This is a genomic window from Pseudomonas sp. E141, from assembly GCF_052659885.1.
Genome location: NZ_CP084024.1, coordinates 6,008,750 through 6,066,420, shown reverse-complemented (window position 1 = coordinate 6,066,420; position 57,671 = coordinate 6,008,750). Strand labels below are relative to the sequence as shown.

Annotated in this window: 36 protein-coding genes (2 of these 36 running past the window's edge); 13 read left to right on the top strand and 23 right to left on the bottom strand. The window is 61.2% G+C overall.

What is annotated here, in order from left to right:
• On the top strand, nucleotides 1-1,385 hold the 3' portion of the coding sequence (gene ptsP / locus GKKCFE_RS27085; protein ID WP_047226814.1) for a phosphoenolpyruvate--protein phosphotransferase. 895 nt of this gene lie to the left of the window's left edge; 1,385 of the gene's 2,280 nt are visible here — the last part of the coding sequence; its start codon lies off the left edge, out of view; it ends in the stop codon at nucleotides 1,383-1,385.
• A gap of 132 nt (nucleotides 1,386-1,517) precedes the next feature.
• Here the strand turns inward: ptsP and GKKCFE_RS27080 are convergent, their stop codons facing one another.
• Nucleotides 1,518-2,264 (bottom strand): NRDE family protein, encoded by a 747-nt coding sequence (locus tag GKKCFE_RS27080; RefSeq protein ID WP_445577323.1) that lies wholly within the window; start codon nucleotides 2,262-2,264, stop codon nucleotides 1,518-1,520.
• A 152-nt stretch (nucleotides 2,265-2,416) separates the two neighbouring features.
• Between GKKCFE_RS27080 and GKKCFE_RS27075 the strand changes: the two genes are divergently transcribed.
• The 3 genes from GKKCFE_RS27075 (at nucleotide 2,417) to GKKCFE_RS27065 (ending at nucleotide 5,097) form a co-directional block, all read left to right on the top strand.
• The gene (locus GKKCFE_RS27075; RefSeq protein ID WP_076383260.1) at nucleotides 2,417-3,199 is read left to right on the top strand and encodes a sulfite exporter TauE/SafE family protein; all 783 of its coding nucleotides are present in this window, start codon (nucleotides 2,417-2,419) and stop codon (nucleotides 3,197-3,199) included.
• 68 nt (nucleotides 3,200-3,267) lie between these two features.
• Nucleotides 3,268-4,077 carry a prolipoprotein diacylglyceryl transferase gene (gene lgt, locus GKKCFE_RS27070; protein WP_076383259.1) on the top strand — a complete coding sequence of 270 codons (810 nt, stop codon included), beginning with the start codon at nucleotides 3,268-3,270 and terminating at the stop codon, nucleotides 4,075-4,077.
• A 48-nt stretch (nucleotides 4,078-4,125) separates the two neighbouring features.
• Nucleotides 4,126-5,097: a thymidylate synthase gene (locus tag GKKCFE_RS27065; protein ID WP_047226810.1), complete on the top strand. Its 972-nt coding sequence runs from the start codon at nucleotides 4,126-4,128 to the stop codon at nucleotides 5,095-5,097.
• 144 nt (nucleotides 5,098-5,241) lie between these two features.
• On the opposite strand, the gene cadR is transcribed toward GKKCFE_RS27065, so the two are convergent.
• On the bottom strand, nucleotides 5,242-5,688 hold the full coding sequence (gene cadR, locus GKKCFE_RS27060; protein WP_076383258.1) for a Cd(II)/Pb(II)-responsive transcriptional regulator: 447 nt from the start codon (nucleotides 5,686-5,688) through the stop codon (nucleotides 5,242-5,244).
• Between the two features lie 86 nt (nucleotides 5,689-5,774).
• Between cadR and GKKCFE_RS27055 the strand changes: the two genes are divergently transcribed.
• Nucleotides 5,775-7,994: a heavy metal translocating P-type ATPase gene (locus GKKCFE_RS27055; RefSeq protein ID WP_445577322.1), complete on the top strand. Its 2,220-nt coding sequence runs from the start codon at nucleotides 5,775-5,777 to the stop codon at nucleotides 7,992-7,994.
• Between the two features lie 144 nt (nucleotides 7,995-8,138).
• Here GKKCFE_RS27055 and GKKCFE_RS27050 read toward each other — a convergent pair whose 3' ends face one another.
• Genes GKKCFE_RS27050 through GKKCFE_RS27040 form a run of 3 tightly spaced genes read right to left on the bottom strand, consistent with a single transcriptional unit; the run spans nucleotide 8,139 to nucleotide 13,347 of the window.
• Nucleotides 8,139-11,186: an efflux RND transporter permease subunit gene (locus tag GKKCFE_RS27050; protein WP_160894070.1), complete on the bottom strand. Its 3,048-nt coding sequence runs from the start codon at nucleotides 11,184-11,186 to the stop codon at nucleotides 8,139-8,141.
• Nucleotides 11,183-12,247: an efflux RND transporter periplasmic adaptor subunit gene (locus GKKCFE_RS27045; protein WP_107323104.1), complete on the bottom strand. Its 1,065-nt coding sequence runs from the start codon at nucleotides 12,245-12,247 to the stop codon at nucleotides 11,183-11,185. Before GKKCFE_RS27045 ends, GKKCFE_RS27050 begins: the two co-directional genes overlap by 4 nt.
• Nucleotides 12,244-13,347 (bottom strand): efflux RND transporter periplasmic adaptor subunit, encoded by a 1,104-nt coding sequence (locus GKKCFE_RS27040; RefSeq protein ID WP_107323105.1) that lies wholly within the window; start codon nucleotides 13,345-13,347, stop codon nucleotides 12,244-12,246. Before GKKCFE_RS27040 ends, GKKCFE_RS27045 begins: the two co-directional genes overlap by 4 nt.
• Nucleotides 13,348-13,489: 142 nt before the next feature.
• On the opposite strand from GKKCFE_RS27040, the gene GKKCFE_RS27035 reads away from it, so the two are divergent.
• A complete protein-coding gene (locus tag GKKCFE_RS27035) occupies nucleotides 13,490-14,650 on the top strand; it encodes an AAA family ATPase (RefSeq protein WP_445577321.1) in 1,161 nt (386 codons plus the stop codon).
• A gap of 328 nt (nucleotides 14,651-14,978) precedes the next feature.
• Here GKKCFE_RS27035 and GKKCFE_RS27030 read toward each other — a convergent pair whose 3' ends face one another.
• The 6 genes from GKKCFE_RS27030 to GKKCFE_RS27005 form a co-directional block, all read right to left on the bottom strand.
• Nucleotides 14,979-15,761 (bottom strand): MetQ/NlpA family ABC transporter substrate-binding protein, encoded by a 783-nt coding sequence (locus tag GKKCFE_RS27030; protein ID WP_047226803.1) that lies wholly within the window; start codon nucleotides 15,759-15,761, stop codon nucleotides 14,979-14,981.
• A 177-nt stretch (nucleotides 15,762-15,938) separates the two neighbouring features.
• Nucleotides 15,939-20,669, bottom strand: a complete 4,731-nt coding sequence (locus GKKCFE_RS27025; RefSeq protein WP_445577320.1) for an RHS repeat-associated core domain-containing protein — start codon at nucleotides 20,667-20,669, stop codon at nucleotides 15,939-15,941.
• Between the two features lie 28 nt (nucleotides 20,670-20,697).
• The gene (locus GKKCFE_RS27020; RefSeq protein ID WP_139048790.1) at nucleotides 20,698-21,642 is read right to left on the bottom strand and encodes a hypothetical protein; all 945 of its coding nucleotides are present in this window, start codon (nucleotides 21,640-21,642) and stop codon (nucleotides 20,698-20,700) included.
• Between the two features lie 259 nt (nucleotides 21,643-21,901).
• Nucleotides 21,902-22,825, bottom strand: a complete 924-nt coding sequence (locus GKKCFE_RS27015) for a sigma 54-interacting transcriptional regulator (RefSeq protein WP_445577319.1) — start codon at nucleotides 22,823-22,825, stop codon at nucleotides 21,902-21,904.
• Nucleotides 22,826-22,871: 46 nt separating this feature from the next.
• The gene (locus GKKCFE_RS27010) at nucleotides 22,872-23,453 is read right to left on the bottom strand and encodes an alpha/beta hydrolase (protein WP_047226799.1); all 582 of its coding nucleotides are present in this window, start codon (nucleotides 23,451-23,453) and stop codon (nucleotides 22,872-22,874) included.
• Nucleotides 23,454-23,666: 213 nt separating this feature from the next.
• A complete protein-coding gene (locus GKKCFE_RS27005) occupies nucleotides 23,667-23,912 on the bottom strand; it encodes a DUF2789 domain-containing protein (protein ID WP_047226798.1) in 246 nt (81 codons plus the stop codon).
• A gap of 144 nt (nucleotides 23,913-24,056) precedes the next feature.
• Between GKKCFE_RS27005 and GKKCFE_RS27000 the strand changes: the two genes are divergently transcribed.
• From GKKCFE_RS27000 to GKKCFE_RS26990, 3 genes are all read left to right on the top strand, one after another.
• Nucleotides 24,057-24,581: an NfeD family protein gene (locus GKKCFE_RS27000; protein WP_047226797.1), complete on the top strand. Its 525-nt coding sequence runs from the start codon at nucleotides 24,057-24,059 to the stop codon at nucleotides 24,579-24,581.
• Nucleotide 24,582: 1 nt separating this feature from the next.
• Nucleotides 24,583-25,344 carry a slipin family protein gene (locus tag GKKCFE_RS26995; RefSeq protein WP_047226796.1) on the top strand — a complete coding sequence of 254 codons (762 nt, stop codon included), beginning with the start codon at nucleotides 24,583-24,585 and terminating at the stop codon, nucleotides 25,342-25,344.
• 426 nt (nucleotides 25,345-25,770) lie between these two features.
• The gene (locus GKKCFE_RS26990) at nucleotides 25,771-26,154 is read left to right on the top strand and encodes a DUF6124 family protein (RefSeq protein ID WP_107323109.1); all 384 of its coding nucleotides are present in this window, start codon (nucleotides 25,771-25,773) and stop codon (nucleotides 26,152-26,154) included.
• A gap of 427 nt (nucleotides 26,155-26,581) precedes the next feature.
• Here GKKCFE_RS26990 and GKKCFE_RS26985 read toward each other — a convergent pair whose 3' ends face one another.
• Genes GKKCFE_RS26985 through GKKCFE_RS26965 form a run of 5 tightly spaced genes read right to left on the bottom strand, consistent with a single transcriptional unit; the run spans nucleotide 26,582 to nucleotide 38,013 of the window.
• Entirely contained in the window at nucleotides 26,582-27,538 is a 957-nt protein-coding gene (locus GKKCFE_RS26985; RefSeq protein ID WP_445577318.1) for a sulfotransferase family protein, read from the bottom strand.
• The gene (locus tag GKKCFE_RS26980) at nucleotides 27,526-28,311 is read right to left on the bottom strand and encodes an aspartyl/asparaginyl beta-hydroxylase domain-containing protein (protein WP_339492284.1); all 786 of its coding nucleotides are present in this window, start codon (nucleotides 28,309-28,311) and stop codon (nucleotides 27,526-27,528) included. Before GKKCFE_RS26980 ends, GKKCFE_RS26985 begins: the two co-directional genes overlap by 13 nt.
• A 12-nt stretch (nucleotides 28,312-28,323) precedes the next feature.
• Complete coding sequence (locus GKKCFE_RS26975) at nucleotides 28,324-29,835, bottom strand: TolC family protein (RefSeq protein ID WP_076383244.1); 1,512 nt, start codon at nucleotides 29,833-29,835, stop codon at nucleotides 28,324-28,326.
• Nucleotides 29,836-29,875: 40 nt separating this feature from the next.
• Entirely contained in the window at nucleotides 29,876-37,114 is a 7,239-nt protein-coding gene (locus tag GKKCFE_RS26970) for an Ig-like domain-containing protein (protein ID WP_445577317.1), read from the bottom strand.
• Nucleotides 37,115-37,167: 53 nt separating this feature from the next.
• Entirely contained in the window at nucleotides 37,168-38,013 is an 846-nt protein-coding gene (locus GKKCFE_RS26965; RefSeq protein ID WP_107321355.1) for a sulfotransferase family protein, read from the bottom strand.
• Nucleotides 38,014-38,262: 249 nt separating this feature from the next.
• Here GKKCFE_RS26965 and GKKCFE_RS26960 point away from each other — a divergent pair, with 249 nt between their 5' ends.
• Nucleotides 38,263-38,850 (top strand): phage tail protein, encoded by a 588-nt coding sequence (locus GKKCFE_RS26960; protein ID WP_047230435.1) that lies wholly within the window; start codon nucleotides 38,263-38,265, stop codon nucleotides 38,848-38,850.
• A gap of 46 nt (nucleotides 38,851-38,896) precedes the next feature.
• The gene (locus GKKCFE_RS26955; protein WP_047230436.1) at nucleotides 38,897-39,208 is read left to right on the top strand and encodes a DUF6916 family protein; all 312 of its coding nucleotides are present in this window, start codon (nucleotides 38,897-38,899) and stop codon (nucleotides 39,206-39,208) included.
• A 120-nt stretch (nucleotides 39,209-39,328) separates the two neighbouring features.
• Here the strand turns inward: GKKCFE_RS26955 and GKKCFE_RS26950 are convergent, their stop codons facing one another.
• The 4 genes from GKKCFE_RS26950 to GKKCFE_RS26935 are packed head-to-tail and all read right to left on the bottom strand — an operon-like array spanning nucleotide 39,329 to nucleotide 44,023.
• Nucleotides 39,329-39,820 carry a GNAT family N-acetyltransferase gene (locus tag GKKCFE_RS26950; RefSeq protein WP_047230437.1) on the bottom strand — a complete coding sequence of 164 codons (492 nt, stop codon included), beginning with the start codon at nucleotides 39,818-39,820 and terminating at the stop codon, nucleotides 39,329-39,331.
• A 9-nt stretch (nucleotides 39,821-39,829) separates the two neighbouring features.
• A complete protein-coding gene (locus GKKCFE_RS26945) occupies nucleotides 39,830-41,926 on the bottom strand; it encodes a biotin/lipoyl-binding protein (protein WP_047230438.1) in 2,097 nt (698 codons plus the stop codon).
• Between the two features lies 1 nt (nucleotide 41,927).
• The gene (locus tag GKKCFE_RS26940; protein WP_076383242.1) at nucleotides 41,928-43,247 is read right to left on the bottom strand and encodes an efflux RND transporter periplasmic adaptor subunit; all 1,320 of its coding nucleotides are present in this window, start codon (nucleotides 43,245-43,247) and stop codon (nucleotides 41,928-41,930) included.
• Nucleotides 43,244-44,023, bottom strand: a complete 780-nt coding sequence (locus GKKCFE_RS26935) for an efflux RND transporter periplasmic adaptor subunit (protein WP_047230440.1) — start codon at nucleotides 44,021-44,023, stop codon at nucleotides 43,244-43,246. Before GKKCFE_RS26935 ends, GKKCFE_RS26940 begins: the two co-directional genes overlap by 4 nt.
• A gap of 465 nt (nucleotides 44,024-44,488) precedes the next feature.
• Here GKKCFE_RS26935 and GKKCFE_RS26930 point away from each other — a divergent pair, with 465 nt between their 5' ends.
• Nucleotides 44,489-45,178 carry an NYN domain-containing protein gene (locus tag GKKCFE_RS26930; RefSeq protein ID WP_188251737.1) on the top strand — a complete coding sequence of 230 codons (690 nt, stop codon included), beginning with the start codon at nucleotides 44,489-44,491 and terminating at the stop codon, nucleotides 45,176-45,178.
• A 162-nt stretch (nucleotides 45,179-45,340) separates the two neighbouring features.
• On the opposite strand, the gene GKKCFE_RS26925 is transcribed toward GKKCFE_RS26930, so the two are convergent.
• From GKKCFE_RS26925 to GKKCFE_RS26915, 3 genes are read right to left on the bottom strand one after another with little or no spacing between them, the layout of a single operon-like run.
• A complete protein-coding gene (locus tag GKKCFE_RS26925) occupies nucleotides 45,341-46,708 on the bottom strand; it encodes an HlyD family type I secretion periplasmic adaptor subunit (protein ID WP_047230443.1) in 1,368 nt (455 codons plus the stop codon).
• The gene (locus GKKCFE_RS26920; RefSeq protein ID WP_047230444.1) at nucleotides 46,698-48,854 is read right to left on the bottom strand and encodes a type I secretion system permease/ATPase; all 2,157 of its coding nucleotides are present in this window, start codon (nucleotides 48,852-48,854) and stop codon (nucleotides 46,698-46,700) included. The genes GKKCFE_RS26925 and GKKCFE_RS26920 overlap by 11 nt, the downstream gene beginning before the upstream one ends.
• 38 nt (nucleotides 48,855-48,892) lie before the next feature.
• Complete coding sequence (locus GKKCFE_RS26915) at nucleotides 48,893-50,242, bottom strand: TolC family outer membrane protein (RefSeq protein ID WP_139048780.1); 1,350 nt, start codon at nucleotides 50,240-50,242, stop codon at nucleotides 48,893-48,895.
• A gap of 358 nt (nucleotides 50,243-50,600) precedes the next feature.
• Between GKKCFE_RS26915 and GKKCFE_RS26910 the strand changes: the two genes are divergently transcribed.
• On the top strand, nucleotides 50,601-57,671 hold the start of the coding sequence (locus GKKCFE_RS26910) for an immunoglobulin-like domain-containing protein (protein WP_445577316.1). It continues 10,668 nt past the right edge of the window; only the first 7,071 of its 17,739 coding nucleotides appear in the window; it begins with the start codon at nucleotides 50,601-50,603; the stop codon falls past the right edge of the window.

Below are 57,671 nucleotides of genomic sequence, written 5' to 3'. Positions count from 1 at the left end.
GCGAGCGCGCCTCCGACGTCAAGGACCTCGGCCGCCGGCTGCTGGCCTACTTGCAACAGGAACGCCAGCAGACCCTGGTCTATCCCGATAACACCATCCTGATCAGCGAAGAACTGACCCCGGCCATGCTCGGCGAGGTGCCTGAAGGCAAGCTCGCGGGGCTGGTCTCGGTATTGGGTTCGGGCAACTCCCACGTCGCGATCCTGGCCCGCGCCATGGGCATTCCGACGGTCATGGGCGTGGTGGACCTGCCGTATTCAAAGGTCGACGGCATCCAGATGATCGTCGATGGCTACCACGGCGAGGTCTACACCAACCCCACCGAATTGCTGCGCAAGCAGTTTGCCGATGTGGTGGAGGAAGAAAAGCAACTGTCCCTGGGCCTGGATGCGCTGCGGGACCTGCCTTGCGTGACGCTCGACGGCCACCGCATGCCGCTGTGGGTCAACACCGGCCTGCTGGCCGACGTGGCCCGGGCGCAGAAGCGCGGCGCCGAGGGTGTGGGCCTGTATCGCACCGAAGTGCCCTTCATGATCAACCAGCGCTTCCCCAGCGAAAAGGAACAGCTGGCGATCTATCGCGAACAGTTGGCCGCTTTCCATCCGCAACCGGTGACCATGCGCAGCCTGGACATCGGCGGGGACAAATCCCTGTCCTACTTCCCCATCAAGGAAGACAACCCCTTCCTTGGCTGGCGCGGGATACGCGTGACGCTCGACCATCCGGAAATCTTCCTGGTCCAGGCCCGCGCCATGCTCAAGGCCAGCGAGGGTCTGAACAACCTGCGCATCCTGTTGCCGATGATTTCCGGCACCCATGAGCTGGAAGAAGCCTTGCACCTGATCCACCGGGCGTGGGGCGAAGTGCGCGATGAAGGCACCGACGTGCCGATGCCGCCGGTGGGGGTGATGATCGAGATTCCGGCGGCGGTTTACCAGACCAAGGAACTGGCGCGCCAGGTTGACTTCCTGTCGGTCGGCTCCAACGACCTGACCCAGTATTTGCTGGCCGTGGACCGCAACAACCCGCGGGTCGCCGACCTGTACGACTATCTGCACCCAGCGGTGCTGCAAGCCCTGCAGAATGTAGTCCGCGACGCCCATGCCGAAGGCAAGCCAGTGAGCATCTGCGGTGAAATGGCCGGGGACCCGGCGGCGGCGGTGCTGCTGATGGCGATGGGCTTTGACAGCCTGTCGATGAACGCCACCAACCTGCCGAAAGTGAAATGGATGCTGCGTCAGATCAACCTCAGCAAGGCCCAGGAACTGCTGGCCGAAGTGATGACGATCGATAATCCGCAGGTGATCCACAGCTCCTTGCAACTGGCGCTGAAGAACCTTGGGTTGGCGCGGATGATCAATCCGGCTTCGAACAAGACGCTCTGAATCTTTAGCGACCTCATCGCGAGCAGGCTCGCTCCCACAGGGGATCTCGGTTGTTCACAACGTTTGTGTTCACTGAAGATCTACTGTGGGAGCGAGCCTGCTCGCGATGGGGCCAGAAATGACAGCGCAAAATTACACCTTGAACTCCACCTCCCCCAAATGCCCCCCAAGCGGCCCATAACTGCGCTCGACCAAATGCCGCGTCCCATCGGCATGGACAATCAACGCCGTACTCGCTCGCGTCCCGTAAGCAGGGCTGGCGATGAACACACTCGACAACAGTGTCTCGGTCGCCAGCCCTACGCCGGTGTCCGGCAGTTCGGCTACCGGGGCCGGCTGCGGGTCGTTCAGCAGCGCCAACAGGGCCTGGGGCTGCGGATCGTCCAGTACCTCGACCAACGCCGCCCGGGCCTTGAGCAGCTTGGGCCATGGCGTGTTCAGTCCGGCGTTCGACAAACCGTAGACACCCTCGGCCAGTCGCTGTGGCCGGGCATCGCGGGCATTGTGGTGCCACAGTTCGGTGCCATCGCCCAACAGCAAGTTGAACCCGCCGTACTCACCGGCACGGGGTACCACTTCGCTCAAATAATCGGCAATTGAAAGATTTCCGCTCAAAAATCGCGCCACCAGTTCACCACGGGACTTGAAGCCGGGCGACTGGCCCGGGTCGCGAATGTTGGTCAGGGCAGCGAAGCGGCCATCGGCGCCGACGCCAAGCCAGGTCCCCCCGGCTTCCAGATCGCGACCGGCATGGACATCAGGGGCGTCAGGCCATTGCCCCAGGGGCAAGGTCGGGCGCGCGTAGAACTCATCGCGGTTGGCCGCCACGATCAGCGGCCGGGCGTGGCCGGGGCGCCAGGCAAATACGATCAGGCACATCAGATAGTCCCCTTAAAAATAAAGCCGAGCACAGCTGTTGTGGGTTTCACTCTACCCAGACATCGCCCCGGCATCCATCGCCTTGAGTGGAGCCCAAGGCCATGGATCCGTTACCATGCCGCTCTTGTTTCTAGGATGGGCGAGGGACGCTGGTGGAATTTGTGCTCTATCTGCTGCTCGGCGCCTGTGCCGGCGTGCTGGCCGGACTGTTCGGCGTGGGTGGCGGGATCATCATCGTCCCGGTGCTGGTATTCAGTTTTACCTTGCAGGGCTTCGACCCACTGGTGTTGACGCACCTGGCGGTCGGCACGTCCCTGGCATCGATCATCTTCACTTCGGTCAATGCCGTGCGCGAGCATCAGCGCAAAGGCGCGGTGCGCTGGCCGATTTTTGCCTGGATGACCGTTGGAATCCTGATCGGTGCCGGTTTCGGAGCCGTCACTGCCGAAGCGATTTCCGGTCCGAACCTGCAAAAAATCATCGGCGTGTTCGCCCTGATTGTCGCCGTACAACTGGGCCTGGACTTGCGGCCCAAGGCCAGCCGCACAGTTCCGGGCAAGGTCGGGTTGACCGTGGCGGGGACGGTGATCGGCTGGGCCTCGGCGATTTTCGGCATCGGCGGCGGCTCGCTGACCGTGCCGTTCCTGACCTGGCGCAGCGTGCCGATGCAACAGGCGGTGGCGACGTCATCGGCCTGCGGTTTGCCGATTGCCCTGGTCAGTGCATTAAGTTTCATGATTCTGGGCTGGCAAGATCCGCGGCTGCCGGCTCATAGTCTCGGTTTTGTTTATTTGCCGGCGCTACTGGGCATTGCCCTGACGAGCATGGTCTTCGCCCGCTTCGGCGCGCGACTGGCCCATCGCCTGTCACCGCGCTTGCTCAAACGGCTGTTCGCCGCTTTGCTGTTCAGCGTGGGCTTGAGTTTTCTGCTCTGACGCAATCCTGGCTTAATCCCGAGGTGGCAGCGTCGCCCGGATATTTTTGACGTTTACGAGGAATATCAATGCTGCCTTACCCGCAGATCGATCCGGTGGCCCTGGCCATCGGCCCGCTGAAAATCCACTGGTACGGCCTGATGTACCTGATCGGCATCGGCGGCGCCTGGTTGCTGGCGTCGCGCCGGCTCAACCGCTTCGATCCGACCTGGAACAAGGAAAAGCTCTCGGACCTGGTGTTCTGGCTATCCATGGGCGTGATCGTTGGCGGACGCCTGGGTTACGTCTTGTTCTACGACCTGAGCGCGTACCTAGCCAATCCGACGCTGATCTTCGAAGTCTGGAAGGGCGGCATGTCGTTCCATGGTGGGTTCATCGGCGTGATGCTGGCAGCGCTGTGGTTCGGTAAACGCAACAACAAGTCGTTTTTCGAGTTGATGGACTTCGTCGCGCCAATGGTGCCGATTGGCCTGGGGGCCGGGCGCATCGGCAACTTCATCAACGCCGAATTGTGGGGCAAGGCCACCGACGTGCCATGGGCGATGGTCTTCCCGCCGTTCAGCGACCCGGCGCAGCTGCCCCGTCATCCTTCGCAGCTGTACCAGTTCGCGCTCGAAGGCGTGGCACTGTTTGCCATCCTGTGGCTGTTCTCGCGCAAGCCACGGCCGACCATGGCCGTGTCGGGCATGTTCGCGCTGTTCTACGGGATCTTCCGTTTCATCGTTGAATTCGTCCGCGTACCAGACGCCCAACTCGGCTATCTGGCGTGGAACTGGCTGACCATGGGCCAGTTGCTGTGCCTGCCAATGATCATTGGTGGCCTGGCGCTGATCTGGCTGGCCTATCATCGTGCGCCGGCTGCGGCGGCCAAGATTTAAATTCGAACCCCGGGGCACTGGCCCCGGGTTCAAGGACACAGGTAACCCATGAAGCAATATCTCGATCTGGTGGCCCACGTCATCAAGAACGGCACCAAGCAAGCCAACCGCACGGGTGTAAACACCATCAGCTTTCCCGGCGCCATGTTGCGCTATGACTTGAAGGACGGATTCCCGGCCATCACCACGCGCAAAATGGCCTTCAAGTCAGCCATCGGCGAGATGTGCGGTTTCCTCCGTGGGGTCAACAACGCCGCCGAATTCCGTGCCCTGGGCTGCAAGGTCTGGGATCAGAACGCCAACGAAAACGCCCAATGGCTGGCCAACCCGTTTCGCCAGGGCGAGGACGACCTGGGTGAGATCTATGGTGTGCAATGGCGCAAGTGGCCAGCCTACAAGCAGATCCCGTTGAGCAACCCGGCCGCCATCGAGCAAACCCTGGCCCAGGGCTACCGACAAATCGCCGAGGGCGAAGAAAACGGCCAGGCCTACGTGGTGCTTTACAAAGCCATCGACCAGGTGCGCCAGTGCGTCGACACCATCATCAAGGACCCGGGCAGCCGGCGGATCCTGTTCCACGGCTGGAACTGCGCCCAGCTCGATGAAATGGCCCTGCCGCCGTGCCATTTGCTCTACCAGTTCCACCCGAATGTCGAGACCAAGGAAATCTCCCTGACCCTCTACATCCGTTCCAACGACCTGGGCCTGGGCACGCCGTTCAACCTCACCGAAGGCGCCGCGCTGCTGAGCCTGATCGGTCGCCTGACCGGCTACACGCCACGCTGGTTCACCTATTTCATCGGCGACGCCCACGTCTACGAAAACCACCTGGACATGCTCAACGAACAGCTCAAGCGCGAGCCGTTCCCGATGCCCAAACTGGTGATTTCCGAGCGCGTGCCGGAGTTCGCCAAGACCGGTGTGTACCAGCCTGAGTGGCTGGAACTGGTGGAACCGAGCGACTTCTCCCTCGAGGGCTACCAGCACCACGCGCCGATGACGGCGCCGATGGCGGTCTAAGCCACGCCACCTCTCCCCCTGTGGGAGCGAGCTTGCTCGCGATGAGGCCATTACATTCAACATAGATGTTGACTGTTAAGCCGCTATCGCGAGCAAGCTCGCTCCCACACAGAGCTCAGTGTGTTGGAGATTGACGGCAAGGACTCAATGCCCATGACTCCTGCCCACATGTGAATGCTCCACCTCCGGCGCCACCGCGCCACTCACTTCCAGGCGCTGCAAAATCCCGCATTGATCCAGGTCCGGCCCTTCGCCACAACGATGGCGCAGGTCGATCAGTTGTGTCTGCAAGGCCAGCAGACCGTCGATGCGCGCCTTGACGTGGTGGATGTGTTCGTCGATCAGCGCGTTGACGTTTTCGCACTGGTCCTGAGGGCTGTCGCGCAGGGCCAGGAGGCTGCGGATTTCTTCCAGGGTCATGTCCAGGGTGCGGCAGTTGCGGATGAACGTCAGCCGCTCGGCATGAGCCTGGGTGTAGACCCGATAATTACCATCGCTGCGGGCCGGCTCCGGCAGCAAGCCTTCGCGCTCGTAGTAGCGAATGGTTTCGACCTGGCAGTCGGTGATTTTTGCCAGTTCGCCGATCTTCATGGCGTTACCTCCAAAACAGGTGCTTGACCCTATAGTGGCTACAGGGTCTTTACTTTGCAACAGGCACTTTTCACGGACGTAACCCGATGAGCGATTCCATTCATACCCACAAGCCCGACCACGGCCATGACCACGGGCATTCCTGCTGCTCAGCCAAAGCGGCACCGTCGGTGGTCAAGCTCGGCAAGGCCCCGACGGACGGCGCTCGGCTGAGCAGTTTTCGCATCCAGGCCATGGACTGCCCCACCGAACAGACGCTGATCCAGAACAAGCTCGGCAAACTTGCAGGCGTGCAACAACTGGAATTCAACCTGATCAATCGCGTGCTGGGCGTGACTCACGACTTGCCCAACGACTCGCCGATCATTGATGCGATCCAGTCCCTGGGCATGCAGGCCGAGCCGTTGGCCCCGGGCCAGGAAAAAGAAACCAGCGAATTGCCCGCTCCGGCCAAGCCCTGGTGGCCGCTGGCGCTGTCGGGTGTCACCGCACTGGGTGCCGAGGTGATCCACTTCACCAGCGCCGCGCCGGAGTGGGTGGTCGCGCTAATGGCGTTGGTGTCGATCCTCAGCGGCGGTCTCGGTACCTACAAGAAGGGCTGGATCGCTCTGAAAAACCGCAACCTGAACATCAACGCACTGATGAGCATCGCGGTGACCGGTGCGGTGCTGATCGGCCAATGGCCGGAAGCGGCGATGGTGATGTTCCTGTTCACGGTGGCTGAATTGATCGAGGCCAAGTCCCTGGACCGGGCACGCAACGCCATCAGCGGCCTGATGCAGATGGCCCCGGAACAGGCCACCGTGCAACAGGCCGATGGCACCTGGCAGGTGCAAGCGGTCAAGGCCATCAACCTCGGCGCACGGGTGCGGGTTCGCCCAGGCGAACGGGTGGGTCTGGACGGGGACATCGTCGCCGGTCGCTCTACCATCGACCAGGCGCCCATTACCGGCGAGAGCCTGCCGGTGGAAAAAACTGTGGGCGACAAGGTTTTCGCCGGCACCATCAACCAGGCCGGCGAACTGGAGTACACCGTGACCGCCGCAGCCGACCACTCCACCCTGGCGCGAATCATCCACGCCGTGGAGCAGGCCCAGGGCTCCCGCGCTCCGACCCAGCGCTTCGTCGATCAGTTCTCGAAAATCTACACCCCGGCCGTGTTCGCCCTGGCGTTGGCCGTGGCGGTGATCCCGCCGCTGTTCATGGGGGCGACCTGGTTCGACTGGATCTACCGGGCGCTGGTGTTACTGGTGGTGGCCTGCCCGTGTGCGCTGGTGATTTCCACCCCGGTGACCATTGTCAGCGGCCTCGCCGCAGCAGCGCGCAAAGGCATTCTGATCAAGGGCGGCGTGTATCTGGAGGGCGGCCACAAGCTCGACTATCTGGCCCTGGACAAGACCGGCACGATCACCCATGGCAAGCCGGTGCAGACCGACTACGTTCCACTCGACCCGACAGTGGAAGCGACGGCACCCGCTTTGGCCGCCAGTCTTGCCGCCCGTTCCGACCATCCGGTCTCCCACGCAATCGCCAACGCAGCTGTGGATAAAAAGCAGGCGCCGCACGCTGTGGATAACTTTGCAGCGCTGCCGGGACGCGGGGTACGCGGCGATATCAACGGCCAGACCTATCATTTGGGCAATCACCGTCTGGTGGAAGACCTGGGCCTGTGCTCTGCCGAGCTGGAAGAGAAGCTCTTCGCCCTGGAAAAACAAGGCAAGTCCGTGGTGCTGTTGCTCGACCACTCAGGCCCCTTGGCGCTGTTTGCCGTCGCCGACACGGTGAAGGACTCCAGCCGCGAAGCCATCCAGCAACTGCATGAGCTGGGTATCAAGACCCTGATGCTCACCGGCGACAACGCTCATACCGCCGAGGCGATTGCCGCCCAGGTGGGCATGGATCAGGCGCGAGGCGATCTGTTGCCGGGCGACAAACTGCAAGCCATCGAGGATCTGTATGCCTTGGGTCACCGGGTCGGCATGGTGGGCGACGGCATCAACGACGCCCCTGCCCTGGCGCGCTCGGAGATCGGCTTCGCCATGGCGGCGGCGGGCACCGACACCGCCATTGAGACCGCCGATGTCGCCCTGATGGACGATGACTTGCGCAAGATCCCGGCGTTCATCCGCCTGTCACGGCAGACTTCGAGCATCCTGAAACAGAACATCGCTTTGGCGCTGGTCATCAAGGCGATCTTTCTGGGATTCACCTTTGCCGGGTTTGCCACCATGTGGATGGCGGTGTTTGCCGACATGGGGGTGAGTTTGCTGGTGGTGTTCAATGGGTTGCGGTTGTTGCGTAAATAGAGGTGATGAGGCACCCGCATCGCGAGCAGGCTCGCTCCCACAGTAGATCTCAGCGGCCACACGTGGTGTACAACCGAGATCCAATGTGGGAGCGAGCCTGCTCGCGATGGGGCTGCACCGCAGCCCCAATGATTCAACGCCTGTTCAGTCGCGCTTGGGCTCGCGAATCTTGTACCAGGCCACATACAGCGCCGGCAGGAACAACAACGTCAGCAGGGTGGCGATGATGATCCCGCCGATCATCGCGTAGGCCATCGGCCCCCAGAACACTTCCCGGGCAATCGGGATCATCCCCAGGCTCGCGGCGGCCGCGGTGAGCAGAATCGGCCGACGCCGATGTTCGGTGGCTTGCACCACCGCATCCCAGGGCTCGTACCCGTCACGTTCATACTCATCGATCTGGGTCACCAGGATCACCGAGTTGCGGATGATGATGCCGATCAGTGCCAGTATCCCGAGGATCGCCACAAAACCCATGGGCGTGCCCGTCGGCACCAGCGCCAGCACCACGCCGATCAACCCAAGGGGCGCGACGCTGGCCACCAGGAACATTTTCTGCACACTGTGCAGCTGGATCATCAGGAAGGTCGCCATCAAAAACAGCATCAGCGGCACGACGCTGGCAATCGGCCCTTGGGCTTTGCTGCTTTCTTCCACCGTCCCCCCGGTGGCGACCTTGTAGCCCGCCGGCAGACCGGCAGCGAATTGATCGATGGCCGGTTGCAGTTGCTTCACCAGATCGGTGGGCTGGATTTCATCGCGCACCGCGGCCTTGATGGTAATGGTGGGCTTGCGGTCGCGACGCCACACCAGGGGTTGTTCCAGTTCATAGCGCACTGTGGCGAACGCCAGCAGCGGAATGGAGGTGCCGCTCGGCGTGACGATCTGCAAGTTCTGCAGGGTCTGCGGCGAACCGCGCTCGGCGTCTTCGGCACGACCGACCACGTTGATCAGGTAGATGTCGTCATTGACCTGGGTCACCGGCGAACCGCTGACGATACTGTTCATCAGCCTGGCCACGTCCTCCGAAGACAAGCCCAGTTGCCGCGCCCGGTCTTGGGCAATGTCGATACGCAGCACCTTGCCCGGCTCGTTCCAGTCATAAATGATTTCGCCGATGTGGGTGTTCTTGTCCAGTTCGCTGGCAAGTTCGATGGCGTGCTTGCGCACCTGGTCGATGTCCTTGCCGCTGACCCGGTACTGGATCGGCCGCCCCACCGGCGGGCCCATTTCCAGGGCCTGCACGTAGCTGCCAATGCCGACGAAGTCCTCGCGCAGACGCTTTTGCAGGCGTTCGGTGAGGGCCGTGCGCGACTCCAGGCCTTTGCTGACGATCACCAGTTGCGCGTAGTACGGATTCTGCAACTGCTGGTCCAGCGGCAGGTAGAAACGAATCGCGCCCTCGCCGATGTAGGTGCTCCAGCGCTCGATGTCCGGGTCGCCCTTGAGCGTCGCCTCCAGGCGATCGACCGCCTTGCGGGTCTCGTCCATCGAAGCGTTCTGCGGCAGGTTCAAGTCCACCAGAATTTCCGGGCGGTCCGAAGACGGGAAGAACTGGTTCTGCACAAAACGCATGCAAAACACCGACAACGCAAACAGCAGCACGGTGATGCCAATGGCCCACCAGCGATTGCGCATCGCCCACAGTAAGCCGCCATTGAAAGCCCGGCCGATCCGTCCTGGCTCGTTGCTGTGGGGTTTCACATGGGTACTGAGGATGTGCACGCCGATCACCGGGGCGAACAGCACCGCGACGATCCACGACACCAGCATCGCCACGGCAATGACTGCAAACAGGGTAAAGGTGTACTCGCCGGCGGAGCTGGCGTTCAGGCCGATGGGCACGAACCCGGCCACGGTCACCAGGGTCCCGGTGAGCATCGGGAACGCCGTTGAGGTGTAGGCGAAGGTCGCGGCCTGCTCCTTGGTTTCACCTTTCTCCAGGCGCGTGACCATCATTTCCACGGTGATCATCGCGTCGTCCACCAGCAGACCGAGGGCGATGATCAGCGCACCGAGGGAAATCCGCTGCATGGTGATGCCGCTGTATTCCATGAACACAAAGACCATCGCCAATACCAGCGGAATCGAGCAGGCCACCACCAGCCCGGCCCGTAAGCCAAGGCTGATAAAGCTGACCACCAGCACGATAATCACCGCCTCGAACAACGCGCTGGTGAAACCGCCGACCGCTTCCTCCACCACTTCGGCCTGGTCCGACACGGTATGCACGTCGACGCCCACTGGCAGATCGGCGGTCAGTTCGTTCATGCGCGCGTGCAGTGCCTTGCCGAATTCCTGGATGTTGCCGCCCTTCTTCATCGCAATGGCCAGGCCAATGGCCGGCGTGCCATTGAAGCGAAACATTGGGGTCGCGGGGTCGACATAACCGCGACTGATGTCAGCGATGTCAGCCAGTCGATAAAAACGATCATTGAGCCGCAGATTGACGTTGGCCAGGTCCTTTTCCGACTGGAACTGCCCGGAAGTGCGTACGGAAATCCGCTCCGGCCCGGCGTCGATCACCCCGGCGGGAGTCACAGCGTTCTGGGATTGCAGGCTCTGCACCACCTGGCGCTGATCAATACCCAGCGCGGCGAGCTTGCGGGTCGAAAAATTCAGGTACAGGACTTCATCCTGCTCACCCACCATCTCGACCTTGCCCAGGCCCGGTACCTCACGGATTTCGGCGCGCACTTGCTCCACATAATCGCGCAACTGACGCATCGAAAGCCCGTCGCCGGTGAAGGCATAGACCGACCCGTACACATCGCCGAATTCGTCGTTGAATCCCGGGCCCTGCAGGCCCTGGGGGAAGTCACCACGGATGTCGTCGATCTTCTTGCGAACCTGATACCAGATCCCGGGGATTTCCTCGGCGTCGGTGGTATCGCGCAGGTACACGAACACCGTCGACTCCCCTGGTCGGGTATAGCTTTTGACATAGTCGAGAGAGTCGAGCTCTTCGAGTTTTTTCTCGATGCGGTCGGTGACCTGCTTGAGGGTTTCCTCCTGGGTCGCGCCAGGCCAACGAGTCTGGATGACCATGGTCTTGATGGTGAACGAGGGGTCTTCTTCGCGCCCCAGGTTCATGTAGGAAAACACCCCCATCAACAGGGCGACGAACATTAAGTACCAAACAAACGACTGATGCCGCAGGGCCCATTCGGATAAGTTGAAAGGCCCTTTCATCGTGCGTCCTCGTCGAGTTTCACTTTCTGCCCCGGCTGGAGGCTGTTCACACCGGCGCTGACCACACGGTCGCCGGGCTTGATGCCATTGGCCACCAGCACCGAGTCGGTGGAGCGGCTGAGAATCCTCACCTCTCGGGGGGAAACGGTCTGACTCTGCGGATCGACAAGCCAGATCCGCGTTGTGCCATCAACCTCTTGCAAGGCACTGAGCGGCAGCTCGATGCGCGGCTCGATGGTTGAGCTCAGGGTCACGCTGATGGCCGTGCCCAGGCGAAAGCCTGGCGGTGTATCGCCCAGGGTCAGCCGTGCGCGGCGCGTGCGGGTGGCGCTTTGGGCCTGGGGTTCGATCTCGCGCACGGTGGCGGTCGTGCGGATGCTCGGGTCCAGTTCCCCGGCAACCTCGAACACGACATCGGCGGGCAGGCGCTCAGCCAGGCCGGCCGGCAGGTCGATCACCGCTTCCTTGATGTCCGGGCGCGCCAGGGTCACCACTTGCTGGCCGGCAGTGACCACCTGCCCGGCCTCGGCATTCCAGGCCGTGACGACGGCATCGTGGTCGGTGTGCAACTGGCTGTAGTTGAGTTGGTCGCGAGCCTGCTCCACCGATGCACGGGCCTGTTCCAGGGAGGCCGCGGTGGTTTTCAGGTCGGTCTGGGCAATGTCCAGTTGCGCCTGGGCGCCGACACCACGGTCGAACAACTGCTGCTGGCGACGGGCATTGGCCTGGGCGTTGATGTACTGCGCCTCGATCCGCGCCAGGTCGCCCTGGGCGGCGCGCAACTGGTTCTGTTGATCGGTGGGGTCGAGGGTAGCGAGCAAATCACCCTTCTTCACTTCGGCGCCGACATCGACGTTGCGGCTGGCGATCCGTCCCGGCACGCGGAACCCCACATTGGTCTCGTAACGGGCCTGGATGCTGCCCGCGAAGCGCCCAAGGGCTTGCTGGTCGAGCGCGCGAACCTCGATGGACAACACCGGGCGCACCGGCTCAGGTGGCGGCTCTTCCTTCGAGCACGCCGCCAGCAACAGGCCAGCCGAGACCATCCATAAACGCTTCATGGCTGGACTCCCGTCGGGGATTTCTCATGGGTATTTTCAGCGATCTCTACGCGCACGCCGGGATGCAGCAATTGCCCACCTGCAGTGACCACTGTCTCACCCCCCTTGAGCCCGTCGCTGATGATGACCTTACCGGTGAGATACCGGCCGACGGTGACATTGTGCAACTGCGCCTTGCCTGCATCGTCCACCAACCACACCGCTGGATCGTGAAGGTTCTTGGTCAGCGCCGACCAGGGCAGTTCCACGGCGGTCTTGCCGGCAGACTTGGCGGTGGCACTGACCACCGAACCCAGGCGCATGCCTTCGGGTAACTCACTGAGCGTCACCTTGACCTGCACGGTGCCGGTTTCAGCGGAAACCGCCGGGGTGATCTCGCGCACCGTACCGGTGGTCTTGATGGCCGGGTTGTCCAGCAGGCTGATGACGATGGCGGGATCCGAGGGCGGTTCGCGCAACAGTGACTCGTAGATATTGAACACGGCGTCGCGCTCTCCGTCCTGGGCCAGGCTGAAGATCGGTTCCGTGGCCTGCACCACCTGGCCGACCTCCGCCTGCCGTGCCGTGATGATGCCCGGAGCCTCGGCGATCAGCGCGGTATAGCTCAGTTGTTCGCGGGCGTTGGCCAACTGGGCCTGGGCAGCGGTCAGCGCACTCTGGCTGCTGCGCAGTTGCGCCTGGGCCGTGTCATATTCGCTCTGGCTGGTATAACCCTTGGGCAAGAGTTTTTGCTGGCGCACGAACGCCGCCGCACTCTGCTTGACCCGCGCCTGTTCGGCAGCCACCTGAGCCTGGGCGGAGTCGACACGAGTCTGCAGATCCTGGGGGTCGAGCCGGGCGAGCACCTGTCGAGCCGAAACCCGGTCACCGACATCCACCTTGCGCTCGACGATCTTGCCGGCCACGCGGAACGACAAATCGGTCTGCACCCGAGCCTGGACGTCACCGGTGAGGGTCACCGAGGCGGCATATTCGGTGGGCACGGCCTGTTGCACGAAAACCCTCGGCAGGGCCTTTTCCTCGGGTTTTTCATCACCGCATCCGGCCAACACCACACACAAGCCAAGGCCAACCAGAACTTTACTTCGAGGACCAGCCATGCAGACTCCTTTGCGTTGTACGGACGTACCAGTGACGATACGACTGTGAGCTTAGAACAGGGTTCAACACCTGCCACAGGATCACAATGGATACACCCATCAGGCAGACTAGTGCCTTTGCGGCAGCGGGAAAAATTTGCACATGCTCAAGACACTGGCGGTGGCCAACTACCGCTCGATCAACAAACTGGTGATCCCCCTGGGCCGGCTGAACCTGATCACCGGCCCCAACGGCAGTGGCAAATCCAATCTGTATCGTGCCCTGCGCCTGTTGGCGGAGACCGCCCAGGGTGGCGTGGTCAACGCCCTGGCCCGCGAAGGCGGGCTGGACTCGACCTTCTGGGCCGGGCCGGAAGTGATCAGCCGGCGTATGCGCAACGGCGAGGTGCCCATCGGAGCTACGGTGCGGCTCAGCACGAAACGTCTGCGCCTGGGTTTTGCCGGGGAAGATTTCAGCTATTCGATTTCCCTCGGCCTGCCGGAACCGAGTTTGTCCGCGTTTTCGCTGGACCCTGAAATCAAGCGCGAATGCATCTGGGCCGGCCCGGTGTTTCGTCCCGCCAGCCTGCTGGTGGATCGCAACGGGCCCATGATCCGTGCCCGGGACGGTCGCACCTGGGACGTCCTGGCTCAGTACACGCCCACCTTTGACAGTTTGTTCGACCAGGTCGGCAGCCTGCGCACCTCACCGAAGGTGCTGCAGATGCGCGAGTTCATTCGTCGCTGGCGCTTCTATGACCACTTTCGCAGCGACGCCGACGCCCCGGCGCGCCAGCCGCAACTGGGCACCCGCACGCCGGTGCTGCACCACGACGGGCGTGACCTGGCCGCTGCCCTGCAAACCATTCTTGAGATCGGCGACGATCAAGCCCTGCACTCGTCCATCAGCGACGCATTCCCCGGTGCCCGGCTGCATATCGAGAAACTGCAAGGCGGGCGTTTCGGCATCGAGTTTCATCAACATGGCTTGCTGCGCCCGCTGTCGGCCGCCGAACTTTCCGACGGGACCCTGCGCTATCTGCTGCTGATAGCCGCACTGCTCACCCCGCGCCCACCCTCGCTGATGGTGCTCAACGAACCGGAAACCAGCCTGCACCCGGACCTGTTGCCGGCCCTGGCGCGGTTGATCATCCGCGCTTCAGCGCACTGTCAGGTCTGGGTGGTCTCCCATGCCCGGCGCTTGATCACCGCCTTGCAGCAGGACAACGACTGCAATTGCATCGTGCTGGAGAAAGATCTGGGCCAGACCGGGATCGTCGGCCAGGGAATACTGGATGCGCCGGCCTGGAGCTGGCCGGATTGATCGACGGTATTTGCAGGGGCCAAGTAAGAAGGCTATTTTTCCACTGGCTGTAGGACGGGTCTATTTCTCGACGGACCTCTCCAAGGAACCGCAGCTTATGGCCAGACTGCCTGGCCCCCATCACAAGGAAGATCACAATGGCTGACGTGAAAGCCCCGCAACACCTCGACCCACGCGACATCGTCAAACTGCTCGTGGCCCTGCGCCGCGCATTAAAAAAGCCGCCTGCATAGCTACATCGATCAAGACGGGTTCTGAGCGTCGGCACAAAAAAACGCCGACGCTGGCAAAGCCGTCGGCGTTGAAACTTCAAATCCTTGCTGTTCGATCAGAACGCCGGCAGTACCGCGCCGCTGTATTTCTTCTCGATAAATGCCTTCACTTCCGGGCTGGTCAGGGCCTTGGCCAGTTTCTGCATGGCCGGGCTGTCCTTGTTGTCCGGGCGGGCCACCAGGAAGTTCACGTAGGGCGAATCCGAACCTTCGATCACCAGCGCATCCTTGGCCGGGTTAAGACCCGCTTCCAGGGCGTAGTTGGTGTTGATCATGTCCAGGTCGACCTGATCCAGCACACGCGGCAGCATGGCCGATTCCAGCTCCTTGAACTGAAAGTTTTTCGGGTTCTTGGCGATGTCCTTGGGCGTGGCCAGGGCGTTTTTCGGGTCCTTGAGCTCGATCAGGCCCGCCTTCTGCAACAGGATCAGGGCGCGACCACTGTTGCTGCCTTCGTTGGGGATGGCGATGGTCGCGCCGTCCTTGAGTTCGGCCAGGCTTTTGACTTTCTTCGAGTAACCACCGAACGGTTCCACATGCACGCCGATCACGGTCACCAGATCGGTGCCTTTGCCTTCGTTGAAGCTCTTGAGATACGGCAGGGTCTGGAAGTAGTTGGCGTCCAGGCGCTTCTGATCAACCTGTACGTTGGGTTGAACGTAGTCGGTGAACACCTTGATTTGCAGGTCCACGCCTTCTTTGGCCAGGGCCGGCTTGATCAGCTCAAGGATTTCAGCGTGGGGCACCGGGGTGGCCGCCACGACCAGTTTCTCCGCCGCCTGGGCCAGACCCGAGGTCAGGGCTGCTGCCAACGCGGTGAATAACAGAACCTTTTTCATGCAGTGTCCTTATCGAAGATCACCGTCGTCATGGACCACGGTCAAACAATGGAAGTGCCAGCGAAGTGCTATCGCTGGCGTGATGTGGACGATACCGATATTTTTTATGCCTTAACAATATCTTTTATTGAGGTGCTTATACCCATAAGCCATAAATGAGCAGGCGTAATTTCCTCGTCAGGCAAATCGGATATCGGCGCTTCGCTTCCTGACGTCACCATAGATTTCGTCCTGTGCCTGCCCAAGCGACTGGCTGCCGAAAAAATCGTCCGCGCGCTGGAGATACTCTTTGGCTTTTTCGATGTACCGGTCTCTATCGATCGTGTACCTGACGCCGTCAACCGGATATTTGACATAACCGACCACATCCTTGGCTGTCAGTACATTCCTCAGGTCGTTTTGCACAGCGATGAAGTTACGCCGACCGCCTTCAGGAACCAGACGGCTCGCGGCCTTGGCATATTCACCAACACGTACCGCACGCAAGGCATTGCCACGATTCAATGTCACAGTATCACCGAGTGCCTCGACGGTTTTCTGCAACGCCACGCTTGTGCCTTTGCCCAATACCTTGCCCGCCAGGGAAGCCCCGCCGGACACGACACCCAGCGCAATACTGGTGTAACTGAGAATCTGCGTGGCGACGGCATCCGGGGCTGCCTCCGTCAACACAACCGATGCAATCGATGCCGCGCCTGACACCACTTCCAGCGTCAACGCCGTCGCGGCCGAAAATGACACCCCGACCAGAGGTGCGGATGCGCCAAGGGTCGCAAGGGTCAATGCGACGGAAGCCACAGCAAAAGCAGCCGTAAGACCTATCTTGACCCAACCCCAGGCAGAAATATGGCCGGTCGGATCGCTGAGATTGATCGGGTCTCCCAGGCAATAGGCATAAGGATTGAGGCCACCGCCATCGAACGGGCTCCAACTGTCGGGCCGGTGGAATCGCATCAGTACCGGATCGTAAGCCCGGTAGCCATTACCCAGCAGGTAACATCCCGTCACGGGGTCCAGCGGCTCGCCATTGAAACCGAACAGGCTACCCAACCCGTCGGACACCGGGCGTTGCCCATAAGGTGAATAAGCCTGCGTGGTGGTGTCTGCACCGGAAAGTGCCTGCAGGACGTTGCCATAAGCGTCGGTGCAAAACAGCGCCGTCTCCTGGCCTTGCAACAGGGCCAGCAACTGCCGCCCTTCGCGCACGATGCTGCGCCTCTCGTCACCCGCCACTTCGCTGCACAACTGCTCTTGATGGTGGAAACGCCGGTATGCCTTCTCCCCCGTCAGCTCAAAGGCATGGAGCCAATCCGAGGCGTCATACCGATAGCGGGCCAACGTCGATCTGGAGTCCGCCGACGTCACGCTTTCCAGGCGGCCCAACTCGTCATACAGCAGCCTGCGCCCTTGCCCATCGTTGAGCAGATTGCCGTCCGCGTCATAACTGAAGGTTGTATTGCCCGCCACATAGTCGGGATGACTGTGGATGACGGCACTGAGTTGCGTTTTGTCAGCCAGGTCATACCGATAGTACGCAATGTTCTCGCCACCGACGAAACGGGTGGTGACCTGACGAATGTTATCGAGATAGTCGTAAGTGAAATCCTGGGAAACGATAACTTTTCCCTGCGTATCCACGGGCGCCTGCTCACCCTTGCAGGCGTAACGCTCCAAGCGGCCACGCAGATCATAGGTGAACGATTCCAGGCGCAGGAGAACGTTCCCGACCTTGAGCGTGCGCTGGCTGAGCTTATCGCCGGGGCCGAACGACTGGGCCAACTCCAGGACGTCTTTTTCCTGGGAGGAGGAACGTCGAAGAACCTCGCGGCCAAACTCGTCGTACACCAGGTCGGTGACCATCGACAGGCCCGATTGAGCGTCGGTGACGGTGATACAACTGAGTTGCTCTTGAGCGTTGTACGAGTAGGCGACGCAGACTCGGCCTTGGGTGATGCCCGACAACCGTCCTGTCTCGTCATAAAGACAGGTGCGATCCGCGCCGTTGACGTCTGTATGGCAAATCGGCTTTCCCATCAACGAGTGGGTTTGCGAACTTTCGAACCGGTCGAGCGCAGTTACCCATTTTTCCTGCTTGAGCCGACCGGACGCAGAATATTCCATGCGTCGCTGCACCAGCGCGTTGGCCGACTCCTGGAGCAGGCCGGTGCGCGGATCAAAACGATGCCTTGTCGAAACCGGCGCCTGGCTGCCTGCGCGCTCGGTGACACAATCATCGAGCAACGGATCAAGGGTGAACCGCAGGACTTTGCCGGCCGCAGTGATCCTCTGTGAAGCGTTCCTGCTGGAGCCTTCATAGACCAATCGTTCAGTGCGACCACCTGAGCGATTGAGCGTAATACGCATCAGCCCATCGTAGGTTCGGCTACCCACCACGTAGTCATTGGCGCTGATTTGCGTGGGATGGTCACCCTGGCTGTGTACCGCGTACTGTTTCTTGATGACCGTACCGTCGGGCAAAACCGTACTCAGGACCCGGCCCGCCAGATCGTAGCTGAAGCGAGTCACCGCCCCGTCAGAAGCCCTTTGCCTGATGCACCGTCCCAGCCCATCGTATTCGTAGGCGGTGACCTCTCGAACAACGCCTGACAGGTCCACCCGTTCGATGCGCGACGGTTTGCCAAAAACGTTCGTGAACGTACGCGTCTTGCCGGCGCCTTCCATCCACTGTGTGCGAGTGAGCGCTACCGGGTCGACCTCATCATGCACGATCACCTGTCCACGGCGACGGACGCGGCTCTGATGCCCCCACGGGTCATACTCGTACAGGGTTTTCAGTGATTTCGCCTGGCCCTCGAACCAGTCGGTTTCTTCATCCGCCTTCAGGCGCCCGAGGCTGTCGTATTCGGCCTGATAGATCAGGCGCATGGGCGCGCCAGGCATATCGACATCCTGCTTCTGGACGCTGATGGTGCGGCCGACCCCGTCACTGCGGGTCGCTGTCTGGACACCCCGCGAATCCGTGACGATGACCGTGACAAACGGATCTTCGGGTGTGAACGGTTGATAGGTGAATTGACGCGACGCTGCGCTGTCGGTGCCTGGCATCACCGTTTCACGGATCAGTTGCCCCAGCGAGTCGTATTCCATGCTGACGCTGCTGCCCCCGGACTCACGGGTCTTGATCAGCCAGTCACACTCGTCATGCCAGCTCTGTCGCAAGTGCCTCACGCCTTCGGCGCTAAAGGTCTGGTCGGTGCGGACATGCCCGTTTTCACGCTGGTAGGCATAATGGTATTCAGTCCGCACACCGCCTACCGTTTCAACTTTGCTTTGCAGCCTCGCATGGAAGACGTCATTGACGTCATTGACGTACTTTAATCGACAGTCCACCCGTGGCTCGCTGACGCCGTCTTCGTACAGTGTTTCACTGGCGAGCTGCACACAACGGCCGCCACCGGGACGTAACGAAGGCAGCTCAGCGTAGGTGTAACGGACCACCGTTGTAGGCGCGGCAGCGAAGTCAGGGGAAGCGAAAATGGACTTCTGTTTGAGCAAGGACGGCACGCCCAATGGACTGGCAGGACAGTCAGCATCCCCTTGTGCGGGGAAGTATTCATAGACTTCACGCACTCCGCTCGGACTGGTCTTTTCCAGCAGATTCCCATGTTCATCATAGGACGTGCGGGTGACCTCGCTTCTGATTCTACTGCGCCCCGCATCCGCGGCATCGCTGCTGTCAAAGAAGCTGTCGCGCACCACGCGTTGCATCTGGAACTGTGGGGGCTGATCCTCGAAAGCCCTATTGGGGACATCGTGGTATTCGATCTCCCGCAGTTGCATCTTGCCGCCACTGATCGTTCTTTGCGAAATCATCGAATGAAAGCGGTTGTAGGTACGCGTGACGCGAGACGCCTCACGCTGACCACCTTCATCCAGGGCGATCTGTATCTGGGTGCAAGCGTACTCGTACTGCCCGCTCAAGCCATAAAGCACATCACTGTCAGCGGTCCAGAGCGCCCGCGAATCGAACCCGAGAAAGTTTCTGCGCGAGTATTCATATTTGCTCATCATGGCCGGCTGCCCCCCGCCGGGGGACATGACCGACTGGACGACAACCGGCAACGAAGAGACCGGCGCCCCCGTAGGCAAGCGATGTCCCTCAGGCCTGTAACTGAGCGTTTCCTGCGCGCCGCTTGGCTGTTGGACGTTGGTCATCAGCAAAAAACCATTGATTCGCCGATAACCAAAGGACCACATCAACTGATTATTTTCGGCCGTGACCAGAATGATGCGCTGGAGTAGTTCATTGTTGAGCGCGAACCGGTATTGGAGTCTTTTTGAAGGCATATCCGGCCACAAGGTAATGGTCGGTGGCGTTCCTCCGTTCTGGGCATAGTCGATACTCAACAGGCGGTGATGTTGGTGATAAACCTCCGTCAGCCGTCGCTGTCCGGAAATGAGCCTGTAGGCATAGCGCGTTTGCGTGCCATTGGGGCAATACGCATGCGTCAGCAGCCACTCGTCAGCCGTTGCAGAGGGGCGCGAGAGTATTTCGGTCCGCCCATCGATGTGCTCAATGACAAGTTCATCGCCTTGCACCGTAACGTTCAGGTTATCGAGCTTTTTATCCTTGAACGTGGCCTGGCCTTCGCTGACCAGAAGCTGATAGGTCACGCCGTTCGACAGCGTCAGCTTGCGTCGGCGTTGCTCATAGCTGCAGGTGCGCAGGGACCAGCCGGTGCCTAAACCCATGTTTTGATTATTGAAGGAATCATATGAAAGGGTAAGCGGTAGCTTCGACCCGCCGGCTGCGTCAGTGGGCGCTGCATCCAGCGCCACGCTGCAACTATAACTACCGGTACGAGGATCAACACCCGAACGAATGAAACTATCAAACCTGAAGGCAGCCGAAGTTAACTGCTCTTTGAATGAAACTGAGCGACTCATCTATTCTTCCTTGAACATGGTTTCTGATTTACCGGGCGACCCAGACCGCCAACGTCTCTTCAGTTATCCCGACGCGCAGTTGATGGAAATTTCCAAATACATCACGCATTTCCAGTGCAGCACTGTTTCTATTCTCTCGGACCCACACCGGCCCACCCTTTTTTCCGAACGCCAGAACGAATGCAACCGCGCCCTTTTCGCTTAAATTCCTTCCTACCGCATCCGGCCGTTCCCAACTCAAATAGGCTGACGTTCGTATTGCGCGACCAGCGCCATAGCCCACCACGTAATAACCCGAGTATCGATTGTCCGAGCTTCCTATCTGAAGATGCGTCCTCATAAAAAAGTCCGCCACAAATTCCATTCGCTGCTGGTCAACGATCAACTCCAGGACAAAACCCTCGACTTTCGCGATATCAGGCGATTGGCTGGAATAGTAGGCGGGGATGGCGCGAACAGAGTACTGCTCACTTCGGTAAACAGCGGGCGCCAGTGGAATCAATACCAGAGAGCCAAACTCGCTGGCCTTGGAAGATAGAAATTTTTTGCCATCGGCCCGCGTGATGCACAGCTGTAAATCTATCGGTGTGTCGGAACGGGTCGTGACATAAAAATCTTTGGTGTAAACAAACTCACCCGACGGCACCGAGCCTTGGATAGGGCCATTCGGAGGAAGCTGGCGAAAACGGCTGTCCTCCCGCTCGGTGTACCTCCAGTCTTTGATGTCTTCGCGGTGCCGGTCTTTGGTCAATGCCAATCCGGTCAATGCATCGACCAGAACAATGGAGTCCAGCTCGGACTGGCTTAGAGCGACACTGCCCCAGAGCCAGTCTTCGACCTCGACAACCACTTTAACCTTCAATTGCTGATAACCGTTGCGGTACAACTGATTACCGCCCGAGACTGAAAAAATCTTAAAGGTTTTCAGGTCCGACCATGTCGCCACGCCAGGTTCATTATTCTTAAGTTCCATTTTCAAATCCTTAGTCCGTTACTTGATTGAAGAGTGGCAGCCTTCAAGTTCGGCCGCCACATTGCTTGCGCCATTTAATTAACCATCACTACGGCGCCACCAATCAAGATCAAAACCCAGACAAATTATTTGAATGACAACTTATAACTGGCCGCAAAATGAAACAGCCCCGACATTTACGGGATCCGCGCAACAACAACGCCGACAATATAAAAATCATCAGCGCTCAAATGATTCAGTAACATTATTGACGCAGGCATCAGATCCCGGCGATCCATGTCTTTAATCGCTCAAGTTGTTGCCCGTCACCTTGCCTGATCAACTCAAGAACCATTTGCTCAATCACCGTTGCGGGTGTCGGTTGATGCGGTAAATTGAGATGTTCCGGCAATATTTGATCGCCGGTGCTCACCAGCAACGCAAAATGAATGACGTTCTCCAACTCGCGGGTATTGCCCGGCCAGTCGTGCCGTTCCAGCGCGTGCTGCGCGGCTTCGCTGATCAGCGGCACCGCCAGGCCGAGGCGCTGGCTGTAGATGCCCAGGAAGTACTCGGCCAGGGACAGAATATCGCCCACCCGCTCGCGCAAAGCCGGCAACTCGAGTTGACCTTCACTGAGATAGTCATAGAGCCGTTGGTGGAATTTACCGGCTGCCACTGCTTGCGCCAGATCAATGCTGGTGGCCGCAACCAGGCGCACATCCACAGGGCTGGGCTGGTGGGCGCCGACGCGGATGACTTCGTGGTTCTCCAGAGCCGCCAACAATTTTAGCTGGATCGGCAGCGGTAAATCGCCGATTTCATCCAGATAAAGGGTGCCGCCATTGGCCGAGCCGAACCAGCCGGCCCGGCTACTGGCCGAGCCGTTGTGGCTGCCGACGGCATAACCGAACAATTCGGCGTCGGCGTAAGTCGGGCTGATCGCAGCGCAATTGACCGAAACGAACAGCCCACCGCGAGCGCTTTCACGATGCAGGTAACGGGCAAGCAACTCCTTGCCCGTGCCGGTTTGGCCGCGAATCAGTACCGCGATCGAGCGCGGCGCCAGTTGCTCCAATGCGTGGCGTAGTTGCCGCGAACGCGGGTCGACGAACACCAACGCCTTGGCGCGAATGCTCAGGGGGCTTTTTTGTGCGTCGGGAAACGTCAGCAACGGCTGACCCAGTGTTTCATGCAAGCTCATGGCAGACTCCCGCCCCCACCGCCGGGAGACGGGAGGGCAAAAAAATTCAGGCGCGACGCAGGGCGTGGTGCTCCATGCGGGTTTGCAGACGATAGAGATAGGCGAAACCCTGCTCCCAACGCTGATGGCCAGACTTGACATTGATATGCCCCGCCCCGGCCAGAATCCCGGCCTCGGCGCCCCAATGACGCGCCAGTTCAAGCGCGCGCTCAACGCTTACGGCGGGGTCATTGTCGGAACTGACCACCTGGCTCGCAAATGGCAGCAGATCGGTGGGAATCGGCGCGAAATTGCGCAACGCAGGCGCGCAGGCCGGCCGTTCGACATCCGCCGGCGCCACCAGTAACGCCCCGCGCACCTGCTGCAGAAACTGCACCGGCGCGCTGGCCGCCCAATGGGCAACCGTGATGCAACCCAAGCTATGGGCAATGAGGATCACCGGCCTGCTGTCGGCGGCAATGGCTTCGGCCAGCGCCGCCACCCAGTCTTCACGCCGAGGGGTCAACCAGTCGGCCTGCTCGACCCGGGCACTGTTGGGCAGGCTGTTCTGCCAATGGGTTTGCCAGTGGTTTTGCGGCGATCCTTGCCAGCCCGGCACAATCAGGTAGCGAATCGATTCGTTGCGCATGGGTGCTCTCCCGCGTGTCTGTTGCAGGCGAGTATAGGGAGGCGAGCCAGATTGATTAAGGAATAAGAAGCTATTTATTAATAACAGTAAAGAATAACAACCTTTCTCTGTGGGAGCGGACTTGCTCGCGAAAGCGCTGGGCCAGTTGTCGGTGATGCTGGCTGATACGACGCATTCGCGAGCAAGCCCGCTCCCGCAGGTTCTGCTTCCGTGTCACTCGTTGCGTCCCTTGCGCAGCAACACATTCAACTGGTCCACCACTTCCGCCCAGTCCGCGTCCTCAAGGATTTCTTCACGCAGTAACTGCTGCTGGCTTGTGCTCCAGAAAAACGCGTCAGCCAAGTGCAGTTCAGGCTTGAGGGGTGAATGGGTCGTGATGAATTTGTCGATATCAACGGGGTCGTCAGACAGGCCCAATTGTTTGAACAGCGCGGGCAGGCTGTGGATCGGGGATTGCATGCGGGACTCCTGAGCATAGATCGGATGGCTGGGTTACTCCCCGCAGTCTAGCCTCTTGACGACCGCCAGACTGATCAAAATTCGATCAAACCACGCGTGAACTAGACTCTAGATAGAGTTCCCAATCACATTGCGGAGGATCCAGTGAACATTCGCTGTTTGATGGTCGCATTGCTGGCCATGAGCGGGCCCGCATTGGCGGCTGACGGACTCGCGCTACTGACGGCCAATCCCTTGGGTTTCTGGCTGATTGCCGCGGGCGTGGCCTTGCTGATCGCCGAGGCCGCCTTGCCCAACTACGGAGTCGCCGGGTTGGGCGGCATCATTCTGTGCGTCATTGGCGCGATCATTCTGACCAACGCCGATATACCGGTCCCACTGATGATCGTCCTGGGTCTGATCAGTGGCTTTTTGCTGATAGCCCTCCTGGTCCGCGCATTGAAAACCCGACCGCGCCAACCCGTCAGCGGCGATGCCGCGTTGTTGGGCAGCGTCACGGCGGTGACAGCGTTACAGGCCGGCAATAACCATCATGGCTGGATCCAGCTGGAAGGCGAACGCTGGCAGGTGACAAGCGCGATGCCGCTGCGGCCTGGCCAGGCCGTGCGGGTCATCGCACGCAAGGGTCTGCTACTGGAAGTGGCCGCCGCTGATTCACAAGGAGCCTGATATGGGTATGCAAATCGGTTTCACGATGCTGTTGTTGCTGTTGATAGCACTGGCGGCTTCAACGTTCCGGATCCTGCGCGAATACGAACGCGGGGTGGTTTTTCAGCTCGGCCGGTTCTGGCAGGTCAAAGGGCCCGGGCTGATCCTGCTGATTCCCGTGGTGCAGCAGATGATCCGCGTCGACTTGCGCACCATTGTCCTCGACGTACCGGCGCAGGACGTGATCACCCGCGACAACGTCTCGGTGAAGGTCAACGCGGTGTTGTACTTTCGCGTGCTCGATCCACAGAAGGCGATTATCCAGGTCGAAAACTTCCTCATGGCGACCAGCCAACTGGCCCAGACCACCTTGCGCGCCGTTCTCGGCAAACATGACCTGGACCAATTGCTGGCCGAGCGCGAGCAACTGAACAGCGACATCCAGCAAGTGCTGGACGCCCAGACCGACGCCTGGGGTATCAAAGTGGCCAACGTGGAAATCAAGCACGTGGATCTCAATGAATCGATGATCCGCGCCATCGCCCGGCAAGCCGAAGCCGAGCGGGAACGACGGGCCAAGGTGATCCACGCCGAAGGCGAGTTGCAAGCCTCGGAAAAACTCATGCAAGCCGCCGAAATGCTCGGTCGCCAGCCTGGCGCCATGCAACTGCGCTACATGCAGACACTGGGCTCCATTGCCGGGGACAAGACCTCCACCATCGTTTTTCCGCTGCCAATCGAGTTGCTCAAGGGGATGGCGGAGTTGTCGCCCAACAAGTCTTGATCAATTGCGCAGGGCATGGAATTCCAAGCGAAAGATCAAAGGATCGCAGCCTTGGTAGCTCCTACACCCATTTCTGTAGGAGCTGCCCAAGGCTGCGATCTTTTGATCTTTTCCCCCGCCAAACCCTCGGACATTTCCTTCAATACGCAGCGTTGTTCATGAACTAGGCAGCGATTTCGAGCGCCGCTAACCTTTGTCCGTCATCGCAAAAAACGGTGACACGGACGTGCAAGTCCGATCTAGGAACGCATTCGTTATGGCTATTCGCCGAGCATTTTTCTATGCTCGCCGACTGTTATGGCGGCTGCGCGTGGGAGACTTTCGGGTCTGCCGGGTTCCTGGACCGGTCTTGCACACCTACGTACAGCTGCCACCTTTTTCGAAGTGCAATCGATGGGTGTCGGCTCCACCTCCAGGGAAATCATTATGTTCAAAGCAACACCGAATCCGCCGCAAAGCGGCCAGAAATCCCGCGTCGAAAACCTCGAAGCCAAAAAACTAGACGAAGCCGCCACCCGCGCTCTCGATTACTACCTCAAGCCCCAACCCTCATCCCCACCTGAACCTGACAAAAACCAGCTTTTCATCGTCTCCCCCCACATCGACACCGAAACCCTGCTCGCCAACGCCTCCGAAGACCTGCTCTCCATCAGCACCATCGCCGCCGACCTGGCAGACGATGTCGATGACTCACGCCGCTGCGTAGCCCTGGCGATCAGCCGCATGGCCGATGGGGTTCAGTTGTTGGTTGAACGGGCGTTGGACCATCTGGAAACAAAAGAAATGGCGGCGCCTGGGGCCAAGGGGTAGAGCTTTGCTTTGATGCAAACGGTGCCGACGCCATCGCGAGCAAGCTCGCTCCCACAATTGGATTGGAGTACGACCGGGAGAAACCAGGTCGGCTGTCAGGCCGCCTTCGCGAGCAAGCTCGCTCCCACAATTGGATTGGAGTACGACCGGGAGAACCAGGTCGGCTGCTAGGCCGCCTTCGCGAGCAAGCTCGCTCCCACAATTGGATTGGAGTACACCCGCAAGAGCCAGGTCGGCTATAAGGCCGCCTTCGCGAGCAAGCTCGCTCCCACAGTTTGGTCGACGTACAACCGAGAGAGCTAGGCCGGCTGTCAGGCCGCCTCGGGAGCAAGCTTTGCTCCCACAGGGAATTGAGGGTAGTCGCGGATACTCAAACCAGCACAAAACAAATGTGGGAGCGAGCCTGCTCGCGATAGCGCTGGGTCAGTCAACATTGATGCCGGCCAACGCGCCAGGTTTCGAGCGCCTCATAGGACCCCTGCGCCCAATGCATCACCTGATCGCGCAGCCGTGACGAAGCCTCCCGACGCTTGTCCTCGCTGTCACCGGCAAACGCCTGCCCCGGCTGCTTGGCATGCTGCCCCGTCATGGCAAACACTTGCCGGCGCGGGGAGTCATTCAGCCCGAAAAACACCGCCAGCCGCCCTGCCATCGCATCAGGCAACTCAGCGTAATTAACCGCCAGCCCGGCAAACTCATGGCAGCGCTCCAACCCCACCTGCAACAACCGACCCAGTCGGCGCGCGATGAAATCTTCCTGGCCGCTGAAGGGCAATCCGTCGTCCAGCACGCTCGGCCCGATCATCCCCGGCACCATGTGCATACCGGGACGACGCCAATGGGAAACGGCGATTTCCAACGGGTCGCGGTACACAAACAACCAAGGCGTGTCGGGAAAACATTCGCGCAGCAGCGCCAGTTCACCGATGTTCCAGGCGTCAAGCTTGATCACCAGCCGCTGTTCCACGCCTCGGCGGCGCTGCCCATAGGCCGACATCAGCCCCCTGAGTGCCACACAGCGATCAGCGTGCGCCATATCACTGCGCAGCAGAGTATCCAAAGGCGGCGGTTCTGAAATGACGATGTGGTCGTCCAGTTGCGCCAGCATCTGGCTGATCAATGTCGAGCCACAGCGGGAGGCATGGAAGATGAATGCACTCGGGGCCAGGCCTGGGCTTTGTTGCCTCCACTGGTCCAGGGCGCTCAAGGCTGTCTGGCGGCCGAACGCCTGATTGAAGGGCAACCGCAGGGCGTGTTCCACCGCGTCGCCGAAGAACGGTTGCGACAATCGCGCCTCACCGAACCAGCACCAGTCAACCCGCCACTGCCCCGCCGTTTGCCACACGCGGATCGGCAGCCAGCCGTCCAGGTTCAGGCCTTCCACTGATCACTCCACTGCCGGCGACCGTTGCGCATGGCCGCCTGCAATTGCTCCCGGGTAACGTGCAAATCGCGTGCGGCAGCCATCGCGATTGCGCACTCAATGAAAGCGTCTACGTCATGCAGGCTCTGCAAAGTCCGGGCGAGTTGAGGATCGGTTTCAACGAGCTGCTCAAAGCACACCAGATCACTTCGCTCAGCCCCGATTGCCGGTGTGCTGAGCAGCCCAGCGGCGACCTGCCTTTGCAGCCATGGGCTGGGGCGGCAATCGAGCACCAGATGAATCCGCGGCTGACTGCTGTGGTTATCGACGCGATGAGGCAGCGACAGATCAAGAAACCAGCATTCGCCCGCCGTCATCGGAATGCGTTGCCCATCCAGCCAGAAATCCACGCCAGACGGGCTGAGCAGCGGCACATGCAGGCGCAGATCGGCGTTCGCGCCACCCAGGTCATAATCGCGATGCTCGTGGATACACCCGCCGGGACCGAGTCGCAGCAAGCGGGCCGAGACGATCTCCAACGGCCAGTCGCGCAACGCCTCGTGCCAACGGTCATCCTCTGACCAGAGCGCGCGCTGCACGGGCTGACCGCGCCCGGGAGACAACGGGGTCAAGGCATCGACCGCCGAAATCAGCGCCACGCCACTCCAGTCACCACTGTAGTACGCGCTGTTGAAGTGGCCTTGCCAATGATCGTCCTCAACGGCTGCCAGTGCCTGCAACAGCAAAGGCAGGTTCACCGTTACCGGCAGCCGGGAAAACGCCGGGCGCACCATGCGTGCGGCCTGTTACTGGGTCACCGCCGCGGTCGGCACCGCGATATCGCCCTGGGCCCACGCCGCTTCGCGGTTGGCCAACGCCGTGGCAATGGACTGCACTTGGGTCGATTGCACTTCATCGGGCAACGGGTCGAGGCCAGCGCTGGCAAAGATCTGGCCATAGGCGTTGCGCAGGTCGGCATAGGCCAGATCCCGCCGCAAGTCAGCCTGCAGCGTATTGAGTTCGCCCTGGATCAGGTCCAGCTCACCCAAGCCGGCGGCCTGATGGCGGTTGCGCAGTTGACCCACGATCTGCCCATCGATCTCCGACAGCTGCTGGCTGGTCTTGAACTGGCGCAGCGCCTCGCGGTAATTGGCATTGGCCACGTACAGCTGCGCCAGCACGGCGATCGACATCGCCTGGCGCCGCGCCGCCGCGACCTCTTCACCGGCCTTGGCCACGTTGATGGCCGCCGGGGCGGAGATCACGTTGAACAGATTCCAGGTGACCTTCACGCCATAGTCAGCCCAGCCCTGCTCCACCAGGAACGAGTTGCTGTCGTAATGCCCCCCAGCGGAGAACTCCAGCCCAGGTAACAGGCGCAGCATGGCCTTGCGGGTTTCAGCGGCGGTAATGCGCGTCTGGTAGTCCTGCTCGCGCAGTTCCGGGCGACTGGTCAGGGCTTCCTGTTCCAGGCGCGCGAGGTCGACCTTGAGTTCCGGGATGACGTACTCATCCTGGGTGGCCAAGGTCAGCTCGGTGCCCAGGGGCAGGTTGATCAGCGTCGCCAGTTCCGTCTTGGCCAGGGACAACGCCCGGCGCTGCTCTTCGAGCTGGCGGGTGGCCTGGATCAGCGAGCGCTGGTAACCCAGTGCCTGCACCGGGTCGCCGATGCGTTGCTCGCTCATGCTCTGACTGTTGCCGCGGGCCGTATCGACTCGGACCATCAGGCTGTCGATCTGCTTGAGCAGGCGCTCGGCAGCCATGGCTCGCCAGTAAGCCGAACGCACATCCTGGACGATGGTGTTGATGACCTTGCGCCGCCGCTCCTGCACGATCAGCCGCTGGTCCCCGGCCTGCTTGGCGCTGATGTAGCTCACGCCGAAATCGAGCACGTTCCAGACCATGGTCAGGTCGGCTACTTCGCGATCGCGGTCCTGGGAGGTCGACGGTTCCAGAGACTGGGTACCGGTTTCCACGCTCTGGCTACTGGAAGCGCTGACGTTGTTGCGGCCCACGTAGCCGGCGTCCAGGGCCATGCGCGGCAGCATGTCGAAACTGGCCAGGTCCAGCTGACGCTTGGCCAGGGCTTCTTCCATGATCTTCAAGCGGCCTTCAAGGTTGTACTTCACCGCACGGGCCATGGCCTGGTGCAGGGTCAGCGGGCCGCTGAGGGGCTCCTGATCCTTGTACATATTCTGCAGATCGGTCCGGGCGCGCTGTTCGCTGACGCTACGCTCGATCGGCTCGCTGGTGACCGCACATCCGCTGACCGTCAACGCCAGCACACTCATTGCGAATAACTTCTGACTTCTATTCATTCCCTGGATTGCCCCTGGCTGCCCCAATTTTTTTAGTTGTTCAGGCCTGCGCCTGGCTCATGCCGACCTGTTGCAATGCCATTGCCAGGCTGTCGACCTGACGCTGCTCGGTGTCTTTGAGTTGTTGCAGTTGCTGACCCAGAGTCGGTGCGCCGAACACCCCGCGTACCCCTTGGGACACATCACCGCCCTGCATCGACTGGCTGTCGAAGGCGTCCAGCGATTCACCATCGGAACCGGCATCCTGGCTGAACAGACCGGCGATCGTGCTGCTGCCGAACACCCCGCCATCGCCACCACCGAAGCCCAGGAAGCCCTGGCCGGAGCCATCGCCCGCAGCATCGGAGCTGAATACCTGGGCGATATAGCTCGGCGCCAATGCGCCACGGTTGATGAAGATGTCGCCAATCGGCCGAATGCCGCCGCCCACGTCGCGTTGTTCAAACAGCGGTGGAAAGCCCAGCGGCGAGCCGAGGTCACCGGTTGGCGGCGTAAAGACAATCGGCTGCAACGGCACCTCGGAAGGCGGCACGACCGTGACAGGGTCGGACGTCAGGAACTCCGGCGGTGGCTTCACATCGTTGGGCACCACGGTGTCGATGGCGTAGTTGTTGGACACTGCCACGCTTGCCCCGGCGTTGCCCGTCAGGTCGCTGACGTTACTGGTGTCCAGGGCGATGAAATTGCTCGGGTCCGTGAGGTTCACCGTAGGCGTGAACGTTGCCGTCCAGGTCAGGCCGCCGTCGCTGGTGGTCAGGTTGGTCAGTTCACCGTTGGTGACGCTGAGGTCTGACAGATCGAAATCAGTCACCGGTTCGCTGAAGGTGAACGTCACCTGGGTCGTCTCACCCACCGTCAGGTTCGGGTCGGCGACCACGATGGTTGCCGTCGGCCGGGTGGCGTCGAGTGCGTAGTTGCTGGAAATGGCGATGCCCACGCCGGCGTTGCCGGCCAGGTCCTGCACATTGCTGGCGTCGAGCAGGATCAGGTTGGTGGCATCGTTGACGCCCGCGGTAGGCGTCAGGGTCGCTGTCCAGGTCAGGCCGCCGTCATTGCTGGCGAGGTTGGACAACACACCATTGGCAACACTGAGATCCGACAAGTCAAAACCGGACACCGCCTCGGTGAAACTGATGGTCACGGTGGTGCTCTGGCCAATGCCCAGGCTGGTGTCGCCCACTGTGATGGTGGCGCCGGGGCGAACCGTGTCGATGGCGTAGTTGTTGGAGTCCACCATGCCGACACCGCTGTTACCCGAGGCGTTGACCACACCGCTGGTGTCCAGGCTGATCAGGTTGCTGGTGTCGTTGATGTTGGTCGTCGGGGTGAACGTGGCCGTCCAGGTAACGCCGCCGTCGGAAGAAGAAACGTTGCTCAGCGTGCCGTTGCTGATGGTCAAGTCGCTGTTGTCGAAACCGCTCACCGCTTCCGAGAACGTAATAGTGACCTGCGAGGTTTCCCCTATCCGCAGCGCACTGTCGGCCACCACAATCGTGGCCGTAGGAACCCGTGTCTCGACCGCGTAGTTGGCCGAATCGGTGGAGCCCGTCCCGGTGTTGCCGGCCGCATCGCTGACCCCGGTGTTGTCCAGGCTGATCAGGTTGGTGGCGTCAGTCACACCCAGGGTCGGCGTGAAAGTCGCGGTCCAGGTCAGGCCGCCATCGTTGCTGCTGACAGCACTCAAGGTGCCGTTGGCAACGCTCAGGTCCGCGTTGCTGAAGCCGGTCACCGCCTCGCTGAAGGTGATGGTCACCTGCGCGGTTTCACCCGGTTTCAACACCGAATCGCTCAGCACAATGGTGGCGGTCGGACGCTGGCTGTCGATGCTGTAGTTATTGGAATCGGTCGTGCCGCTGCCGGCGTTACCCGCCAAATCGGCGACGCCGCCGTTGGCAAGGGTGATGACATTGCTGGTGTCGGTGATGCCAGCGGCAGGCGTAAAGGTCGCGGTCCAGGTGATGCCGCCGTCGCTGCTGCTCAACCCGCTGAGCGTACCGTTGGCAACGGTCAGGTCGGCGTCGGTGAAGCCGGTCACGGCCTCGCTGAAGGTGATGGTCACCAGCGAAGTCTCGCCGGCGGCAATGGCGGTGTCGGCCACGACGATGGTCGCCGTTGGGCGCACGGTGTCGATGGCATAGTTGTTCGAATCGGTGGTGCCGACGCCGGCGTTGCCTGAAACGTTGATGACGCCGGTATTGTCCAGGGTAATCAGGTTGCTGGTATCGGTAATGCTCGCGCTCGGCGTGAACGTGGCCGTCCAGGTAACGCCACCGTCGGTACTGCTCACGTTGCTCAACGTGCCGTTGCTGACGGTCAGGTCGCTGTTATCGAAACCGCTCACCGCCTCGTTGAAGGTGATGGTCACCTGGCTGGTTTCACCGATGCTCAAGGACGTATCGGCCACCACGATGGTTGCCGTCGGCACCTGCGTGTCGATGGCGTAGTTGGCCGAGTTGGTCGTGCCGGTTCCGCTGTTGCCCGCCGCGTCACTCACACCGGTGTTGTCCAGGATGATCAGGTTGGACGTATCCCGCACGCCGAGGGTCGGGGTGAAGACCGCGGTCCAGGTCAGGCCGCCGTCGCTGCTGCTGACGGCGCTCAGGGTGCCGTTGGCAACACTCAGGTCAGCGTTGGTGAAACCGGTCACCGCCTCGCTGAAGGTGATGGTCACCAACGAGGTTTCGCCAACACTGAGGCTGGAATCGGCCAGCACGATCGTTGCGCTTGGACGTTCGGTGTCCAGCGCGTAGTTGTTGGAGTCGGTGGCGCCAACGTTGACGTTGCCCGCCAAGTCAACGATGCCACCGCTGTTGAGCGAAATGACGTTGCTGGTGTCGGTGACGCCAGCGGTCGGCGTGAAGGTCGCGGTCCAGGTGATGCCGCCGTCGCTGCTGCTCAGGCCGGAAATCACGCCGTTGGCAACCGTCAGGTCGGCACTGGTGAACGCGGTCACCGCCTCGCTGAAGGTGATGGTTACCAGCGAGGTCTCGCCGGCGGCAATGGCGGTGTCGGCCACGACGATAGTCGCCGTTGGGCGCACCGTGTCGACGGTGTAGTTGTTGGAGTCGGTAGTACCGACACCGGCGTTGCCCGCGCCATTGATCAGGCCGGTATTGTCCAACGTGATCACGTTGCTGGTGTCGGAAATACTGGCACTCGGCGTGAAGGTGGCCGTCCAGGTGACGCCGCCGTCGGTACTGCTCATGGTGCTGAGCGTGCCGTTGCTGACGGTCAGGTCCGAATTGTCGAACCCGCTGACCGCCGAGTTGAAGGTCACGGTGACCAATGACGTCTCGCCGATGCTCAGGGTGGTATCGGCAATCACGATGGTCGCCGTCGGTACGTTGGTGTCGACCTGGTAATTGTTGGAGTTGGTAGTGCCGGTGCCGGAGTTGCCCGCCGCGTCACTGACCCCGGTGTTGTTCAGGGTGATGACGTTGGAGGTGTCGGTGACGCCGAGGGCCGGGGTGAAGGTGGCGGTCCAGGTGAGGCCACCGTCGCTGCTGCTGACCGCGCTCAACGTACCGTTGGCGACGCTCAGGTCCGAATTGTCGAACCCGCTGACCGCCTCGCTGAAGGTAATGGTCACCAGCGAGGTTTCGCCGACGCTCAGCGCCGTATCGGCGACCACGATGGTGGCGGTCGGACGCAGGGTGTCGACGGCGTAGTTGTTCGAATCGGTGGTGCCGCTGCCGGTGTTGCCCGCGCCGTCCACCACGCCCGTGTTATTGAGCGTGACCAGGTTGGTGCTATCGCTGACGCCCACGCTCGGCGTGAAAGTCGCGGTGTAGGTGATGTTATCGCTGGTGCTCAGCCCGCTCAGGCTGCCGTTGGCAACGGTAAGGTCGGCCAGGGTGAAACCGGTCACCGCCTCGCTGAAGGTAATTGTCACCACCGAGGTCTCGCCGACGCCAAGGGTCGAGTCGGCGACCACGATGGTGGCGGTCGGACGCGCGGTGTCGATGGCGTAGTTGTTCGAATCAGTGGTGCCCGTACCGACGTTGCCCGCCGCATCCGCCACACCAGTGTTATCCAGGGTGATGAGGTTGCTGGTGTCGCTGACGCTGGCGCTTGGTGTCAACGTGCCGGTCCAGGTGATGCCGCCGTCGCCACTGCTCAGGCCGGTGATCGTACCGTTGGCGACCGTCAGGTCGGCGGCGGTAAAGCCTGTTACCGCTTCGTTGAAGGTGATGGTCACCAGGGATGTTTCGCCAACGCTCAGCGCGGTGTCGGCCACAACGATGCTAGCGGTGGGTCGCTGGGTGTCGACTGCGTAGTTGTTGGAGCTGGTGGTGCCGCTGCCGGTGTTACCGGCCGCATCCGCCACACCGGTATTGGCCAGGATGATCAGATTGGTGGCGTCGCTGATGCTGGCGCTCGGGGTGAGCGTCGCGGTCCAGGTGATGCCGCCGTCACTGCTGCTCAGGCCGCTCAGTGAACCGTTGGCGACGGTCAGGTCGGCCAGGGTAAAGCCCGTTACAGCTTCGCTGAAAGTGATCGTCACCAGCGATGTTTCGCCGACATTCAGCGCGGTATCGGCCACCACGATGGTGGCGGTGGGACGCAGCGTGTCGATTGCATAGTTGTTCGAATCGGTGGTGCCGGTGCCAACGTTCCCGGACAGATCGGCAACGCCGGTATTGTTCAGCGTGATCAGGTTGGTGGTGTCGCTGATGCTGGCGCTCGGGGTCAGTGTCCCGGTCCAGGTGATACCGCCGTCGCTGCTGCTCAACCCGGTAACCGAGCCGTTGGCCACCGTCAGGTCAGCGGTGGTAAAACCGCTCACCGCCTCGTTGAAGGTGATGGTTACCACCGATGTTTCACCGACCCTGAGGGCGGTGTCGCTGACCACGATGGTCGCTGTCGGGCGCAGGGTGTCGATAGCGTAGTTGTTGGAGTTGGTCGTCCCCACGCCGGCGTTGCCATTGAGGTCCGCCACGCCGGTGTTATTCAGGACAATGAGATTGGAAGTGTCGGTGATCGCAGCGTCCGGTGTGAAGGTGGCCGTCCAGGTGATGCCACCGTCGCTGGAGCTCAGGCCGCTGATCGAGCCGTTGGCCACCGTCAGGTCCGCTGCGGTAAAACCACTGACCGCTTCGGAGAAAGTGATGGTCACCAACGAGGTTTCACCGACCCGAAGGGCAGTATCGCTGACCACGATGGACGCCGTGGGCGCCACGGTGTCGTTGACCACGTAGTTGTTCGAGTCGGTGGTGCCCACGCCGGCATTGCCGGCCAGGTCGGCAACCCCGGTGTTGTTCAGGGTGATGATGTTGGTGGTGTCGGCGATGTTGCTGGCCGCGGTCAGGGTGCCGGTCCAGGTGATGCCACCGTCGCCGCTGGTCAAGGTGCCGATGGTGCCGTTCTGCACCGTCAGGTCGGCCGCAGTGAGGCCGGTGACAGCTTCGGAGAAGGTGATGGTCACCAGCGACGTGCCACCGGAGTTCAGGTTGGTATTGGCCACCACGACGGTCGCAGTGGGCGGCGTCTCGTCCGGCACATAGTTGGTGTTGATGGTGCCGCCATCGCCGTAGACGTTGGCCACCGACGCCGGCGAAACACCCGCGGTGCCGGCACTGGTCCCACCCACGCCGCTGCCACCGACGTTGCCGGCCAGGGCGGCGAAGTTGGCGGCGGTAATCAGGATCGAGCCTTTGTTCCAGATGGCCCCGACACCGACGCCGCCGGCACCGCCCGTGTGGTTGTAACCACCGCCAGCGCCACCGCCACCACCGCCGCCGCCCGCGCCGACGTTGTTGGAAATGACCGAGTTGCCGATGATTCGCAGGGTCGCGCCGGTGTCGTTGTAGATACCACCGACCGCTCCGCCACCGGCGCCGCCAATATCGTTATAGCCGTCGCCACCGCCACCGCCACCGATGGATAGCCCACCGCTGACGGCTGTACCGCCTGCGGAGCCCGTGCTGTAGCCCGGATACGCGGAACCGCCAGCCCCGCCGGTGGAGGAACCACCACGCCCGCCCATGTTGAAGAAGCCACCCCCGGCGCCGCCCTGGCCGGCCGAGCCGTTGGAGCCAGTGGCGTTGAGGGTATCGCCGCCCTTGCCACCGGTACCGCCAGTGATCGCGCCACCGCCGCCGCCACCGCCGCCGGCGTATTGCGGCGTGACACCACCACCGCCGCCGCCACCCGAAGCGGCGTTCGCGGTGACGGTGACGTTCCTCAGGGTCAGGGTGCCGGCGTTATAGATCCCGCCGCCCTTTGACACCAGCGCATCGTCGCCGCCATTACCGCCGTTACCCGCCACCATACCGCGAGTAATCACCAGACCATCGAGGGTCGCCGTGGTGCCGGCCGTCACGTTGATAATCTGGGTGCGGTACTGCCCGTCGAGGGTGACGTCGGCCACGTTGTCATTGTTGAGATCGCCATCGATGGTGACGTTGCTGTCGACCACCAGCACCTGGGTCAATGCGACAGTCATGCCGGTATTGAACGTAACAATGTCACCATTCTGCGCAGAATCCAAAGCGGCGCGCAGAGAACCAATACCGGAATTGAGGTTGTTGGTAGCGGTCCAGGTGGCCAGGCCCCATTGGTACTCGCTCATGGCAGTGGCCGAGAGCACGTTGGCACTTTCGATGTTGCCGGTGGCGATTTCCAGGTCCCAGTCGCCGCCAAGGCCCGTGCGATCGATGGACGCCGCCACGTCGCGGCCGGTCAACTGCGCCAGTGAATTGACCAGGCTCAGGCCACGGTCACCTTCAGCGGTGTAGCAGCCATAGATCAGAATATCGCCACCGGCGTTCATGTCCTGGCCGATCTGCGCCAGCACCTCGCTGCGGGCCTCAACGTTGTCCGCCGACAGGTAGCTGCTGCCCAACCAGAGATCGCCGGCGTTGCCGTGGGCGATGATCTGCACCGAGCTGATGCCTTGGTGGGTGTCCAGGTAATCGGCGATCTGTTGCAGGCCGTCCTTGGTGGCATCCAGTTGCACCACCTGGGTACCGGGCGCGACGCCTTCGAGCAGGCTGGCCGAGTCTTTGACCCGGGAATCGACAAACACCACGGCCTTGCCGGGCACAGCGGCCTGGGTGGCATCGGTCTGGCCTTGAGGCGCGTGGCTGTCTGAAGCCTGGTCAGCCGCAGGCGTCTTGGCCGCGTCTGCAGTGGGTTGGGCGTCCGCCTGTGCGGCATCGGCCACGGTCGCCGCCACCGCGCCGTCGAACAGCATTCGCGGCTCCAGGGACATGATCATTGGCGATGCCAGGGCCTGTGCGCCCTCGGTTACCCGCGATTTGCCTTTGCTCCACCACATGACGTTCACCTGGACTCGAACTTTTTAAACACGCAAATGAAAAAAACCGCGAATCAGTTGACCGCGGCGTCGGTTTTCATACGAATGACATTGGCAGCGCTGGCGGACCCATCGCGCCAGAACGACAACTCGGCATACTTTTCAAACAGATCCGGCGGCAACAAGGTCCGCCGGGCTTGCGGCGCGACCTTGGGCTTGACCTTGTGCAGGCCGGCAACGCCCAAGGCCTGGTCGAAGGCCGGTGCGTCGTAGGTCAAGTGATTGAAGTCGTGTTCGAACCAGGGCTCACCGATGAACTCGTACACCAGGCGCATCACCCGCTCCGGGGCCTGGCTCAACAGGTCGTAGTCGACGATCAACATGGACTCGGCGTTTTCGCCGTAATACGCCTCTTTGAGCGCTGTCCAGGCAAAGCCAACCAGGCGGTTGCGCTGGGCCAGGGTTTCGCAGCGGCTGTAGACGGTGTTGCGCTCGTCATCGTCATTGAACAGCTTGGTGTTCTCGAACGGATTGGCGCGGTAAAGCCGCTCCAGGCTGTCCAGCACCCAGGCGACGTTGCGCACGCAGGCGATGGTCTTGGCCTGGGGGAACAGGTCCTGCAACGCAGGCAAGCGGGCGCACCACTGGCGATTTGTATCGAAGATGACGGGTTTGTCGGCCTTGTCGGCGTAGTAGGAGTCGAACAGCCCGCGCAACAGGCGACGGCGCAGGTCGGTGTCGATCACCGAGCCAAACTCACTGCCGGCGCTGCATTGCTGCAGGACGCTGCTGAACAGCGAACCGACGGGGCTGGTCATGCCGGCATGAAAGCGCGGGTTCTGCAGCAAAATGGCAGAAAGCAGGGTCGAGCCCGAGCGCGGTAAACCGGAGATAAAGTGAAACTGCGGCAATCCCTTCACCTTGTTTGTATTCCATTTGTAGCGCAAAGCGTAGCTGAGGAAATAATCCGCGACTAGTACTACTTTGATATCAAACCCAGCCAGATCTGTAAAAAAGATGGACGGTATAGGCGCCATGCGAACCTGAATCGATTAAGCCACTGGACAACATTTTTCCTCCCTTCCAGCCCAGCAGAATGAAATATCTCGGTCTACGCTCAGCCGTGCGTGACGAGTCGCCATACCAATAACCTGATGGATGAGGATTCTATGGAAGTATTCATCGGCACTATCCAGTCGTTCGCCTTCAACTTCGCGCCCAGAGATTGGGCCCTGTGCAACGGGCAGACGCTTGCCCTTTCCCAGTACCAAACCTTATTCGCCCTGATCGGCGTGACGTACGGGGGCAACGGCCAGACCACCTTCATGCTCCCCAACCTGCAGGGTCGCCTGCCCATGGGCATGGGCAACGGTTTGGGCCTGACGCCGCGTGTCATCGGCGAAATCTCCGGCACCGAAAACGTCACCGCGACGCAGGCCAACCTGCCCGCGCACACTCACGCCCTCACAGGGGCTACCGCCGCGACCGCTTTGCAGCTGGCGAACCCGGCCAGCAATCCGGTGAATACTCCAACGGCCACCAACTCGTTCATCGGCACCTCGGGCACCGGACCGGGCGCAGCGAATATCTATTCCGACCAGCTCGGCGCTTCACCGGTAGCGCTGCAAGGCGTGACCACCACCATCAGCGGCACGGTGTCCCCAGCGGGAAGCAGTACACCGATGGCGATCATGAACCCGTTCCTGGCGATCAACTTCAGCATCGCCCTGCAAGGCTTTTTCCCCTCCCGTAACTGATCACCCGCCGGGGGGCTGCGGTCCTCCGGCCTTTTGGAGCGCCGAGATGCTGCTGCAAGTCCAAAGCCGTCATTTCCAGCCGCTGCTGGGCCAGGTCAGCAACCTGACCCTACCCGATGGAAGTACCCTGCCCGTGCGGTTCGAAACCCTCGAGCAAGCACCTCGGGCGAAGATGCCGAACGCTGAGCGCATGCCGTTCAGCGTGGAGTTCAACAGCCTGCAGAACACGGACTTCGTGGACGGGCCCTGTGGCCTGGAGGTGCCAGAACTGGGAAGACTCGAAGGGGTGTTTGTGTCGCGGATACCGCCCATGGGACGGGATCCGGCGCTGGGGTATTTCTACATTGCGTTTAACTGAAGACTGATGATCCCTTGTGGGAGCGAGCCTGCTCGCGATGACGGTGGCATAGCCAACATCACTTCAAACTGACCCACCGCTATCGCGAGCAGGCTCGCTCCCACACGAGCCAGAAGCAGCTCAGTTCCCCTTCGGATACCAAACCAGCCGCTCCGCCGCCGGGTTGCGCTCCTGCACTTCAAAGCCCAATGCCAGGTAATGCTGGCGTGCGTGCGGGTTACTGCTCCAGACCACGGTCGCCACCGGGCAGCGGATCTGTTGTGCGGCTTTTTGTACCCCTTGCAGCACGGCCCGACCGTAACCTTGCCCGCGCGCCTGGGGGATGAACGCCAGGTACAGCACACGGATTTCATTGGGGCCAAAATCAGTGCTCAAGGCGCCAATGGCGGTGCCGAGCTTTTCCACGACGTAATGCATGGCGTTGGGGAAGTTATCCCCAAGCCCTTGCTCCTGCACCTGGAACTGCTGTGCGATCACCTGCTGTACTTGCTCGTGCTCGCCGTCGATCCATTGCAGATCCGCTCGCGCCGTCTGGTAAAGACTCTGCAGAAACGGCCCATCGCTGACCTGCGATGGCCGTACCACCAACCCCTCCGCCGCCACTGAATTCATGCTCGCTCCTTAAAACCCGCTTTCCCTGACACCCAGCGCCGCCAGCCGACGCCAGGTCGCTCCCAACACCGACTCACCGTGCCCCTGCAACACCACTACGCCACGCAGCGGTTGCGCCGGCGCAGGCGTGTTATCAACAGCACTCAAACGCACGCCATATTGCGCCTGCACCGGCTCCGCCCGTTGCTGCGAGTCACGCCGTACCGCGATCGGCCCGTGGTGATCGGACGTCAACGCCTGTTGCTCGACCCAGGCCACGCCATTGGTATCGATCTCGTTCAATTGCACGGCAATCGAGGGGTGCATTGGATCGTCAGCAATGAAACGCCCCGTGGCCCCGGGTTCGACCCGCCAAAGCTCGGCTTCGGTCAGGTAGCCGCGTAAGCGGGAGTCGGCCTGTACCACCCGCGCCAGCGGCTGTGTGGGCGACAACCAGCGCCCCACCGACAACTGTGGTAACAGATCACGCACCTGTCCGGCATGGGGCGCGCGTAACAGCAGGCGCTCACGCTGGGCGACCAGGCCCCGGTATTCGGCCACCGCTTCGGCCAGTTGTTGTTCGACGATACCGGCATCGGCGGCGGTTTCGCTGCGGCCGGCCTGGCGACGCATCTGTAACTGCTGGATCTCGATTTCCCGCCGCACAATCGCCAGGCGCGAAGCCATGTCCGGTGACTCCAGCTCGATCAACACATCGCCCTGGGCCACGGTCTGGCCGTCATGCACATTCACCTGTTTGATCCGTGCCGCCACCGGCGCATGCAAGGCACTGGCGCGACCGGCCTCAAGCATGACCGGTACCTCGACGGCGCTGCGCCAGGGCAACAGCAGCGCCAACGCCAACGCCAGTAACACCAGGCCACTGAGCAGCACTCGCGGACCATGGGCCTGCTCGCGCCGGCTCCACCACTGCCGCCATTCGTTCACGATGGGCATAAAAATGAACCACACCAATTCCACCAGCATCAGGAAAATGCCCAGCACCTTGAAGAACAGGTGATAGACCGCCAGGGCAATACCCAAAAACAACGCCGCGCGCCATAACCAGGCGCCGTATCCCCACACCAGCAAGCGACGACGCATTGTCGGCGTCCAGGGTTCCGGAGCCGGCGCGCCATAACCGAACAAGGCTTCACGCAAACGCCAGCGGCACAACGCAAACGCTCGCCCCTGGAGGTTATCCACTGCCCAGAAATCACTGAGAAGAAAATAACCGTCGAAGCGCATGAAGGGGTTCAGGTTGATGATCAACGTGGTGATCCAGGTGGCGCTGGCCAACATGAACGCGGCAGTGCGGGCCGGTCCGTCGGGCAACAGCGACCAGGCCAGCAACGCGATGCACGCCAGCAGCAATTCGGCCAGTACACCGCCGGCGCCGATCAGCAGCCGGGCACGACGATCATTGACCCGCCAGGCGTCGCTGACGTCGGTATAGAACATCGGCAACAGCACCATGAATGCCACGCCCATGCTCTGCACACGGCAACCGGCGCGCTTGGCCATGAAGGCATGACCGAACTCGTGGCACAACTTGGCGAAGAACAACGCCACCGCGAATGCCAGCGCGCCACCCAGGCTGAACAGGTGCGGAAACGTCGCCACGAAGCGCTGCCAGTCCCGCGACACCAGAAAAATACCCACGCCCAGGGTCAGCGGCATGCCATACCGCAGGATGGCGGGCCCGTACCGCGCGAGAAAAGGCCAGGCGCGGTTGAGAAAAGCATCCGGGCGCCACAACGGAATGCGAAAAAACAGATACTGGTGCAGCAGGATCTGCCACAGGCTCTGACGCTGGGCGGCCGTCTTGAACTGATAGCTGTCGCGCTGTTGCGGGTCCATGGCGCTGATCAGATCGTGACCTCGCAAAAAGCCCAGCAATTGCTCCAGCGATTCATTATTGAGCGGAAGGCCCGGCTCACGGTTCGCGGCTTGCAGCACCTGTTCCGGCTCACCAAGGGACCAGTGCCGCAGCATGCGCATCGCCGCCGCGCCAAGCTTGAAATAGCGCCCGCGTACCGGATCGGCCAGGGTCCATTGAGGGGAGCCGTCCGGGTCCGGGGCGGCAGGGGACAATTGCAGGTCTGGCCGCAGGCTCGGCAGTCCCATGCTACAGACCCACGCTCTGGCGCAAGCCGGCCAGTGGTCGACGCAACAGGTACAGCGCCAGCGGGGCGCGATCGCCGAAAATTTTCGCCGTGCCCCGCAGGCCGATGCGCGGCGCCGCGTCATCGAAACGCGCGTCCAGGCGATACGCCAGTTGCCCGGCAGCTGTGGGTTGCGCCTCGTAGGCCGAACGTTCGAGCCTGGCCAGGTGTCGCTGCAACGGGTCGCTGTCGAGGAACAACGCCACCTGGGCACCGGGGGCCAGGTCAATCGCGTCGCCCACCGCCAGCTCAATACGCAATTCGGCCTGGTTCGGGTCGGCGATTTCCATCAACCGCTCCCCCGTCTGCACCGGCTTGCCGAGCCAACGCTCTGCATCGGCAAATACCGCAATACCGTCCCGTTCGGCGCGCACTTCACTGCGCTTGAGCAACTCGATTGCATAGTCGCGTTCGGCGCGTTTCTGCTCGACGCGAGCGGCCAACAGATCAATCTTCGAGCTCGACTCGGCATCGGCAAACGCGCGCTGAGCGTTAGCCTTGAGTTCCGCCTCGGCCACGCCCAACACGCGCTCGGCCACATCGGCCTGGGCCTTGAGACTGGTGCTTTCGAAGCGCAACAGCAAGTCGCCGCTCTTGACGCTCTGGTTGGGTTTGACCAGGAATTGGGCGATCACCCCGTCCAAAGGTGCCGCCACCACCTGCCCGCCCAGCGGCACCACTTCGGCCGGGGCCAATACCGACTGTCGGACAGGAACCAGCAAGCCCAACAGCAGCACCGCCACCAAGGCGACCTGACGCTTGCGGGTCCAGCGCAAGCGCCACGGTTTGCGCGGTTGCAGCGCCAACCAGGCGTGGCTATAGGTGTCGCCCAGTTGCGACAGCAGCACTTGTTCAGAGGGGGGCCATGGCAGGTCACGGGCCAGCCACAAACCGCCGAACACCTGCCCCTGATGATCGATCAACGGCAGCCAGAATACCTGCCCCGCCGACAGGCTTCGCCAGTCCGCCTGAATGGAGTCGCTCACCCCATCGGCGGCAATTACCCGGGCCTGGTTCAGCAAGCCTTTTTTGAATAGCTGCGCCACCGCCTGCTCGACAAACGCCACGAACGGTGCGTTCGGATCCACGGCACTGACGCCGGTCACCGCCTGGACCTTGCCGGCGATCAACAGCGCGGCATGGCGGAACCCGAACAGGGCCTGACCATCGTTGACCAGGCTGTAACTCAGTTGCGCCGGGGTACGCGCAGCCCGCGTCTGGCGCTCCAGGTCGAGGAATCGGGCAAATACCTGTTCGGCGCTGCCCGTGATCGGCGCGTTCACTTGAACTCCGCGAAACGCGCCGTACCGCTCATGCCGGACAACAGCCCCTTGGCGTCAGGCAGCGTCGCCACCAGCAGCAAAGTCTGGCTGCCCTCGTCGATGCGCGCGCCAAGGCGTTTGACCGTCGCTTGCAGCGGCTGGCCGGTTTCATCGGGGACAAAGGTGAAGGACTGGCCCGGCTTGAGCCTGCCCATCCAGCGCGAAGGCACCAGCAGATGGATTTCCAGGGTGCGGTTGTCCACCACGTCCAGCAACGGCGCGCCGGCGGCCACGCTTTCATAGCGCTGGACCTCGCGCGCCACCACCTGTCCATCGAACGGCGCGATCACGCTGCAGCGCTTGACCTGGACCTGATAAACCTGGGACTGCGCCTGCGCTTCGCTGAGCCTGGCCTCGGCGCGTGCCACTTCGAAACGCCCGACCGATTTCAACGCCGCCAATTGCTTGTTATGGGCCAGTTCTTCACTGGCACCACGGCTCGCGGCCCGAGCTGCATTGAGCTGAGCCTGGTACGCTGAACAATCGAAACGCGCCAGGGTATCGCCCTGCTTGAACGACTCCCCCTCACTGAACGGCAACTCGACAATTCGTCCAGCCAACTCACTGGCAAGCACCGCCTGATCCCGTGCCCGAAGCACGCCACGCGCCTCATTGCCGCTCGGTGCACTGGCCCTGACGCCGCTCTCGAGCAGCGGATCATCGGAAACAGGCGTCTGCGCCTGCACCCAGCACGTTACAAAGACCAACCCCCAAACCCAACTACCTGAACGCCGCATAACCGTTACTCCCTGACGGATGGGCGGAGTCTACGACAGCGGTGGGGGGCGTCAAGGGAGTAGCAGGGAGGAGGAAGCAATCTCTTGTTTCAAAAAGACCAAAGAGGAGATCAAAAAGCGCTCGGTTTTTGCTGGGATGAGTCGGTATCAAATCCCACAGAATCTTGAGAGCTTCCACTCATACAAAACGGCTTTCGGTGATGGATCTCTCGTATTCTCCGCAGGAGCCCTCAATTTCGTAACAAACGCTGACAGATCAAACAAAGAATGAGTTTGACCTCCCACCGCGCATACGCTCAACACTGATCTGCCGGTGAAAAAAGGTAAACCAAACAGCAGTTGACGCCATGTCACGCTCAACTTAGGATGGCTTTACTCAACCCCGTACGCAGAGATTCAATTTTCTGGCCGTTGGGGTGAAAAAACCGGCTTAGGCCGGTTTTTTCGTTTCTGGGGATTGGGCTTGTGCGAACCGCATTTTTTGTAGATGGCTACAACCTGTTCTATGGGCTGCTCGCGGACACACCTTACAAGTGGCTGGATCTGCGAAGTCTGTTGTCGCATATCGCGCATATCGAAAATCCGCAGAGCACCACTTCCTCGGTTGATTACTTCACCTCCTCGGTCAAACCGTCATTGGCCACCCGGGGTCAAGCATCAAAAGAAGCGCAAGACACTTATATTCGCGCCCTGAAGAGCACCCATATCTGTGTCCATTACGGTCACCATCAACTTGAACCTGCCAAGGCCCCTCGCTTTATTGATAGAAAGACGAAAGCGTCTCGCAACGACAAAGTCGACATCTGGAAGCTGGAGGAGAAAGAAACGGACGTTCACATGGCAATCAGCATGTATCGAACCGCTGCCAAGCAAACGAAACTGAAGCATCATGAACGGTTGGAGCAGTTGGTGCTTGTATCCAGCGACACCGACATGACGCCGGCCTTGAGAGCCGTACGAGAAGACTTTCCTGAAATAACCGTCGGCGTCATTCTTCCCCACAGAGCCGAGCTGAATCGCCCGTCTCCAGGTTCGCTAAAGCAGCACGCCCACTGGACACGCCGCGTTGTCACCTGCGAGGAACTCCAATCCCACCAGTTCCCCACCCGAGTACCCACCCACAAAGCCCCCGCTATCAAACCGGATTACTGGTAAACCCCTGCAGCCGGATATACCGACGCCCAGCTCCGATACCTCTAGTCCTACCGTGGCAAAGCACTATCGCGACACAGCCAGTCACCCTGTGGGAGCGAGCCTGCTCGCGACGACGTCAGCCCAGACAACTCAGCAATTGTGACGAGGAGGCCCGCTCAAACACTACCGCTCGTGCAACGCCTCGGCCCGGGCCTTGATGATGGGTTTGAGCAGGTAACTGAGTACGGTTTTCTTGCCGGTGATGATGTCCACCGAGGCCACCATGCCCGGGATGATCAACAGGGGTTTTTCAGGGGTACCCAGATGACTGCGCTCGGTGCGCAGCTTGATGATGTAGTAAGTGGTTTTCTTGTCTTCGTCGGTGATGGTGTCGGCGCCGATCTGCTCCAGCTTGGCTTTCAGCCCACCGTAAATGGTGTAGTCGTACGCGGTGAATTTCACCGTGGCGTCCTGGCCGGGGTGCAGGAAGGCGATGTCCTGGGGACGGATTTTCGCTTCCACCAGAAGGGTGTCGTCCAGGGGCACGATTTCCACCAGGTCACTGCCGGGCTGGATGACCCCGCCGATGGTGTTCACCAGCAACTTGTTGACGATACCCCGAACCGGCGAGGTGACCAGTGTACGACTTACCCGATCCTCCAAAGCCTTGCCGGTGGCCTGGGCCTTGTTCAGGTCGGTACGCGCCTCATTGAGTTGGGTCAGGGCTTCGCTGCGGAACTTGCCGCGCGTCTCATCGATCTTGCGCTGCACTTCCTTGATCGCCGATTCAGCGCGGGGAATCGCCAGTGTCGTGGCGTCGAGTTGTCCACGGGTTTCGACTTCAGCCCGCTTGAGCCGCAGCACTTCCACCGGTGACACCGCGCCCTGGGCTACCAGCGGCTCGGACATGTTGATCTCCTGGCGTTGCAACGACAGGGCGGAGCGGTACTGCGACTGCTTGGAAACAAACTCGCGCAACTCCTGCTGACGCTGGATCAACTGCTCCTGCAACCCGCCGATTTCATCGTGCAGTTGCTGGCGGCGGCTGATGTACAGCGACTCTTCGCTGGCGGCCTGGCGCGGAACCGCCTTGAGCACGTCCTCCGGGAAGTTCAGCGGCCGGTCATCGACTTCGGCACTCAGCCGCTCGACCCGCAACAACATGGACAAGCGATCAGCCTCGGTCTCCCCCACATTAGAGACAAACCGAGTGTCATCCAGGCGAATCAACGGCGCGCCGGCCTCGACGATCTGCCCTTCGCTGACAAACAGCTCGGCAACGATCCCGCCTTCCAAGTTCTGGATCTTCTGGATCTTGGACGACGGAATCGCCTTGCCGTCGCCCTTGGTCACTTCGTCGACCTGCGCGAAGTTGGCCCACAGCAACAGGAAGACAAAGAAGCCGATGATCCCCCAGATCGTCAGCCGCACCACTCGCGGAGCGTCTTCGATCAGGGCTTTGTTGACCTCAGGCAGAGGCTGGCCATGCAGCGAATCCGAGCCCTTGAAATAGCGGCCCACGGCATTTTTCAAACCCGACTTAAGCAACACTGATCTGCCCCTTCTTCAACGCTTCCATCACCGCGGCTTTCGGGCCGTCGGCGAGGATTTGCCCACGGTCGATCACCAACAGGCGGTCCACCAGCGACAGCAAGGATGCCCGATGCGTCACCAGCAGCACGGTCTTGTTTTCCACCACGGCGGCCAGGCGCTGCTTCAAGCGTTCCTCACCGGTGTTGTCCATGGCGCTGGTGGGTTCATCCAACAGCAGGATGGGCGGGTTGAGCAGCAGCGCGCGGGCCAGGGCGACGTTCTGTCGCTGGCCGCCGGACAGGTTCTGCCCGCGCTCGCCAACTTGCAGTTCATAGCCTTGCGGGTGCAAGCGCGCGAACTCATGCACACCGGCAAGTTCGGCGGCCTGGAGCACCAGTTCGTCCTCGACGTAACGGGCGCCGGAGGTCAGGTTGTCCCGCAGGGTACCGGCCAGCAGCTGGATATCCTGCGGCACATAACCGATGTTGTAGCGCAGCTCGCTGACGTCGATCTGGCGAATGTCCACGCCATCCACCAACAGCGCTCCGTCGTCCGGTTGATACAGACCCACCAGCAACTTGGCCAGGGAGCTCTTGCCCGAGCCGCTACGACCGATGATGCCGATTTTTTCCCCGGGCTTGATCACCAGGTTGATGTTCTTCAGCGCAGCGTTCTGTTGGTTGGGGTAGGTGAAATTCAACTGACGGCATTCAATGGCACCTTGCAAGACCTTACGGCTCAACGGGCGCTCTTCGAAGTTGCGCTCCTGGGGCAGCTCCATCATCTGATCGACCGAAACCATGGTCACCCGCGCCTGCTGATAGCGAGTCAACAGACCCGACAGCGACGCCAACGGGCTGAGGGCGCGGCCACTGAGCATGTAGCAGGCGATCAACCCACCCATGCTCAGGTTGCCGGCAATGATCTGATAGACGCCGAAGACAATCATGATCACCCCGGCCAACTGCTGGATCAGCAAGGTGATGTTCATCGCCAGGCCGGACAGCATCTTGACCCGCAGCTCGAGGCGGCTGAGGGTGCCGATGGTTTGTTCCCACTGATACTGGCGCTCGCTCTCGGCGTTGTTGACCTTCACCGCATCCAGGCCGGCCAGGGTTTCGATCAGGCTGGATTGACGCTCGGCGCCCAGGGCCATGGTTCGCTCCATGGTCGCCACCAGGGGCTTTTGCAAGGCGTAGCCGATCAGCAGGGCAATCGGAAAGGCCAGCACCGGAATCCATACCAGATGCCCGCCGAGGATCGCGATGACCATGAAAATCAGCAAGGTGAACGGCAGGTCGATCAGGCTGGTAAGGGTCAGCGAGGCGAGAAAGTCCCGCAGGCTTTGGAATTCATGGATGTTCTGGGCAAAGCTGCCCACCCGTGCCGGGCGATACTTCATGGCCATGCCAACGATGCGCTCGAACAACGTCGCCGAAATGATCAGGTCGGTTTTCTTGCCGGCCAGGTCCAGGCACAGGCTGCGCAACATCTTGAGGATCAGGTCGAACACATAGGCGCCGGTAATACCGATCGCCAGCACCCACAGGGTGGACTCGGCCTGGTTCGGTACCACGCGATCGTAAACGTTCATCACGAACAGCGGCGCCGCCATGGCGATAATATTGATCAGCAAGCTGGCAGCGATGGCGTCGGCGTACAGCCAGCGCGACCGCTTGAGCGTGTCGCGAAACCACGAACGCGCCCGAGGAATGAGCGTGCCATGGTTCACGTCGAATTTGTGTTGCGGTTGAGCGAAGAACACTTTACCGCTGTAGTCGTCGGCCAGCAGTTCACGGCTGACCGTCACTTCGCCGCCATCACTTTCGCTGAGCAGCAGACGCGCCTGGTCATCGCCGACCCAGCCGAGCAACACCGCGCTACGACCATCCTTGAGCAACAGCAGGGCCGGCATGGCGATGGTCGGTATCTGCTCGAGCTTGCGTTGCAGCACCCGGCCTTGCAGACCGGCACGTGCTGCCGCTCGCGACAATAATTCGACGCTCAGCCGTTGCTTGGGTAACGGCAGGCCGGTGGTGAGCATCGCCGCGCTGGCCGGCTTCTGATGGAGCATGCAAAGCGCCAGCAAGCCGTCCAGCAATGGGTCGTCGTGCAGCGTGCGTGGATCATGGATGAGTTCGGCTCGACTGACTTCTGATTCCACGCTGGGCACTCTTTGCTGATCAAAACGGGATGGATGACTCAATTCATCCCAGGCAACTGGACCCTGGGCTTGACGTCATTCTGCACAACGGATGCCAACGGCGCGACAACCCCCTGACTTTTGAGCAACTGCCCCATGGTTGCCTTGATTCGGTATTGGCTGAACAACTGCACGTTCTTGATCTCCGCCAGGCGGCGGGAGGCGCTGAACAGCTCGTTTTCGCTGTCGAGCAAGTCGAGCAGGGTCCGCTCGCCGAGACCGAACTGCCGCTGGTAGGCGGTGCGTACGTTGGCGCTGTGATCGACGTACTGCTGGGCAATCGGTACCTGGGCGTTGGCGTTATTGAGGGCGTTCCAGGCCAGGCCCAACTCTTCAGTCAGTTGACGCAGGGCGTTGTTGCGGATGTCCAGGGCCTGGCTCGACAGATACGACTTGGACTCCAGATCCGCCTTGTTGCTACCACCGGCGTACAGATTGAAACGCATGCGCAGCATGGCTTGCCATTCGTTGTTGTGACCGTTCTGACCATCCAGATCGTTGTCGGCGGTACGGCCCAACTCGGCGTCGAAGCGGGGGTAGAAGCTCGACTTGGCGGCTTCGTACTGTTGCTCGGCGGCCGCGATGTCGGCTTCGGCGGAACGCAACACCGGGCTGTTCTCCAGCATCTGGGCACGGGCTTCGTTCAGGTTGGCCGGCAACAGCGCCAGAAAATCGGCGGGACGTTCCAGCTGGTCGGGCATCTGGCCCACGGCGCTGAGGTAGTTGGTCTCGGCGTCGGCCAGGTTGGTCTGCTCGGTGATCAGGTTGTTGCGGGCCTGGGCCATGCGCGCCTCAGCCTGATCCAGATCGGCGCCGCTGCCCACGCCACGGTCGGTGCGCAGCTTGATTTGATCGAAGATGCGCTCGTGACTCTTGAGGTTTTCCTCAGCCAGACGTACGAACTCGCGTCGGGTCAGCACGTCCAGATAAACCTGGGCCACGGTCAATCCGGTGCGCTCGGACGCGTCCAGCAAGGAATAGGCACGGGCATTCACGGTGGCTTGTTGACGCCCCACTTCGCTGGACGTCGCAAAACCGTCAAAAACCATTTGCGTCAGGCGCAGGCTGGACTCGCTACGGTTCAAGGTTTCCCAATGATTATTGCTGCCCGAGCGGGTCGTCACACTGTCAGTACCTTCGCGACCGTACCCCGCCGCAAGGTCCACTCTAGGCAGGTAGCCGCCTTTAGCGGCCTTGAGTTGGTAGTCCGCCGCCAGCCGGCTGTTCACACCGGCCTGAATCTCAGGATGGACATCCAGCGCCTGTTGCATAGCCTGCGGCAAGGTTTGTGCTTGTACGAAACTGGCGGCGAGGGCGAAAGGTAAAGCCTTGAACAGGTGCAAACGCATGGTTGGATTATTCCCGAAACTCTTGTCTTGAATCACAGCGAAAGGTGGCGCTGCATCGGATGATGGCAACCGGGATGACCGTATGTCGGAAAGTTCGAAACAGGCAGTGAATCATGCACCGAAAGAACAGGTCGCCGCTTAAATATCAATGTGACATTACTGAAGCGATTGTTTAGGATGGCCAGCAGAAGGTCAATAGTTTGGCATAAACAAAAAAATCAAAAAAACAAGCCAAAATATTGACGTCATGAAGCGTCAAAACAACCTTATTTAGCGAAGCAAGAGCGTCCAGACCGGCGCAGCCAGAGGCTGTTCGGTACATGGAAGTCTACTGAACGTGGCACCCGGAGAGTCTTCAATGAGCAGTGTTATTGCCGTCGTCAAAAGCATTGTTGGTCAGGTTTTCGTCGTATCCCCCGAAGGCATCCGGCGTGTGCTCATTGAAGGTGACCGCCTGTCCACAGGCGATCAATTGGACACCGGCGCTGCTGGCGCCGTTACATTGGAACTGGCCGATGGGCGCACGCTGGACCTGGGTCGCGACACCCAGTGGAGCGCCAATGCCCCGGACTCCTCCACCGATCTCGCCCAGGCCACAGCCCAGGCTGCGCCGTCGGTAGAAGAACTGCAGCAGGCCATTGCCGCCGACGTCGACCCGACGACCGCCCTTGAAGCCACCGCCGCTGGCGCCACTGCTGCAGGTACGGGTGGGGCCGCCGGTGGCGGCCACAGCGTTGTGATGCTGGATGCCACCGCTGGCAGCGTCGACCCGACCATCGGGTTCCCGACTGAGGGTTTGAGCGCAGCCGCGGCCGCTGACGATGACATCACCGGCGGCGACACCGACGCCGATACCACTGCCAACGCGGTGCTTGATTCGACGTTGACCCTGAGCGCCACCCCGACCCTGACCGAGGCCGGCGGCGTGCTGGTCTACACCGCGACCGTCACCCAGGCGCCTCAGACCAACCTGACCGTAACCTTGTCCAACGGCGCAGTGATCGTGATTCCCGCCGGGCAACTGACCGGCAGCGTCAACGTCCCCCTGGCGCCGAACGACACCGTCTATAACGACCCTAGCCAGATCAGCGTCACGGTCACCGGCACTACCGGCGGCACCGGCATTGCCGTGACCTTGCCCACCACACCGGCAGTGACCCAGATCACCGACACTGTGGACACCACCACCGTCACTTTGACGGCCGGCAACACCGTCACCGAAGGCGGCCAGATCACCTACACCGCCACCCTGACCAACCCGGCCCAGACGCCAGTGACCGTAACCTTGAGCAATGGCTCGGTCATCACCATCGCTGCGGGCCAGACCACCGGCACCGTCAACGTCGACACTCCGGCCAACGACGTCTACAACAATGGCAGCACCGTCAGCACCACCATTACCGGCGCCACGGGCGGCAACTTTGAGAACTTGGTGCCGAGCACCACGCCTGCCGTGACGACGATCACCGATTCGGTGGACGCCACTGGCCTGACCTTGACTGCCAGCGACACCATCACTGAAGGCGGTCAGGTCACCTACACCGCGACTCTGACCAACCCGGCCCAGACGCCGGTAACCGTGACCTTGAGCAATGGCTCGGTCATCACCATCGCCGCCGGACAAACCACCGGTACCGTCAACGTCGATACCCCGGCCAACGACGTCTACAACAATGGCAGCACCGTCAGCACCACCATTACCGGTGCGACTGGCGGCAACTTTGAAAACCTGGTGCCGAGCACCACGCCTGCCGTGACGACGATCACCGACTCCGTGGACGTCACCGGCCTGACCTTGACCGCCAGCGACACCATCACCGAAGGCGGTCAGATCACCTACACCGCGACTCTGACCAACCCGGCCCAGACGCCGGTAACCGTGACCTTGAGCAATGGCTCGGTCATCACCATCGCCGCCGGACAAACCACCGGTACCGTCAACGTCGATACCCCGGCCAACGACGTCTACAACAATGGCAGCACCGTCAGCACCACCATTACCGGCGCCACGGGCGGCAACTTTGAGAACTTGGTGCCGAGCACCACGCCTGCCGTTACGACGATCACCGATTCCGTGGACGCCACTGGCCTGACCTTGACCGCCAGCGACACCGTTACCGAAGGCGGCCAGATCACCTACACCGCAACGCTGACCAACCCAGCCCAGACGCCGGTGACCGTGACCTTGAGCAATGGCTCGGTCATCACCATCGCCGCCGGACAAACCACCGGCACCGTCAACGTCGATACCCCGGCCAACGACGTCTACAACAATGGCAGCACCGTTAGCACCACCATTACCGGTGCAACGGGTGGCAACTTTGAGAACTTGGTGCCGAACACCACGCCTGCCGTGACGACGATCACCGACTCGGTGGACGCCACCGGCCTGACCCTGACCGCCAGCGACACCATCACCGAAGGCGGCCAGATCACCTACACCGCCACCCTGACCAACCCGGCCCAGACGCCGGTAACCGTGACCTTGAGCAATGGCTCGGTCATCACCATCGCCGCCGGACAAACCACCGGTACCGTCAACGTCGATACCCCGGCCAACGACGTCTACAACAATGGCAGCACCGTCAGCACCACCATTACCGGTGCGACTGGCGGCAACTTTGAAAACCTGGTGCCGAGCACTACACCTGCCGTTACGACGATCACCGATTCGGGGGACGCCACAGGCCTGACCTTGACCGCCAGCGACACCGTTACCGAAGGCGGCCAGATCACCTACACCGCGACCCTGACCAACCCGGCCCAGACGCCGGTGACCGTGACCTTGAGCAATGGCTCGGTCATCACCATCGCTGCGGGCCAGACCACAGGCACCGTCGCTGTCGATACCCCGGCCAATGACGTCTACAACAACGGCAGCACCGTCAGCACCACTATTACCGGTGCCACGGGCGGCAACTTTGAAAACCTGGTGCCGAGCACCACGCCTGCGGTCACCACAATCACTGATTCGGTGGACGCTACCGGCCTTACCCTGACCGCCAGCGATACCATCACTGAAGGCGGCCAGATCACTTACACCGCCACTCTGACCAACCCGGCCCAGACTCCGGTAACCGTGACCTTGAGCAATGGCTCGGTCATTACCATCGCTGCGGGCCAGACCACAGGCTCCGTCGCTGTCGATACCCCGGCCAATGACGTCTACAACAACGGCAGCACCGTCAGCACCACTATTACCGGTGCGACTGGCGGCAACTTTGAAAACCTGGTGCCGAGCACTACACCTGCCGTTACGACGATCACCGACTCGGTGGACGCCACCGGCCTGAGCTTGTCAGCATCCACTGAAGTGGCCGAAGGCGGTTCGATTGTCTACACCGCGACCCTGACCAACCCCGCTGGCACTCCGGTCACCGTGACACTGAGCAACGGCGCTGTAATCAACATCGCTGCCGGCGCCACCACCGGCACCGTGACCGTCGATGCGCCGGCTGACGATGTCTACAAAGATGCTGGCAAGGTTGAAGTCAGCATCGATAACGCCACCGGTGGCAACTTCGAAAACCTGGTGCCAAACACGACTCCAGCAGTGACTGATGTCACCGACACCATCGATACGTCGACCGTCAGCCTGACCGCGACTTCCTCCGTGGCTGAGGGCGGCACCGTGGTTTATACCGCTTCGGTCAACGCCCCGGTGACCGGCGCTCCGCTGGTCGTAACGTTGAGCAACGGCCAGAGCATCACCATTCCGGTCGGTTCCAGCAGCGGTTCGGTCAACTTTGTTACCCAGAACGATGCCCTCGCTGGCGGCGACAACCTGAGCGTCAAGATCGATGATGCTCAGGGTGGTAACTACGAAAAGCTGGACATCGACGCGACTCCCGCTGACACCACCGTTACCGATGTACAGGACTCGACCGGCCTGACCTTGAGTGCAACCGATACCGTTGCTGAAGGCGGTTCGATTGTTTACACCGCAACCCTGACCAACGCCGCCGGTTCACCAGTCACCGTGACCCTGAGCAACGGCGCAGTAATCAACATCGCTGCCGGCGCGACCACCGGCACCGTGACCGTCGATGCACCAAAAGACGACGTTTACAAAGACGCCGGCAAGGTCGAAGTCAGCATCGATAACGCCGCCGGCGGTAACTTCGAGAATTTGGTGCCAAGCACCACTCCAGCCGTCACCGACGTAACCGATACCATCGACACCAGCACGGTTTCGCTCACCGCGACCGCAAATGTGGCTGAAGGCGGCACCGTGGTTTACACCGCTTCGGTCAATGCTCCGGTTACCGGCGCTCCGCTGGTCGTAACGTTGAGCAACGGCCAGAGCATCACCATTCCGGTCGGCTCCAGCTCCGGTTCGGTCAACTTCGTGACCCAGAACGACGCCCTTGCTGGCGGCGACAACCTGAGCGTCAAGATCGACGACGCTCAGGGCGGCAACTACGAAAAACTGGACATCGACGCGACTCCAGCTGACACAACTGTCACGGACGTGCAGGACACCACCGGTCTGACGCTCTCGGCCACTGACACCGTTGCCGAAGGCGGTTCGATTGTTTACACCGCGACCCTGACCAACCCCGCTGGCACTCCGGTCACCGTGACCCTGAGCAACGGCGCTGTAATCAACATCGCCGCCGGTGCCACCACCGGCACCGTGACCGTCGATGCGCCGACTGACGACGTCTACAAAGACGCTGGCAAAGTCGAAGTCAGCATCGATAACGCAACGGGCGGTAACTTCGAGAACCTGGTACCAAGCACCACACCGGCCGTCACCGATGTCACTGACACCATTGATACTTCGACCGTCAGCCTGACCGCGACCTCCTCCGTGGCTGAAGGCGGCACCGTGGTTTACACCGCTTCGGTCAACGCACCGGTCACCGGCGCTCCGTTGGTCGTAACGTTGAGCAACGGCCAGAGCATCACCATTCCAGTCGGTTCCAGCAGCGGTTCGGTCAACTTCGTGACCCAGAACGATGCCCTTGCCGGCGGCGACAACCTGAGCGTCAAGATTGATGATGCTCAGGGCGGCAACTACGAAAAACTGGACATCGATGCCACTCCGGCTGACACGACTGTCACTGACGTGCAGGACACCACCGGTCTGAGCCTGAGCGCTACCGATTCGGTTGCCGAAGGTGGTCAAATCACCTACACCGCAACCCTGACCAACGCCGCTGGCTCGCCAGTGACCGTGACTCTGAGCAACGGCGCTGTAATCAACATCGCTGCTGGCGCCACCACCGGCACCGTGACCGTCGCTGCGCCAAAGGACGACGTCTACAAAGACGCTGGCAAGGTTGAAGTCAGCATCGACAATGCAACGGGCGGTAACTTCGAAAACCTGGTGCCGAGCACCGCACCAGCGGTGACCGATGTCACTGACACCATCGACACCAGCACCGTGTCGCTCACTGCGACCGCAAATGTGGCTGAAGGCGGCACCGTGGTTTACACCGCCTCGGTCAACGCGCCAGTCACCGGCGCTCCGTTGGTCGTAACGTTGAGCAACGGCCAGAGCATCACCATTCCAGTCGGTTCCAGCTCCGGTTCGGTCAACTTCGTTACCCAGAACGACGCCCTTGCTGGCGGCGACAACCTGAGCGTGAAGATTGATGATGCTCAGGGCGGTAACTACGAAAAGCTGGACATCGATGCCACTCCAGCGGACACGACTGTCACTGACGTGCAGGACACGACCGGCCTGACGCTCTCGGCCACTGACACTGTTGCTGAAGGTGGTTCGATTGTTTACACCGCAACCCTGACCAACCCCGCTGGCACTCCGGTCACCGTGACACTGAGCAACGGCGCTGTAATCAACATCGCTGCCGGCGCCACCACTGGCACCGTGACCGTCGATGCGCCGACTGACGACGTCTACAAAGACGCCGGCAAAGTCGAAGTCAGCATCGATAACGCAACGGGCGGTAACTTCGAAAACCTGGTGCCAAGCACTGCACCAGCGGTGACTGATGTCACTGACACCATCGACACCAGCACCGTTTCGCTCACAGCGACCGCGAATGTGGCCGAAGGCGGTACTGTCGTTTACACCGTCTCGGTCAATGCCCCCGTGACCGGCGCTCCGCTGGTGGTCACCCTGTCGAACGGCCAAAGCATCACCATCCCGGTCGGCTCCAGCAGCGGTTCGGTCAATTTCGTTACCCAGAACGATGCCCTTGCCGGCGGCGACAACCTGAGCGTCAAGATTGATGATGCCCAGGGCGGTAACTACGAAAAACTGGACATTGATGCCACTCCGGCTGACACAACTGTCACGGACGTGCAGGACACCACCGGCCTGACGCTCTCGGCAACTGACACCGTTGCTGAAGGCGGTTCGATCGTTTACACCGCAACCCTGACCAACGCCGCTGGTTCGCCAGTGACGGTGACCCTGAGCAACGGCGCTGTAATCAACATCGCTGCTGGTGCCACCACTGGCACGGTCACTGTCGATGCACCAAAAGACGACGTCTACAAAGACGCCGGCAAAGTCGAAGTCAGCATCGATAACGCCACCGGTGGCAACTTCGAGAATCTGGTGCCAAGCACCGCGCCAGCCGTCACCGATGTGACCGACACTATCGACACCAGCACCGTTTCGCTCACTGCGACCGCGAATGTAGCTGAAGGCGGCATTGTCGTTTACACCGCCTCGGTCAACGCTCCCGTGACCGGCGCTCCGCTGGTGATCACCCTGTCGAACGGTCAGAGCATCACCATTCCAGTCGGTTCCAGCAGTGGTTCGGTCAACTTCGTCACCCAGAACGACGCCCTTGCCGGCGGCGACAACCTGAGCGTCAAGATTGATGATGCCCAGGGCGGCAACTACGAAAAACTGGACATCGACGCGACTCCCGCTGACACCACCGTTACCGATGTACAGGACTCGACCGGCCTGACCTTGAGTGCAACCGATACCGTTGCTGAAGGCGGTTCGATTGTTTACACCGCAACCCTGACCAACGCCGCCGGTTCACCAGTCACCGTGAGCCTGAGCAACGGCGCAGTAATCAACATCGCTGCCGGCGCGACCACCGGCACCGTGACCGTCGATGCACCAAAAGACGACGTTTACAAAGACGCCGGCAAGGTCGAAGTCAGCATCGATAACGCCACCGGTGGCAACTTCGAGAATCTGGTGCCAAGCACCACGCCAGCCGTCACCGACGTGACCGATACCATCGACACTTCGACTGTCAGCCTGACCGCGACTTCCTCCGTGGCCGAAGGCGGAACCGTGGTTTACACCGCTTCGGTCAATGCTCCGGTTACCGGCGCTCCGCTGGTCGTAACGTTGAGCAACGGCCAGAGCATCACCATTCCGGTCGGCTCCAGCAGTGGTTCGGTGAACTTCGTTACGCAGAACGATGCTTTGTCAGGTGGTGATTCGCTGAGCGTGAAGATCGACGACGCCCAAGGCGGCAACTACGAAAAA

Excerpts from the sequence above, each read along its gene's own strand:
- GKKCFE_RS27080 (WP_445577323.1), bottom strand. The coding sequence starts at position 2,264 with ATGTGCCTGATCGTATTTGCCTGGCGCCCCGGCCACGCCCGGCCGCTG.
- lgt (WP_076383259.1), top strand. The coding sequence starts at position 3,268 with ATGCTGCCTTACCCGCAGATCGATCCGGTGGCCCTGGCCATCGGCCCG.
- GKKCFE_RS27065 (WP_047226810.1), top strand. The coding sequence starts at position 4,126 with ATGAAGCAATATCTCGATCTGGTGGCCCACGTCATCAAGAACGGCACC.
- cadR (WP_076383258.1), bottom strand. The coding sequence starts at position 5,688 with ATGAAGATCGGCGAACTGGCAAAAATCACCGACTGCCAGGTCGAAACC.
- GKKCFE_RS27055 (WP_445577322.1), top strand. The coding sequence starts at position 5,775 with ATGAGCGATTCCATTCATACCCACAAGCCCGACCACGGCCATGACCAC.
- GKKCFE_RS27050 (WP_160894070.1), bottom strand. The coding sequence starts at position 11,186 with ATGAAAGGGCCTTTCAACTTATCCGAATGGGCCCTGCGGCATCAGTCG.
- GKKCFE_RS27045 (WP_107323104.1), bottom strand. The coding sequence starts at position 12,247 with ATGAAGCGTTTATGGATGGTCTCGGCTGGCCTGTTGCTGGCGGCGTGC.
- GKKCFE_RS27040 (WP_107323105.1), bottom strand. The coding sequence starts at position 13,347 with ATGGCTGGTCCTCGAAGTAAAGTTCTGGTTGGCCTTGGCTTGTGTGTG.
- GKKCFE_RS27035 (WP_445577321.1), top strand. The coding sequence starts at position 13,490 with ATGCTCAAGACACTGGCGGTGGCCAACTACCGCTCGATCAACAAACTG.
- GKKCFE_RS27030 (WP_047226803.1), bottom strand. The coding sequence starts at position 15,761 with ATGAAAAAGGTTCTGTTATTCACCGCGTTGGCAGCAGCCCTGACCTCG.
- GKKCFE_RS27025 (WP_445577320.1), bottom strand. The coding sequence starts at position 20,669 with ATGAGTCGCTCAGTTTCATTCAAAGAGCAGTTAACTTCGGCTGCCTTC.
- GKKCFE_RS27020 (WP_139048790.1), bottom strand. The coding sequence starts at position 21,642 with ATGGAACTTAAGAATAATGAACCTGGCGTGGCGACATGGTCGGACCTG.
- GKKCFE_RS27015 (WP_445577319.1), bottom strand. The coding sequence starts at position 22,825 with ATGAGCTTGCATGAAACACTGGGTCAGCCGTTGCTGACGTTTCCCGAC.
- GKKCFE_RS27010 (WP_047226799.1), bottom strand. The coding sequence starts at position 23,453 with ATGCGCAACGAATCGATTCGCTACCTGATTGTGCCGGGCTGGCAAGGA.
- GKKCFE_RS27005 (WP_047226798.1), bottom strand. The coding sequence starts at position 23,912 with ATGCAATCCCCGATCCACAGCCTGCCCGCGCTGTTCAAACAATTGGGC.
- GKKCFE_RS26995 (WP_047226796.1), top strand. The coding sequence starts at position 24,583 with ATGGGTATGCAAATCGGTTTCACGATGCTGTTGTTGCTGTTGATAGCA.
- GKKCFE_RS26990 (WP_107323109.1), top strand. The coding sequence starts at position 25,771 with ATGTTCAAAGCAACACCGAATCCGCCGCAAAGCGGCCAGAAATCCCGC.
- GKKCFE_RS26980 (WP_339492284.1), bottom strand. The coding sequence starts at position 28,311 with ATGGTGCGCCCGGCGTTTTCCCGGCTGCCGGTAACGGTGAACCTGCCT.
- GKKCFE_RS26975 (WP_076383244.1), bottom strand. The coding sequence starts at position 29,835 with ATGAATAGAAGTCAGAAGTTATTCGCAATGAGTGTGCTGGCGTTGACG.
- GKKCFE_RS26970 (WP_445577317.1), bottom strand. The coding sequence starts at position 37,114 with ATGTGGTGGAGCAAAGGCAAATCGCGGGTAACCGAGGGCGCACAGGCC.
- GKKCFE_RS26960 (WP_047230435.1), top strand. The coding sequence starts at position 38,263 with ATGGAAGTATTCATCGGCACTATCCAGTCGTTCGCCTTCAACTTCGCG.
- GKKCFE_RS26955 (WP_047230436.1), top strand. The coding sequence starts at position 38,897 with ATGCTGCTGCAAGTCCAAAGCCGTCATTTCCAGCCGCTGCTGGGCCAG.
- GKKCFE_RS26950 (WP_047230437.1), bottom strand. The coding sequence starts at position 39,820 with ATGAATTCAGTGGCGGCGGAGGGGTTGGTGGTACGGCCATCGCAGGTC.
- GKKCFE_RS26945 (WP_047230438.1), bottom strand. The coding sequence starts at position 41,926 with ATGGGACTGCCGAGCCTGCGGCCAGACCTGCAATTGTCCCCTGCCGCC.
- GKKCFE_RS26935 (WP_047230440.1), bottom strand. The coding sequence starts at position 44,023 with ATGCGGCGTTCAGGTAGTTGGGTTTGGGGGTTGGTCTTTGTAACGTGC.
- GKKCFE_RS26915 (WP_139048780.1), bottom strand. The coding sequence starts at position 50,242 with ATGCGTTTGCACCTGTTCAAGGCTTTACCTTTCGCCCTCGCCGCCAGT.